Origin of the sequence: Desulfonatronovibrio magnus (assembly GCF_000934755.1) — a bacterium.
Taxonomy (GTDB): Bacteria; Desulfobacterota; Desulfovibrionia; order Desulfovibrionales; family Desulfonatronovibrionaceae; genus Desulfonatronovibrio; species Desulfonatronovibrio magnus.
Genome location: NZ_JYNP01000017.1, coordinates 57,672 through 111,299, shown reverse-complemented (window position 1 = coordinate 111,299; position 53,628 = coordinate 57,672). Strand labels below are relative to the sequence as shown.

The window sequence follows — 53,628 nt, the reverse complement described above, 5'->3', positions numbered from 1 at the left end:
AGCAACGAGATTGCAGAACTCTATTTCCTCTTTGAACATAAAAGTTATCTGGACAAGTATGCACTGCTTCAAGCTCTTCACTATTCGGTCCAGAAATGGATGAACCTGTATAGACGTAACAAGCTGTCAGGCTACTTGCCTATAGTCATTCCAGTGATTATCTATCACGGTGTAAGTAAGTGGACATTCAGCTGCGACTTTGAAGACTATTTTGAAATACCCCATGAATCATTCAGGGTTTTTATTCCTAAGTTCAGGCATTTACTGCATGACATAACCCATATGGCAGACGAGGCTTTCAAAACCTCTATCCTTATGGAAATTTTTCATCTGCTGTTTAAGTACATTCACTTCCCTGAACTGGACATAAAGCTGCAGGAAATATTTGACTTACTTGAGCAGCTGCCTGATGAGGATAAAAGGAAAGAATATCTGTTTAATATTTTGAAATACGTACTGGCATCGGGCTCCTTGAGTGAGGAGCGATTAACTGAACACACCAGACGATTTCCAGGAGGTAAGGTCATGGTAGGTGTAGCAATGCAAGAAATTGAAAAAAGGGTTGAGCAAACAAGGAGACCATACTGGGAGGGTGTTGGCGAACTTAAAAACGCCCAAGACACCTTGGTTGACCTTGCAACAGAACTATACGGTCCATTACCCTTAATGCTTTCAGTCAAAATTAGATCTATACAGTCCATCGATAACCTTCGGATTTTGGCTAGAAAGATTATCAGGACAGAGTCCTTAAACGAGTTTACAGAGCTGGTAGATAGGGCTGCTGAGAATTAATTTTTTGATTGTGGCGTAAAAAGCGTGGGGCTAAATGTATTCTTGATAATAACAGGCCAGCTATGTCTACTTTTTTAACCTCTAACCTGTTTCCGCATACCTGACATCAATAGACAAAGGGGACAAGCGTATACTTACTTTTCCTGGTGCTAAGGGGAGCATTATCCGTTTCTGAAAAGTCAATTGAGGATAGCCCCGAATCCAGGGACAGTCCCCGAACCAAGCTGTCATAATCGGGTTTTAACCCCAACACAGCTATCATTATCCATCATTTCTTTGTGTTTTTGATCTGAAATCTTATCCATTTGCGTCCCTGCCTATGAATCTAAGGGACATTATGTTGCCAGTTTAGTTATGTTGCCAGTATCCCGCTATACCAAGCTTTACCCCACCTGGACTTTTCCATTCATTTTTCTTCCCTTCAAAAATACAACTTGTCTGAGCAATAGCTCATGGAGGTTGTATGTCCAGGAAACGCTGCAAATTCTGTCGTTGTCTTTTCATCCTCAATGCTCGTAATCCCGATCAAAAGTACTGCTCCAAGCCTGATTGCCAGAAGGCGCGTAAACGCCGGTGGCAAAAAAAGAAGGTAAAGGATGATGAGGCTTATCGCTTAAACAAGCAAGATGCCCAAAAGCGGTGGTGTGAGAAGAATCCGGACTACTGGAAAAATTACAGGGAAAACAACCCCAACTATACCGGATGCAACAGGGAAAGTCAGCAACATAGAAACCGGTGCAGGCGGGCCTTTGGTTCCATTTCCAGAGCAAGTCGAATCCGGGGTCGGACCTGGTCAAGTCATTGAATAGTTAAAGAAAATATCCCAGAAAGGCCTTGTTTTTGGCTTTAGAGCAGTCATTCTGATATCAGAACGGCTATTTTAAGATGCCCTTCCCAAAAGAGCAGATTTTCTTATACCAATGGCTAAATTGAATAATAGAAAATCAAAAAGACAGGTTCATATTTACATTTCTATTGTTGTTAGTCGTTGATGACAAAATGCAATATATACAATGAGAGAGGATACTTCAATACTAAATGTTTATGTTTTTCAGATATTTAACTGTAGGCTATAATGTAACATGTACTCCGAAAGTTGAGTTAAATGATGGAACGAGCAGGTTGAAGCCTTGTCCGGTGCTTCCAGCTATGATCCCAGACAGGAAACAAAGCTCATTAATGATGTCACCCCTGGATCTAATTTCAGTCCGGGCATTCTGTTTGCCAAACCTACATTATGTTGAAATCCAATAGTATTATAAATAATATTTTGTAATTTTACAATGGTTTTTTGTTGTTAAGCTGTTTATTATTTGGTTGTCTTTTCTCAAAGTTTCAGGCATTCTTGATTGCAGGGGGGTCTGATAATGAGCATAAAGAGATTTGCTGAAGATTATCTTGTAGAATGGAAGGACCGGTCCAGCCGCAAGCCTTTAATCCTTCGGGGCGCGAGGCAGACCGGTAAGACCTATCTTGTTGAACAGTTTGCAAAGAATCATTTTAGAAATTTGCTGAAAATTGATTTTGAGTTTGACCAGGAGGTCAAATCAGTATTCCGGCAAAAAGACCCGCAGACAATCATCAGCGAACTGTCTTTGTTCTTTGACCTACCCGTGATCCCCGGAGAGACGCTTTTGTTCCTGGACGAAATACAGGCCTGTCCTGAGGCCATCCACAGCCTGCGATATTTTTATGAAAAACTATCCGGACTGCATGTTATCGCGGCTGGCTCTCTGCTTGATTTTGTCCTGCGGGATTTTGAATATTCCATGCCTGTGGGCAGGGTTGAATTCCTGCACCTTTATCCATTGTCTTTCAGCGAATTCCTGCTGGCCGTGAACGCCCGGCTTCATGAATTTATCACTAACTGGACCCCTCCTGACCAATTCAGCCCAGTCGTACACGGCAAGCTGACCGAGCTGATGAGGACTTTTATTTTCACAGGAGGGATGCCCGAAGCAGTGGCTTCATGGATCAAGCAGAGAGACTACGTGGAAGTCCAGCGCATCCAGAGTGCGATCCTGAGCACCATGCAGCATGATTTTGCAAAATACGGCTCGCGAATCCAGCAGGATCATCTGCAAAAGATCCTTCAATTCATACCCGGCAATATAGGCAACAAGGTAAAGTATGTGCATGTGGACAGGGATGTCCGTTCCACAGCTTTAAAGGATGCTTTTCATTTGCTGGCCATGGCCAGGGTTATCAGTCTGGTATTCAAGACAAATGCTAATGGTGTTCCCTTAGAGGCAGAGAAGGACAGGAATTTTTTCAAGGCCATTGCCCTGGATGTGGGGCTTGTAAACCGGATGTGCGGGCTGAAGCTGATCCGGCCAGAGGAGTTGATGACCGTTTACGAAGGCAGGCTGGCAGAACAGTTTGTCGGACAGGAACTGCTGGGCTCGAGGCCCTGTTTTGAAGAGCCGGCGCTTTACTACTGGGCCAGGGAAGCAAAAAACGCCAATGCCGAGGTAGATTATCTTTTCACGCACGGATCACAAGTTCTGCCAGTGGAAGTCAAGGCTGGAAAGACGGGTACACTTAGGTCCCTGCATGTGTTTCTGCATGAAAAAAAATCTGATTTCGGAGTCAGGCTTAATATGGACACCCCGTCTCTGGGCAGGTTTACAGCCCATGTTCGCCTGAAAAAATCCAGTACAGAACACGAGTACACCCTTCTGTCGTTACCTTTATACCTTGCCGGTCAGCTGGACAGGCTCCTGGAGCATGCTTTGGATCAGCCCCAGTAGGCCTGAACCTTAACATCAGTAATATGACAGTTCGGGAGCTGAAAGATGGTAGCTACACCTTACCTGTTACATACGAGTTGAAGATGAGAAAAACACCTGCCCGGCGCACAGGTATTTCAACAAGAAGTATGGCCGCAGGGGGTTCTTTTGGGGGGATAGATTCAAATCCATGATTGTTCAGGATGGGCTGAGCCTGGTTAACCTTCTGGCTTATGTGGACCTTAATCCTATTCGTGCTGGCATTGTGAAAAAGCCAGAGGACTACCGCTGGTGTTCCCTTGGCTACTTCACCCTGTTGACCTTAATCCAATTAGGGCCGTGATTGTGAAAAAGCCCGAGGATTACCGTTGGTGTTCCCTTGGCTACTTCACCCGGTTAAATGCTGCGTAGCAGCCCTCGCACAGATCAGCTCCCCTCCTGTACATCACATCACTACTTTTAAATTTCCCCAGATCGAAATTATGCACATTTTGTGTGCGAGGATTTAACTGGGCAAGCACCCAGACCGGAAATAAGGACGGTCTGCTGTCCATAGATTTTGGGATGAAGGAATGGAATGAGTTTGATCCCAAAGAGATTGTCCGCAAATACAGGCAGTTTGTTTATGAAACCGGAGCAGCTGAAAGCCAGGAGTCAGGAGTCAGGGGACAGGGGACAGTGAAGAGAGGAATTGATCCAAAGATCGTGGAAAAGGCCAGAAAGAAAGGCTATAAAGTCAGCCGGGCAGAACGGTTTCGCTACCGTTGCAGGTATTTTACTGATTCAGGCATTATCGGCGGGAAAGACTTTGTCCAGGAGGCCCCAGTAAAATGGAAAGACCCAGTTGAATGTGAAGAAATTCAACCGGGCAGGAATTTTACGGGGTAAATATTTGACCAGGTCAAGCACCTGCTTAAGTCAAAAGATTGACCCGGTTAAACAGACCGGAGGTCTACGGCTTGGCCGTGTTTATCAGGGTGAAGCGGAAATTTACTACGGTTAAAGGGGTAGATGGGGTTTATTCCATGAAGCAGCTTAGAGATTTGTAGCTGAAAGCTAATTTTTCACCATATCCGAAAAGCCGCTCCTGCAAAAGAATATCTGTCTTGTTGATACTTGCCAAGTGACCAGGGATGTTCTAAATGTTTATAACTAATGTAAAGAAATTTAAGTAAAGGTGGAAGACGTTAACAGGAGCGGTGTTATGCCTACTACAATTGAAATCCCTGATGAAATCATGGCCACGGTAAAGTTTCCTCCGGACAAGGCCAAAGGCGAGCTGGTCAAAGAGATGGCTTTCTCGTTATATCAATGCAAGGTACTTTCCATGGGGAATGCGAGAAAACTCTCCGGGCTCAACAAGTGGGCTTTTATTGATGGGCTGGCGGAAAGAAAGATAGAACGACACTATACCGAACAGGACCTTCTGGAAGACATCGAATATGGCAACGGTTAGTAATTCCTCTCCGATCATTCACCTGACCAAGATCGGCATGCTTGAGCTTTTGCATGAACTGTTCGGTCAAATCTTTATTCCGGAGATAGTGTACTCCGAATGTACGAGTTCCATCCATCACCAAGATGAAGTAGGCCTGATCAAAAAAGCGGACTGGATTAATGTCGTTTCTATAAGCAATCGCAAGCTTTTCAATATGCTGCACCAGGATGTTGATGCAGGATAAGGAGAAGCCCTTGTTCTTGTCATGGAAAGAAATGTGGACTTGATTTTGCTTGACGACCAGGAGGCACGGTCAAAGGCCAGGATACTGGATTTACATGTGACAGGAGCACTTGGAGTTTTACTGAAAGCCAAAAGTGCCGGGTTGATTGACTCCGGGACAGATTATATTCAATTACTGCAGGATACGGGCTTTTGGATTTCACCTGAGTTATTGACAAAGCTTTTAAAAACCTTTGACGATGAAGATTAGATATAAATCAAAGGGACATGAAGATATACGCCACATCGAGGAGGAGAATAAAATGCAATACGTGACAAGTATAGAAAGAATAGCCATGGAAAAAGGAATCAAGCAGGGAGTGCAACAGGGAGTGCAACAGGGCAGGCAGGAGGAGATATTAGAAGGCATTGAAGACCTTATGGAAGTTAAGTTTGGAGAAAGTGGCCTGCGTCTGATCCCTGAAATCAGCCGAATAAAAAGCCTTGAGAGGTTACGCGAAATCAAAAAGATTATCAAAGACAGCAAGGCCATTGATGAAGTGGAACAAAAGATTGTGCAGTAATAATCAGCAGTATACTCATTTATCCTTGTCATTCCCATAAAATCATCTTTACATTTCGCGTCAAACGCGAAGTGTAAAGATGATTGAATATAAACTGCCCTACACTCTGCACAACCCGAATGAGGGGCGAGGCTTTCATAACCTCTATCCTTATGAAAATATTTGACTTACTTGTAAGCTCCTCACCTGGGAGGCCTGGGACCGAATGTGTGAGTAACTGTCTTTAAAGTGGAGCCTGCATCCTGCAGGCTATTTAATTCCAGGCGGCTGGAAGCCGCCTCCACCTTGAAGAACAGTCCCATATTTGGAAATTGGGACAGTCCCCGCGAGGTACTATAAAAAAGATTGATGCTGCATTTGTTCCTGGAGGAAATTTGCTTTGATGAAAAAATCTACACAGCGAGGGACAGTCCCTGTGCCAGGCGCAAAGTTCCCATCTTTGACGGAATTTTTCAGGCAAATGTGCATCAATCAAAGTAAAAATCGTAAAAACATGATAATTGTAACTGTCTGATTTTATTAGCAAAACGATTCTAGTTACTTAGAAGCTCCTCCCCCGGGCTGATCGGGACCGGACTTGTGAGTAACCAAAAAATCAGCCTTAACACGAGATTGCTTCGCTTCGCTCGCAACAAGGATTGCCGCGCTCGCCCCAGTTGAATGGCTGCGCCTACACAGCGTGTATTCAACGAGGTAAAAAGACTCGCTCGCAATGACAACTGAGCTGTCAGGGATGTAGTTGCTGAAAACCTGTCACCCACGAGGAAGCCTAAGCGACCGAAGCAATCTGTAAGGTAAAACCATAATGCTCTGAATTTATTAATAATTTGGTTTTAGTTACTTAGAAGGAGGGTATAAGAGGCTTAAACGCTTGATATTAGGGGTAAGATGAACAATATGAGATTTTCTAATAATGTTCAGTGGTGGGCCAACCAGGATTTGAACCTGGGACCTTCCGGTTATGAGCCGGTGGCTCTGCCAACTGAGCTATTGGCCCCTTAAACGTGAAGAAAGTACATATAATGAGTAACAGAAATGCTGTCAATTGTTTTTTAGTAAGTCGCTCCAATCCTGTAGTAAGAAGCAAGATAATTATTAAAACTGACAAGACCAGTAAGGTCCAAAATCCGAATTCTTCAGCCTTTAGCCTTTAGCCTTCAGCCTGAATAAGCTGAAATGGGACAGGCACTCCTGTTATTTCCGTCAAAGAAAAAAGGCGCGGCAAATAAATCTGCCACGCCTTTCTTTATGGGGATTATTGTAGTAATTTACGCTGAGAAAGCCTTTTCAAAGTTAGGTACAACCTGTTTTTTGCGACTCATTACACCATCTAACCACACGGATTTGCCCTCAACTCCCTTTCCAAATGCTTTGTCAACAACAGAAGGGTCATCGGACAGAACAAGCATTTCAGAGCCTTCTTTCATAATGTCGGTAAGAAGCAAGAATACTGAATGCCTTCCACCTTCATCTTTAACTTTTTTCATTTCTTCATAAAGGTCATCCTTAACTGGTTCAAGGATAGAAAGATCAACAACTTCCAATTGTCCTATGCCGACCTTTTTGCCGCTCATGTTGAAATCTTTGTAATCTCTGAAGATCAGATCTCTTGGCGGTGTGCCGTCAACAGCAGACTTGACCTTGAACATTTCCATGCCAAGATCCATTGCATCGTCAACACCTGCAATCTTGGCCAGTTCTTCACATGCCTTTTTGTCTGCGTCTGTGCAGGTGGCGGATTTGAAGATAACTGTGTCGCTAAGGATTGCACAAAGCATGATTCCTGCGATATTTTTGGGGATTTCTACACCATAAAAATCATACATGGATTTGATTACTGTGCATGTGCATCCAACAGGCCATATCCAGCACTCCAGAGGATTGGGAGTTGTGACGTCACCAAGCTTGTGGTGGTCGACTATACCCAGTATTTCGGCCTTGGACAAATCGTCCAGACTTTGCGCCAGATCGGAATGGTCTACCAGGATAACTTGTTTGCCTTCGCCGGAAGTGATTACCTCAGGTGCGCTGAAGCCATACTTATCCAGAACAAACTTGCTTTCAGGGCTAAGGTCTCCCTGTGCGCCTGCTTTGGCTTCAATGCCTAATTTGCTTTTGAGATCAGCTACAGCAATGGCTGCACATACAGAATCGGTGTCAGGGTTTTTGTGACCAAATACAATTACGGACATAAGTAACCTCCTAATAAATGGTTTTTAGTGTCGGTATCTGTTTAGCGCTTTTTAGGAAAGCAGGGGACAGGCACTCCGGGACCCACTTGAGCATCAATTTGTGCTCAAAGTGACTCATTTTTGGGACAAGTGGGTCCCGGAAGAGCCAGTCCCCGTGCCACATCCAAAGCGCTAAACAGATACTAGTGTCGAGTTATCTCAAATTTTTCTGCGACCCTGCGCAGAAAAAGAGCCCCTGAAGGGGCAAAAAAGTCTGCCCGCTGGAACAATAGGGGCTTGCGCTGCTTGGCAACGCTGAAGCTTTGTGCCCTTTAGCACAAAGGTCATGCGCTGCCAAGCTAAAATTTGAGCTTGAGATTAAGCATTTTGAACATTCATATCACAAGCAGTATCTGGGGAGTCTCTTTAATATTTTGACTGTCCTGAAAGTTTCGGTTAGAGGCTCGCCTGGATCATGAACTGCTACCAATAATGATATAAAATTATTTTTTTGTCCAGCCCTGCAGGTAAAATGTCACATGAATGATAACACAGCTAATCTGAAAGCATATACAGCACTGATAGTGGCCATGTTTTTATGGGGCAGCTCTTTTATTGCCCTGAAGCTGGCATTTGTTTCTTTTGATCCCATGACTGCCATTTTTGGCCGCATGCTCTGTGCAGCTGTCATCATGTTCTTTATTTTTCCAAGGTTCAAAAGAGTGGTGCGCAAACCTGGTGATATCAAGATCTTGTTACTTATGGCTTTTTTTGAACCATGTTTATATTTCATCTTTGAGGGCTACGCACTAAAATTCACAAGCGCTTCCCAGGCAGGCATGGTCAGCGCCATCATGCCTCTTATGGTGGCAGTAAGTGCCCTTTTTTTATTAAAAGAAAGTGTTAACCTTAAGGCTATAATGGGCTTTACACTTGCAGTGGCTGGAGGGATATGGATCAGCATTTTCAGCGAATCAACTGAATCAGCTCCAAATCCGGTGCTGGGCAATTTTTTAGAGTTTATTGCCATTGCATGCGCTTCGGGATATACGATTTGTGCCCGCTATCTGAGCCTGAGGTATCATCCGCTATACCTTACTGCAGTCCAGTCTTTTCTGGGAGCAGTCTTTTTTTTCCCGTTGATGCTGATTTCTCCGGCAGGTGTTCCCACTGAATTTCCTCTTGTACCCACTATGTCAGTGGTTTATCTTGGAGTAATTGTTACTCTGGTAGCCTATACATGCTATAATTATGGAGTGAGCAAAATTCCTGCAGGAAGGGCATCGGCGTTCATTAACCTGGTTCCTGTTTTTACTGTTGTTCTTGGTTGGATAGTGCTGGGTGAAAGATTTACACTAATTCAGTTTGCCGGCGTAATCCTGATATTTGGCGGCATAATTTGGGCAAATACATCTAATGCCAGCTGCGCCCGCAACTCCAAAAAAAATATTTTCACCGCCCGTTCTAAGACTCACTAAAGACGCCCAGTTAAACCCTGTTGCGCAGGAATGCTTTCAGCGTTGTTTAACCCCAGTAAACTGGAAGAAAGTTTACGGGGCAGGCCGGGCAGGCAAAGGGCGTAAAGGAAGAAAGAAGTTTTTTCATTTGCCGAGGAACTGACTGGACTTATCTCACTGAAGGCTGAAGGTTTAAGACCGAAGGTGCAAAGCTTGAGGCTACAGGAGGGAGCATTACGCGTTTCTGACAACCTGATAGGGGACAGTCCCGAAGCCAGGGACAGTCCCCCTCCTGGCTGTAAGCCTCCGGGCAGGAAGCCGTGCCAAGCCATGATAAACCGCTTTTAACCCCAAAAAAGCCTGTGACAAACACATCAATTTTTTCAGTTGTCAGAAACGCGTAATGCTCCCCTACAGGACTGAAGCGGTAAATTGCCAGGAACCCCAAAGGAGGAGAGCTTGAATAAAAGGCAAGGTATTTTCAACTTGATCAAGAAGCTTTTTTTAGGACAAAAGGAACTGTGGAAAGCCTTCTGGGTAGGGGGTTTCGTAATTTTTCTACTTCAGATACCTGGAATTTATGCAGTCAAGCTGGAGCTTCCTTTAATCTGGTGGCTTGTTTATATTCCTTTAATAACTGCCGGACAAATCTGGTGGATAGTATCTGTCTGGGGTTGTTCAAATAATACTGACAGGCTTCTCTGGAAGTATCTGGCCAGATTGATTGTGGTTTATGTGGCAGTTAATCTGGTTGTTGGGTTTATAATGATGTTTTTTTAGTAACTTACCGTTTCAGTCTGTAGAAAAAAAGATTTTTTGTAATAGTTTAGCCCTTTTCTAAGGAAAGCAGGGAACAGGCACCCCAGCCCTTGTTTTTTGTTGATGTAAAACACAGACTTAATAAAACAAGGGCTGGGAGAGCCAGTCCCCCTCCGGGCTGTATGCCTCCGGGCAGGAAGCCGTGCCACATGCAAATGGCTAAACTGTTACGATTTTTTTAACCTTGAAAGAGCAATGATGCCCAAGATCCTTATTCTTCAGCCTTCAGTCTGAAAAGCAAGGTTATCGCCCAAACTTAACTATGAAAGTTTAGCATTGGCCACAAGGGCTGTCTTTCTTGCTGCCGAAGTTCTTAAGCTGCCTGATAGTATATACTTATTTATCCCGAACAGAAAGTGCAGGCTCATCCCCGCCAGATTTTTACTGCAAATGAAAAAATAATCTCCATAAGTATTTGTTTTTATTTGATTATGCTCCCTGACTTCTGCGACTGAAAAAAGTTATATGGCAGTCAATTCAGCAATGGTTTGCGGCCTTCTTTTTTTGGTTGTTTAAGTTGGGGTTTTCTTTTATGCTTCAACATTCCGGTTGAAGGATCAGGTAGCTATTCTACCTGATGAAAATGGAAGTTATGAGAGTTAATTGTTACCAAAAATTATAAAAGGATATTACTTTGGGTCTGGTTAATATTGATGATTTGCGTCCAGGCATGGTGCTCAGCCATGATCTTACAACTCCTGACGGGCGTTTTCTTATCCCCATGGGAACAGAATTGAACCAGGGGCATATTAAGACTTGTAAGGCCTGGGGAGTGACTCAGGCAGGGGTTCAGGGGCAGGATCAAAGCACTCTCAATGCAGCCAAGATGGCATCCATTGCTCCGGAAGTACTTAAACAGAGCAAAAAACTGATCAAGCCCTATGTTCGGCGGGAAGTTCTTGATAACAAGGTAATGGTTGAGATAGTCAGAATCGCTGTGGAGCAACTGGCCCTGAATATCCAGTCTGGCCAATATGAATCCAGCAATCAGGATACAGGGGTTTTTGTAGATTGCAATAATATTGCGCCAGGTACAAATCCAGTTGAACTTTCAGCCCTGAGGATGGTGCGGGAACAAACTGAACTTATTTCTTTGCCTGATATTTTCTATCGGATTTTAGAAGTGCTGGAATCACCTTTCAGCTCTGCCAAGCATGTAGCTGATGTTGTCAGTAAGGACAGCAGTCTTTCGGCCAAGCTATTGCGTCTGGTAAACAGCGCGTTTTATGGCTTTCCATCCAAGATTGATTCCATCAGCAGGGCAGTGGCAATTCTGGGCACAAAAGAGTTAACCTCGCTGGCCATGGGCATTGCTCTTATTAAGGTTTTTGAGGGTATACCCCAATCAGTAATTAATATGGAAAAATTCTGGAGACACAGCATAAGCTGTGGAGTGTATTCCAGCTTGATTTATACCCGGATGATGGGGCAATCTGAAGAAAGATTTTTTGTAGCAGGCTTGATTCATGATATCGGCCGACTTATTATGCTCAAATCTGAACCAGAGCTTTGCATGTCAGCAATTTGTCATGCTCGAAACAAAAAAATCCCTTTGCATAGAGCAGAGCAGGAAGTAATTGGGTTTGACCATGCGCTCATGGGGGGGACCCTCTGCCGAGAGTGGAAAATGCCTGTGGGGCTGGAAAAAATGGTTCGGTATCATCATGAACCGGTAAAAGCCAGAAATATTTCTGAGGCAAGTACAGTTTATCTCGCTAATATAATTAGCATGGTAATGAATCCGGGTATGGTTTATGAAGGTTTTTTTCCTGCTTTATGTGAGAAATCATGGGAAAGCTTGAGATTAGATCGAAGCGATTTGGGGCCCATTGTCAAACAGGCTGAAAAAAGTGTTTCTGAAATTGTAGAGATTTTTCTAGGGAGGCAGGTCAGGACATGATCCATAGAAATGTTGATATTGAAGCCCTTGAAGAAGAAAATAAATTTTTACGAGATGAAAGGCGTAAATCAGTTGAAGCTCTTGAAATGGCATCCAATCTCGGTCGTTTTGATGTGGGTTCTAATAGTAGCATCAATGTTGATTTTATCCTCAATGAAACATCCCAGAAGCTTAAAACCCTGATCCGCTTTAAATCAATCTGTTTTTATCTTGTTGATGAAAAGGATCATTCCTTTTATCCTGCCATGTGCGACAATATCCACTATAAAAGCTTTATAGAAGATGAGATCAGCCGTTTCATTGATGATCATACTTTCGCATGGGTCCTGAGAAGAGGCCGAGAAGTTGTTTTGAAAACAAGTGATAATTCTCAAATGCTGCTTTTACGTCCCATGACCACACCTTCCCGGGTCCGCGGTATGTTTGTCGGAGTGCTTGATCAGGATAAGGAAGAGATATCTGACACAGATTATGCCCTGATTTCCATAGTAATCATGTCAAGCGCTTCTGCACTTGAGAGTATAGAAACTTATGACTACATGCGCTGTCTAAACAAACAACTGGAAGAACAGGCCCAGGAAACCGAGCGTATGTACAGAGATATTTTTGAAAACGCACCCATTGCCATTTTTCGGACAACGCCTGAAGGAAAATTTCTCAAGGTTAATCCCAAATACGCTGAAATAATCGGCTTTGATTCAGCTGAACAGATGGTGGAAAAAGTGCGTGATATTGCTGATGAACTTTATCTCAATCCTGAGGATCGTGATAATTATAAAAGCATCCTCAACAGCAAGGGGAACGTATTAAATTATGAAGTGCAGTTAAAGACAAGGCAGGGAAAGCCTTTCTGGGCTTCCATGAGTTCTCGAGCGGTTAAGAATTCAGAAGGCAGGATCATTTACTATGACGGCTTTATGGTCAATATCACAGAGCGTAAAGAAGCTCAAATAGCTCTTTTCAAGGCCAAGGAGGAAGCTGAGGCAGCAAGCAAAATAAAAAGTGAGTTTCTGGCCAATATGAGTCATGAACTGCGGACCCCCTTAAATGGCATGCTGGGAATGCTGCAATTACTGGAACATAGCGGTCTTGACTCAGAGCAGCAGGAGTTTGTGGATCTGGCCATTAAGGCAGGTCAGAGACTGACTGATCTTTTGAGCAATATTCTTGACCTTTGCAAAATTGAGAAAGGTATGGTAGTGATTGATGAGAAGCCATTGATGATCAGTTCTGTTTTTGAACATATAGCAGATACTTTCAGTGTTGCCTGTCAGGAAAAAGGCATAGCCTGTAACATATACGTAGATGAAAATATTCCTGCTTCACTAACAGGTGACGTAGTCAGGCTTAAAGGCATTCTATTTAATTTAGCTGGTAACGCTGTCAAGTTTACTGAAGAAGGAGAGGTGCGCTTAGAAGCCCATCTCATCAGGCAGGAAACAAGTGGTACCGTTCATGTACTTTTTATTGTCAAAGATACAGGTGTTGGTATATCCGATGATGTACAGAGTCAAATATTCGAACCTTTTATTCAGGCTGAAGGGTCATACACCAGAAAGTTTCAAGGGGCCGGCCTGGGACTTTCAGTTGTCAGGAGAATGGTGCATCTTATGAATGGAAAACTAAGCGTTGAAAGTCAAGAAGGTGCAGGCTCATCATTTTATTTTTCCGTGCCTCTAAAGTCTGCTGACGCTTTAACGCAAGACAGTGATGAACAAAGTCAGTGTATTGTTAAAGATCAAAGAAAGGTTGCCAAACGCATACTGATTGTTGAGGATGAAAGTACCAATCAATTTTTTGCCCAGAAAATGCTTGAAAAGTTAGGGTATAAGACTGCCACAGCAGACGACGGTACTACCGCCCTGGAAATTCTTGAAAAAGAACACTTTGATTGTATCCTCATGGATATTCAGCTCAAGCAAATGGACGGGGTGGAGGCTACAAGAATTATCAGAAACCATGATGGATCAAAGTACAATCCGCAAATCCCCATCATTGCTGTTACTTCATACGCCATGAAAGGTGATAAGGAAAAATTCATTGCAGCCGGCATGAACGAGTATCTGCCCAAGCCGCTCAGAACCAATGATCTGAAAGAGTTGCTGAAAAAGGTTCTTGCTTAGCTACTTGTAAGCTTTTCACTCGGGGGGAGCGGGACCGAATTTGTGAGTAACTTTAAGAGTCTGTCACTTTTCTGGAAATTGGGACAGCCCCCGCGAGGTACTATAAAAAAGAAGGATACTCCATTGGTTCCTGGAAGAAATTTGCTTCAATGGAAAAATTTTCACAGCGAGGGACAGTCCCTGTGCCAGGTGCAAAGTTCCCATCTTTGACGGAACTTTTTTCTGGCAAATGTGCATCACATCATAAGCAAAAATCGTGAAAATGTGAAAAATATAAGCGTTTGATTTTATTAGCAAAACGATTCCAGTTACTTGTAAGCTTTTCACCCGGGCGGACCGGGACCGAACGTGTGAGTAACTAAAAATCAGCCTTAGCGCGAGATTGCTTCGCTTCGCTCGCAACAAGGATTGCCGCGCTCGAAGACTCGCTCGCAATGACACCTGAGCTGTCAGGGAAGTGGTTGCTGAAAATCTGTCACCCGCAAGTGAGCCTAAGCGACCGAAGCAATCTGTATGGTAAAACCGTAATACTCTGAATTTATTACATATACGATTGTAGCTACTTGTAAACACCTGTTTTCATAAAATTGGTAAAATGTTACAAATAATCCACAGAATTCACGTCATCCAACACAGCAGAACAAAATAAGGTCTTAAATGAATTCCTTAGATGACTTAGACGACATCCTCCCAGTTAAATCCCGGCCAGGTAAAATCCTTCTTGTAGATGATGACGAAGATTTTCTTGATATTCACGAAAAGATACTCAAAAGTGAAGGACATAAAGTTCTCAGAGCAACAAACGGTTTAGAGTGCTGGATGATGATTCGTGAACATCACCCTGACCTGATCATTCTTGATGTTGAGCTTAAGGATACTGACGGCTTGAGTGTCTGCAAGGCTATCAGACAGGATCCAGAAGTTGGATCTGTGCATGTTTTGTTCGTTTCAGGAATTAAGAAAACACCTGAAGAAAGAGCTCAAGGCCTCAGATGTGGAGCTGATGGTTACATGACCAAGCCGGTTCACCCTGAAGAGTTTCTGGCCAGAGTAAGCTCCATTTTAAGGGTAGTGGAAACTGAAAAAGAACTTATCAAGCAACAGACCTCTATTGCCCGCAGTGAAAAAAAATTCAGAATGCTTTTTGAAAGCAACAATGATCCCATACTATGGGCAGACAGGGATGGGTATATTGTACGCAGCAACAAGGCTGCAGAGTATCTTTTCGGATACAGTTCAGGGGAGATACTTGGCATGCATCAAAGCCAGCTGCACCCCAGGGATAAGGCTGAATTTTACAAACAGATGTTTGAAAGTAATATCAGCAACAGTAATTATCTGAATGTTGAGGTAGAGGTTGTTACCAGAACTGGAGAAATAAGACAGGTCAATCTTATGTCCACAATTATTAATATTGAGGGCAAAGAAATTAATCAGGGAATATTTGTTGATATAACCGAGGAAAAAGCTTCCAGAAAAAAAATCGATCGTTTCAGGGCTGCTCTGGACAGCAGTGCGGACAGTTTTTTTATTATTGACCGTGAATCCATGCAATTTGTAGATGTCAATCAAATTGCCTGCGAGACCCTGGGCTATTCCAGAGCACAATTGTTGAGCATGGGACCTGCTGATATTATTCCTCAGCTTAACCTGAACGAATTGTCTGACATTTGTGATTCAGTCATAGAAGACACTCAGCAGGCCGGCATTCTCAAGACCCTGCATAGAAACTCCCAGGGTAAAACATTTCCTGTAGAAGTGCGTCTCAGAGCTTTTAATCAGGATGAAAAAAATCTTATTATATCGGTAGCCCGAGACATCACCAGCTATAAAAAAGCTGATGATGCGCTTAAGTATCGCCTTTCCCTTCAGCGCCTGCTTATGGATGTGTCAATGGTCTTTTTAACCGCACCCATTGACTATCTTGACCACGCCATTGAAGAAGCTCTTCTTCAGGTTGGAAAATTTACCCTCAGCGACCGTGTTTTTATTTTTTCTTATGATTTTGATTCAGAAGTTATGATTGGAAATTATGAATGGTTTTCCCCAGGTATGAAAAAATGGACACAGAAACAGCGTGTAGTACCCATGAAAGTGATGCCTGACCAGGTAGAGAAGCACCAGATGGGTGAGCCTTACTTTGTTTCAGATATAGATGATCTGAGTCAGGAAGATCCAGCCAGATCACTTCTGGAAAAACAGCAGATTAAGTCTCTGATTTCATTACCCTTGAAGGACTTTCAGGGCTGTTACGGTTTTGTGGGCTTTGCCACAGTGAAACACCATAAGAACTGGCTGCAACCAGAAATTGATCTTTTTTCTCTGCTGGCTGATCTTCTGGTAAACGCACGGCACAGAAAACTTCGCGAAGAAGATTTGCATAAAGCCAGGCTTAAGGCAGAAGAAGCTGCCCTTGCCAAAAGCCATTTTCTGGCCAATATGAGCCATGAAATAAGGACTCCCATGAATGGAGTCATGGGTATGACCGGACTTCTTCTGGATACTGAGCTGACAAGAGAACAGAGAAAATATGCTTCTATCATCAGTCGCAGTGCTGAGAATCTTTTGGCCATCATCAATGATATTCTTGATTTTTCCAAAATTGAAGCAAAGAAACTGCAACTCGAAGAGTTGCCATTCAATCTTGAAGTTCTGGTTGGCGATGTGTTTGAGATGCTGGTTTTTAAGGCGCAGGAAAAAGAAATAAAATTCGAGTATAATATTCATTCGGATGCTCCTTGTCATCTAATGGGGGATCCGGCAAGGCTCAGACAGATACTTATTAACCTTGTGGGTAATGCCATTAAGTTTACTGATCAAGGATCTGTTACCCTGACGGTTTCTACTCAACATAAGGACGCTGACGGAACAATTCTTCATTTTGCAGTTGCTGACACAGGAACTGGAATTCCTGATGCATCCCTGAAGGCATTATTTTCACCATTTACTCAGGTGGACGCATCCACAAGCAGGAAGTTTGGAGGAACTGGTCTGGGACTGGCCATCTCCAAGGAACTGGCTGAGATGATGGGCGGCAGTGTCGGTGTTTCCAGCATAGAAGGAGAGGGCTCAACTTTCTGGTTTACCGCAGAATTTTTAATATGTACACAGGATCTGACTCAGTCCCACCAGGAGCAGAACAACAAGAGCTTCACGCATTCTGATCAGATTGACGCTGGATTGGAGAACTTGAGGATCTTACTTGTTGAGGATAATCCCACCAATCAGATTGTGGCACAGTCTATTCTAAATAAGCTTGGATTCAATAAGACATCACTGGCATCCAATGGACTGCAGGCATTAAAGATTTTGTCAGAAAAGTCTTTTGATCTTGTTTTAATGGACTGTCAGATGCCTGAGATGGACGGATTAGAAGCTACCCGGCAAATTCGTCAAGCACGCTATAATGTCCTGAATCCCGAGGTACCCATTATTGCTATGACTGCTCATGCAATGAAAGGAGACCGTGAGATGTGTCTAAATGCCGGTATGAATGATTATATCTCAAAACCAATCCGTCCCGATTCTCTTAACAGGGCAATCATGCAAATTCTTTTGAGCCATGGGAATTCTCAGTCATGTGACCATAATTCTGAAGTTAAGAAAGATGCCCCATTTGATGTGGATTCTGATTCCTGCTCAGAGGTCGTGTTTGACAAAAATGACTTTTTGGAAAGGGTTGTTCACGATCAGGATTTGATGAATGTTGTTCTAGATCAGTTTTTCATTGAAATACCAGCCAAAATAGCAAATTTAGAGAAATGTGTAAGCTCAGGACTTACCGACGATGCCTGTAAAATCGCTCATGCCATAAAAGGAGTAGCTGCTAACGTTTCTGCTCTTTTATTAAAAAAACAGGCAGCAAGAATGGAAATGGCTGCCAGGGCACAAAATATCGATATGATGGTAGAAGTTATGCAGGCCATGGAAGAGGAATACCAGAAGTTTTTAGATGAAGTCAGCAAGGTGAGGTGAACCTGCATCCAGGCCTGTGGTGTAATGGAGAACAGATGCAGGCTCATGAGGCACTTTGGCTTTTGAGCAGCATCAAAGTGAAGATTCAATTTCACAGACCCCTCTGGCGCAGGCCCGCATGGACCCAAAACAGGTTTCAACGTTATTGAAACCATGTCTTTTGAGCACCGAAGCAGCTATTATTGCCCGCATGCCGCTCCCGCAGAAGGTTGTGATGATTTGCTGCTTATCAAGTTCGTTGATCCTCTTTTCCAGATCCCCTATAAATATGTGCGTAGATCCAGGAAGGTGTTCTTTCTGGTACTCTTCTTCAGTTCGGATATCCAGAAGGGTGAAACTGAATCCACTGCTGATCCTGGTCTGAATATCTCCAGCATACACCGCCTTGATGCCCGCAAAATCCTTCCCGCTGATTGTCCATTCATGCATGCCTTCATAAAGATAGCCCTGAATATCATCAAAACCGATGCGTTTGAGGTAAGTAACAGCCAGCATTGCCTGCTCATAACTTTCAGCCACCAGCCCCAAAGGATAATCATATGAAATAAACCAGCCTGTGTATAAGGGAAGCATTGTCAAAGGCAGGGAAAAGCTCCCGGGAATAAAGGCTCCTGCAAATGCTTCAGGGCTTCTAATGTCCACAATTTGAAGTCCGGATTGTACAGCATGGCTTAGTTCGTCAGGTGTAAGCGGTAAAAGGGAAAAAGAAGAGCCGATAGCAGGTGGACCGCTTAGATTGTACTCTTCCATTTTCAAAAAATATGGAGGTTTGGAATGTTTTTCTTTCAGCTTGGCCTGAATAAAATTTTCACGTTGAGTAAGCTGGAGCATGGGATTGGTCAGACGTTCGTATCCAATGGTGGAAAATTCCCGGTCAGCCATTCCTGAGCCGCATACAGAACCTGCTCCGTGAGCAGGGTAGATAATTACGTGATCGCCCAAAGGCAGAATTTTATTGAACAGGCTGTCGTACAAAAGTCCGGCAGTTTCTTTTTCCTGGCCTGGAAAAAAATCAGTCCTGCCCACATCGCCGATAAAAAGGGCATCTCCTGTAAATACTGCAACTGGCTCCAAACCGAAATCTTTGTCATAAAGGACAATAGAAATGCTTTCAAAAGTGTGGCCGGGAGTTTTAAGAATCTTCAGGATTATACTGCCCAGTTCAAATGTTTGGCCTTCCCTGACCGGTTTACCGTAGGCAAAAGGTAGCTCCTCACCGTGAAATATTTGTGCGCCTGTGATGTCAGCCAGCTCAACCGATCCGATGACATAATCTTCATTACGGTGAGTTTCAAAAATGTGTGTTATCTTAGTGCCTTTTTCATGCGCTATATCGAGATAAATCTGAATATCCCTTCTGGGATCAATGACAGCTGCCATAGATTGATGACCAATTAGATAAGATAAATGGGACAGACCCTGGGATGTTATTTTTTCCAGAAACATAGTTTTGCTCTCTTTTGTTTATATAATACCTGTAAAGAAAAAAATATCGTGGAAAATCCTGAATTGATTGCACTTCCACAGACTGTAAATGTTCAGAGGTGCCTGCCACCTGACTGAGTGGTAAAAAAATTACTATCCACAGTAATTTTTTTATAAAAGTTCAGACCTGTCTAAGGAAAACAGGGCATGTATTATTTTTTCCTGGTTGTTTTTTCTTTTGCTTCTGTCTTGTCTGCTTTCTCTTCCTTTTCTGGCCTGGCTGGCTTGGATTGTTTGGTTGACTGGGCCGGTTTGGGAACCAGTTTGATCTGAGGAATAAGCACTTTGCTTACAAAAAGTACTTCTTCAACTTCCTTGAAGTCATCCCAGCCTGGATTTTGATGATCAAATGAATCAGGTGCTTCCTCAATGGTTCCGTCATTTTTCCTGAACAGGTACATCCTTTCTCTCCTTGTCTTAAACCCTGTAAAAATTTCAATAATCCAACCCTGACTGATATATTCCTGAAGCTGTTCTTCAGAAAAATATTCGCAAGGAAACTGTTTGCATGTCCGAGCACATCTTAAGGGGGTAGTGTAGTAACTGCCTGAAATGCTGTGCTGTCTGGTGCAGTAAATATTCTGGTACATTCAGACCTCAGTCACCCACCAGGACTTCTACTTCTCCTTGCTGAATGGTTTGTCCATTGTATCTGATCCAGGGACTTCTGATTTTGCTGATAATTTGTTCGCCTGGTAGCAGTTCGTGGGTCAGGGTAAATTCTGCGTTGATATCCATATCTTCGCTATAAGGTTTATCCATTAAATCTACAATTTCATATCCTTTCTGCTTGAAAGTGCTCCACATTCTTCTGAGGGACACCTTCAGTTTGTCAAAGGCCTCGGAGTCTTCAGCGTACATTTTTTTTCTCTTCATTATCTGAAATATTTCCTCTCCCATGACAATGGCCAGGGTATGGTCCTGCTCCTGATGGTGAACAGTTTCTGTGGAAGTGTTGTCTGTCTCTGTGCCTGGTAAAAGAGGAATCTGTTTTTCCAGAAGTTCAACCATTTTTGTGTCCAGTATCGCGCCCTGATCATCCATCTGCCTGCGTAATTTCTGCTGATCATCCATAATTTGGTGATGAACTCTGCTTAGTTTACGTCTCGAAGTTAATCCAAAAACAATACCAAATAACGCCAGAAAAAAAGCTGCCGACAAAGCACCGGCCACCTGAACTTCCCGTGTTCCAAGATACTTTTCGATCTCAAGAATTATGGCTTCTGTTCTTTGGACACTTTCCATAACTCCCTGATCAGTAAATATGATCTGATCTTCAAGCTCTTCAAGCTGAGCTTGAAGATTATTTTCTAAAGATCTGATTGTATTAATCTGTTCCTCAACTATCTGGTTGAGCATGGTGGAAAGCTGGCTTACTTTGGCATCAGTGTCCTCTATCTCTCTGGAAAAGCTTTGCAGCCTGCTCTCAAGATCGTCATGATTACTTAATTCATCCAGCTTAGACTGGTGCAGGTTCAGAGTTTCAATAATTGCAGGAAGCTGTTCTGAAACGGAGCCCAGTTCAGTCTCAAAAGTCTTGAAATCCTGGGAAAACATTTCATGCAAAGTGTTTCGAAGTTCCTGCTGCTGGTCCGTCAAAGAGGAAGACAGCCTTTCAAGAGTCTCTTCCAGCTCATTTAGACTTGACTGTATAGATGATATTTCCTGCCTGTGACCGGAAATGGAAGATTCCAATGATTCATTTTTTTGATTAATAATGTCAAGGTACTCTCTAAGAAGGGTCTGCTCTTGAGAAAGCACTCTTTCGACTTCTGCAAGCTCTCTTAATATCTGTTGCCTGACATTTTGAATTTCCTCTTCCATGTTCATTAATCTTGTGGCCTGCCTGTCAATGAGGCTGGTACTGGATCTGGAAATTTCCCGCATTTCTATCTCAATTTCAGCCATTTGTTCACGCAGCGCATCAATTTCAGTGGCATTTGCCAATGAAAAAGAGGTAATTAGTGACAGAGCTAATGATAAAATGAAGACTATTTTCATGATCTATTCTCAATAGGGTATTCTATGACAGTTAAAAGCACCTAAGCAGCTTCAAGCTAAAGGAGGCTTTCATCCTTCTATTCAAAATCAAGTTTCAAGGCAATAAAAAAGATTGCTATTGCCAGCACTGGAGAGTATAAATTTCAGCCTTCTTTATTACTGAAGTGGGGTTTATACAATCTTTACCCAGAAGCTCCTCACCCGGGCGGACCGGGACCGAACCTTTGAGTAACTTTACGAGTCTGTCACTTTTCTGGAAATTGGGACAGTCCCCGCGAGGTGCTATAAAAAAGATTGATGCTGCATTGGAGCCTGGGAACAAGAAAAACAGCCTTAGCGAGTTAGAGATTGCCGCGCTCGAAGACTCGCTCGCAATGACACCTGAACTGTCAGGGATGTAGTTGCTGCAAACCTGTCACCCACGAGGGAGCCTGAGCGACCGAAGCAATCTGTATGGTAAAACCATAATGACCTGATTTTATTGCCAATATGATTATAGTCACTCAGAAGGACAATCTCACCAAACAAATATTGTTGCAGAGTTAAAACACATAGCCTGCCACCCATAATAAACATTTTACCCATTGAGCTTGTAATGAAACACTTAAAAACAAACCAAAACATTAGAAACATCGCTATTATTGCCCACGTTGATCATGGCAAAACCACCCTTGTGGATGCCATGTTCAAACAAAGCGGGGTATTTCGCGAAGGCCTTGAAGTTGAGGAACGAGTTATGGACTCCATGGATCTTGAGCGCGAGCGCGGGATTACAATTGCAGCCAAAAATTGTGCTGTTATGTGGAAAGGCACCAAGATTAATATCATTGATACCCCTGGTCACGCTGATTTCGGCGGTGAGGTGGAAAGATCATTATCCATGGCTGACGGTGCTGTCCTGCTCGTGGATTCCTCTGAAGGTCCTTTGCCCCAGACCAGATTTGTCCTGAAGAAGACCATGGAAGCAGGCTTGAAGATAATAGTTGTTATCAACAAGATTGATCGCAAGGACGCACGTTCTGAACAGGTTCTGGACGAAGTCTATGACTTGTTTATTGATCTTGATGCCACCGATGAACAGTTGGACTTTCCAGTAATTTATGCTGTGGCAGTACAAGGCATAGCCAAAAAATCTCTTGAAGATGACAGTAACAGTCTGGATGTTTTATTTGATGCTATACTGGAAACTGTGCCGCCGCCATCTTATGACCCTGAAAAACCTTTTCAGATGCTGGTTTCTGACCTTGGATACTCAGACTACCTTGGACGTCTTGCCATTGGACGTATTTTTAATGGCAAGGCCAGACAGAGTGATCAACTGGTACGCTTAGGCCCGGATGATCAACAGGATCTGCTGCGGGTAACCAAACTGCAGACCTATGTAGGTCTTGAACTTAAAGAGATAAATGAACTTCTGGCCGGAGACATAGCAGTCATATCAGGAATTGAGGATGTTCATATTGGAGATACCATCTGCACAAGAGATAAGCCTGTTGCCTTAAAGCGAATTACAGTTGACGAACCTACCGTTGCCATGCGTTTTTCCATCAATACCTCCCCCATGGCCGGCAAAGAGGGTAAGCATGTCCAGTCCAGAAAAATATGGGAAAGGCTTTGTAAAGAGACTTTGAGCAATGTTGCTATTCAGGTTGAGGAGACTGTCGAAAAGGACAGTTTTCTTGTCAAGGGCAGGGGAGAGTTTCAAATGGCTATTCTCATAGAAACAATGCGCAGGGAGGGTTATGAACTGAGCGTTGGACGGCCGCAGGTTATTTTTAAAACTAAAAATGGCAGAAAACACGAACCTATTGAGCACCTGTTCATTGATTGTGATGAGGCCTTTATGGGCGTGGTCACTGAGAAACTTTCTCTGCGCAAGGGTAGAATGACCAACCTGGTCAACCATGATACCGGGCGCATCAGAATAGAGTTCACCATTCCAGCCAGAGGACTTATTGGATATAGAGACGAGTTTTTGACCGATACCAGAGGCACTGGCATCATGAATTCATATTTTATGGGCTATCAGGAATACAGGGGTGACTTTGCTTCGAGGTTTATGGGGTCACTTGTGGCTGACAGGCCCGGTCTTGCTGTGCCTTATGCCTTATCCAACCTTAAAGCCAGAGGAAATCTGTTTATCTCGCCGGGAGAGGCTGTTTACGAAGGCATGATAGTAGGGGAGCATAACAGAGAAAATGATCTTAATGTCAATGTCTGCAAGGAAAAAAAGTTGAGTAATGTCAGGGCAGCTGGCAAGGATGATGCTATTGTTTTACCGCCGATCCTGCCCATGACTCTTGAACGGGCTCTGCATTTTATCAGGGAAGACGAACTCGTGGAAGTTACTCCCAAGTCTATCAGACTCAGGAAAGCAGAACTGTCAGCCTCTGTCCGGCATAGTTCCAGGCCCAAGGACTAAAGCGGGCTTTTCCATAACTGGAGCATTACGCGTTTCTGAAAACTTTAAATTTGAGTTGTATGTCATAGCCATTTGGGGTTAAAAACTCGATTGTTACGGCTTGGCACGGCTTCCTGCCCGGAGGCTTACAGCCCGGAGGGGGACTGTCCCTGGCTTCGGGACTGTCCTCAATTGACTTTTCAGAAACGCGTAAAGCTCCCTTCATAACTCGGTAAGCCGGCTATCTGTCAATTGTTAACCCTGCAGCTACAATTACGCCAAAAACAGATAAATGATAACAGATGGTAGCCATTTACACCCTGAACATTTCTGATCTTAACTTAGATCAGAGCTTTTCAGCCATTATTCACCCCTCACGTCTTGAGACTGCATCAAGATTCAAATTTGCCGGTGACAAAGCAAGATGTATTGGAGCGGGGATTTTGTTGAGCATCGCTGTATATGAATCTGCCCTGAAAATTTCCTTGCCCCCTGAAGAGGGTCAGTTACCCCATGGAAAGCCTTATCTTCTTGAAGCACCAGGCTTTCATTATAACATTTCTCATTCCAGAGACTGGGTTGTGTGTGCTGTGAGTGATAAGCCTGTCGGAATTGACATTGAACATTCGGATAGAGACGCGGGGCTGGTGGCAGGCAGATATTTTTCACACGAGGAAAATGAGTATATTGCTTCCCTGCCTAGCTCAGAACATTACGGCGCAATAATGGAGTTATGGGTTCTAAGAGAGAGTTACCTCAAGGCAACAGGGCAGGGACTTGCTTTTTCTTTAAAGGATATTGCTGTTAGATTTGATCCTGGTCCATATATAGTCCAATGCGGAAAAAAAACAGATTACAGCATGGCACTGTGCCGGATGCCTGATGAACGCTACAAACTGGGGCTGGCGGTATGTAAGGGGCCTGAACCACTTACTTATGTGTTTAGACAGGTCTGTGGGCGTACATTAATGGTTTTGCGAGATTCGTAAGTGTCTCATCCCGGGTTTATACCTACATATCCCGCACCCAGAACTCCTCATTAACCAGCCATTGATAATTTGATGCTGTGGGATTCTTAGTAAAAAACAGTACTTTTGTGCCTTTATCTTCCAGAGTGTCAGATCTGTATTTCTGATGATAGACTGCCATAATCTGTTCTGGTTTATAGGGATGTATGAGAAATACGGGTTTGGCAACTTCCAGAGCAATAAAGTCGGTACGGCTGAACAGTTCCTGTTTTTGCAGATAGGCCTGGTGATGATCAAAAATAACCGGCTGACTGAGATGCATATAGTGCTGAATCACCTCATCAGCATAGATTTCAAAAAGATCATCTATCTCCATACTTTCCCAGGTATGAATAAACTGATAGAAACTGTGGTTCATTCTGTTTCTGACATCTCCATAATCAGGTTGGAACACTTGCGTGGCAGAGGTTGCAAGCACAGGTGCTGCATTTCTTACAATATATTCTTCCAGGTGACTGAAAAAAGCGGACAGAGTTATTGAAGGCTCATCCAGCAGGTGGGCCTGATGATCAAAAACATAGGGTCCTGTATCAGGATCATTGCCAGTCAGGAAAAGTCCTGGACCATAATGCCAGTCATAATCAACAGTATGAAACAGCAAAAGTCCCTGATCCGTCCCTTTCCATATTTGTGCCATGCCCTGGTCAATGAGAACCCGGATAAATTCAGCTCCCGAGGATACATGCAGTGCTTCAGGCGGAGGTTGGTCAATCTTGATTTGTCTGATTTTTATGTCTTCCTGGTCTGAAACCTTTTGAGCCGACACTTCATTGTCATGCCTCTGGTCATGTGTCTGGTCATGTGTCTGAGTCTGGCCAGGCATATCACCAGCATTTTGATTTCCTTGCTCAGTCAGATGCTGAGTGGGCAAAGCCGGTGTATTTCTGGTGAACAAATCCGGGTCAGGTCCTGGCCTGCTTTTCAGGAATATAAAGATGCCAGTGAACAAAATGATCAGAAAAACCGCAGCAGCCTTGATGTATACCCTGGTCAAACCGTTAAAACCCTGAGCATGTTTTTTTTTGCTTTGCCCTTCAATGGCCTGCTTGAAAATATCTAAATTGATTGTATGCGAATTATTGTCCAGGGCAGCAGCCATAGTTCGCCTGCATATGGCATTTATGGTCCCCGGAATACCCTGACTGATTTTATAAACAGCCAACAGAGCTTTTGGGGTAAACTTGACCTTTCTGTCTCTGGGATTGATGGAAGAAACCTTGACTCTATGGGCAATGTACTGGACCACTTCATTTCTACTCAAAGCATTGAGTCGGTAATCGCCTTTGATTCGATCAGTCAAAGATTTGAGTTCTGTTTTGCCGAGCAACCCTTGGCATTGCGGTCTGCCGGCAAGCACTATCTGCAATACTTTTTCATTATCTGCTTCAAGATCGGTAAAACTTTTCAGTTCTTTAAGCGTATCATCCGGCATGTCATGCAGATTATCGATAAAAATGATAACTCGTTCATTTCTAATGGCTCTATCCATCAAAAAAACATGAAGCTTGCGCAGCATGATACCCATAGGCACATTATCTTTAATGTCAGGATATACGCCAAAATGCTCGAGAAGTGTTTCCAGCAGATCTCGCGGGGTGAGTTGTGAATCAGAAATGAAACAGGTGTAATGATTAAGGCTGATTTTGTTTTGAATGGCCTTTAGAAGCAGAGTTTTGCCTGTGCCTTCCTGGCCCGTAAGCAAAACAAATCCGTTGGCGCTGCAAATGTTTTTCCAGATATTCTTCAAGGTTTGCTTGAAGTTTTCTCCAGGAAAAAGAATTTTGGGATCTGGGCTGCTCTCAAAAGGATGTTCTTTGAGATGAAAGAATTTCAGCAGTTGCATTTAGTAACTTACCGTTTCAATCCTGTAGAAAAAAACAAGAAATTTATTCAAACTTAAAAGAGCAATGATGCCCAAGATCATTATTCTTCAGCCTTCAGCCTTCAGCCTGAGAAGTAAGGTTATCGCCCAAACTTAACTATTCATTCTTGTTTAAATTGGGTTGCAGGCACAGCCCGCATTAGGTGAGGGTAATCTTGATCAGATTTAACCGTCCGCATTACAACTCAAAAGAAACTCTTTAACAATCCTTGCTGCTGTTTCAGCGTCATCCATGGTGATAGCTTCATCAGGATGATGACTGACTCCTTTTTTACATCTGACAAAAAGCATACCTACATCCGTCAGGTAGGACATGGCCAGTCCGTCATGGCCTGCACCGCTGAAAAGGTAACGCGGTGAGATTCCAAAAGATGAAAATGCCCGGGCCAGGCCTTTCTGAATTTTTGGAGAACATTCAACCCCGTCCTGAGCATAGGTCATCTGGTGTTCTAAGCCCAGGTTGAGTTCTTTGGCATGTTCCTGAATGGTGGCAAAAATTTGCTCCCTGCTCCTGGCTCGAAGCTTTGAATCAGGAGAGCGCAACTCTATGGTGAGATTGACCAGAGCAGGGACTACATTGACAGCATTGGGGCTGACACTCAAAGAGCCTACAACACCTACCAGTGAGTCAGTCATTTTACATGTCTGGTCAACAGTGGAGACGATTCTGGCTGCCCCAACCAGAGCATCCTTTCTCATATTCATGGGAATTGTTCCGGCATGTCCTGCTTCACCATGAACAATCACGCTATGCCTTTCAATGCCTGTAATGGCGGATACAATTCCAACAGGCAGATCTTCATTTTCCAGAACAGGTCCCTGTTCAATATGAACTTCCAGATACCCGGCCATGTCCTCAGGGTTGCGGGCCAGAGCAGGAATCTGTTCAGGATTTCCGCCTATGTCAAGCAAAGCCTGCTCTAAAGTTACGCCGTCCTTGTCCTTAAGCTGCAAGTTGCGCATGTCAAATTTACCAGCAAGAGGTGAACTGCCTGTCAGGGTGCTGGGAAAGCGGACACCTTCTTCATCACTAAAGGCAATCAGCTCAACATTGCAGGGCAGGACAGCTTTTTGGGCATTTAGTTCCGCAAGTGCTACGAGAGGAACAACTATGCCCAGCATTCCGTCGTATTTGCCTCCCTGTACAACAGTATCCTGATGTGAACCAAGAATCAGTGTCTTTTTGCTAAGACCTTCTATGGGATAACGGCCAATTAAATTTCCTGCAGCGTCAAGCCTGGTTTCAAGCCCTGCCTGCTGCATCCATTGTTTTAGTTTGGGAAGCAGTGCTTTATGTTGGGGTGAACCAAGCACCCTTGTCACTCCCGGACCAGGCAGGGAGAAGGTTGCTGCTTCTTCAAGAATATCAAATATTTGTTGTCCACTAATTTTCATATGTTTTCCTTATCATTTGCAATTATATCCGGGGCAACCAGCGTAGCTGCCAAAGGCATGGCCGGTTCAAGCATAACCTTCTTCTTGTCGGGTTCAGCAATAGTGGGGACCCAGGCAATAAATTCCTGAAATGATGTACACTGAGTCTTTTCATATATGCTTAGAAGCTGTTGACAGCAGTTATAATCCGCCCAGTCTACCCGTAAATCAAAGGGAGGGCGATCAAAATATGATACTTTTACTGCACAACTATGAGTTCCTCTATAGTCTCCACCAGCTTTTTCTCCAGCCATGAGAGAATTGATAAGCCTTAAATGCAGCTCCTGGCTCTCATCACCGAGAAAAGCTGCCTCCATGGCCTCAATAATGTCTTTACCTGCGAGCATATTACCGGCAATGGCATAGTCCTGCCGGCAAACATGAATTTTAAAATCTTTATTGGCATGACCGGTATGTCCGGCAGTATTGCCCAGTGTATCACAGACAATAAATTGTCTCTGGGAACTTCCATTATCCTCATTAACCAGTATTTCCATGACCTTGTTGGCATCATGACCCTGCATAAGCAGGGCAAGACCTTTTTCCCCAGATATCCAGTTGGTAAACAGACCCTGGGTAGCTATAGCACCGGCACCAAATCTGGTATGAGTCACAAAGCCGCCCACTGCAGCCAGGCCTGTGGCTGTAGCTGCACCCATGGCCCCTGAAACAGGATCTGTAGCAACTATGGAATATGTCATCAGAGAAAATTATCCGGAACAAAGCTTTATGTCAAACATGATGGAAAACTTGATAGCATATAATCCTGAGTCACCAGGTCTAAATTACCTGCTTGAGAATGCCGGAACTGGTTGTTACTTTTGTTCGTAAAACAAAAGACACATTCCGGCCCCCACTTGATCATTATTCTATTACCCTTTTTTATGCAAAGTGCTCAAAAGACTTAAATTGTCTTCAGTGCACAGATTCGTTAATTAATTATCTTAATTGACGAAATGATGATAAAAATGTAATGAAACTTTTAAACTTTTATGAGTGCTTTTTTCTTAGAACCTATAGCTGAAAAAAGGGGAAATTATGAAAAAATCCTGGTATTTTTTGTTGGTTTTTTTTGTTCTGCTGAGTTTCATTTCATTTAAAACCGCCTGGTCAGCCACGCCACCCAATGTTCTGGTGGTGGGGCAGATTGCTGAACCACAATCTCTGGACCCGCACGGGGTTACCGCTGTTAATGATTTTCGGATACTTATGAATATCTATGACGGTCTGGTTCGCTATGAAGACGGCTCTCTTGAAGTGGAACCCGCTCTTGCCGAATCCTGGACCATCAGCGATGACGGACTTGAGTATGTTTTTCAGCTGAGGCAGGGAATAAGCTTTCACGATGGTTCGGCTTTTAACGCTGAAGCTGTGGTTTTCAATTTTCAGAGAATGCTTGACGAAGACCATCCATATCACCATACAGGCCCTTTTCCACTGTCATTTTACTTCAGCCAGGTAGATTCTGTAGAGGCTCTGGATGATTATTCAGTAAAGTTCACCTTGTCCGAGCCTTTTGCTCCTCTACTTTCCAATCTTGCCTATCCCACAGGCCTCATTGTTTCTCCAGCTGCAGTTAAAGAGCACCAGGAGGATTTCGGTCGTCATCCATCAGGGACAGGGCCTTTCAGATTTGAAGAATGGCGTGCCAATACCAGAGTTGTGCTGGTTAGAAACAGCGATTACTGGGATGGAGTACCCTCATTGGAAGCGGTTGTTTTCAGGCCCATAACAGATGCCAATACCCGAGTGGCAGAGATGCTTTCCGGTGGTATTGACCTTATGGTAGAAGTTCCACCTGACAATGTCGGTCATTTCAAGGCTGATGCCAATTATCAGGTATTTGAGCAGGCCGGTCCTCATCTCTGGTTTCTTATTTTGAATATGAAAGAAGGTCCATTCAAGGATCAGCGTGTTCGTCAGGCTGTGAATTATGCCATAGACAAGGAGTCACTGGTGAGAGACGTACTTCAGGGCACTGCTGCTGTAGCTGCCGGACCAACTCCTCCCGCATTTGCGTGGGCTTATAATGATGCGCTGGAACCTTATCCTTACGATCCTGACAAGGCCAGAGCTTTACTGGCTGAAGCAGGTGCCGAGGGTGCTCAGCTTACATTCTATGTTACAGAAGGCGGGTCAGGCATGCTTGATCCATTGTCCATGGGAGCTGCCATTCAGGCTGATCTGGCTGAAGTTGGCCTCAGGGTCAGCATTGAGACCTACGAGTGGAACACTTTTCTGGGCAGGGTCAATCCCGGTCTTGAAGGCAAGGCAGACATGGCTCAAATGGCCTGGATGACCAATGATCCGGACACTCTTCCTTACCTTGCCCTGCGCACAGAAGCATGGCCTGAGCATGGGGGGTTTAATTCAGGATACTACAGCAATCCTGAGGTGGATGAACTTCTGGCCAGGGCCAGACAGAGCACTGATCAGGATGAAAGGGCTGAGCTGTATCGCAGGATGCAGGAAATAGTGTATGAAGATGCGCCCTGGGCTTTTGTAGCCAATTGGAAACAGAACGCTGTAGCATCCAGCAGGGTTGAAGGTTTTCGTCTGCAGCCATCCTTTTTCCTGCTTCTGCACGATGTAAGCAAAATGTAGACAGGGTGGGGTCTGCTTCCAGCATGCCAGTTTAAGCATAGCCGGCAAGATGCAGGATCCACAAACTCTGATCGCAACAACTAGTTTGTTGATTAAAAAATATGTACCATGTGCTAGATTGGTAATTGTTTAGACCTTTGGATCTTATGTGGGGACTGGCTCTTCCTGGACTTAATTTTCTCTGAAATGGGAAGCTTAAAACATGGGTTATTGCTCAAGTGGGTCCCGGAGTGCCTGTCCCCTGCTTTCCTTAAAAGCTCCTCACCCGGGCGGACCGGGACCGAACCTGTGAGTAACTGTCTTTAAAGTGGAGCCTGCATCCTGCAGGCTATTTAATTCCAGGCGGCTGGAAGCCGCCTCCACCTTGAAGAACAGTCCCATATTTGGAAATTGGGACAGTCCCCGCGAGGTACTTTAAAAAAGATTGATGCTACATTGGTTCCTGGAAGAGATTTTCTTTGATGACAAAATTTACACAGCGAGGGACAGTCCCTGTGCCTGGCGTAAAGCTCTCATCTTTGACGGAATTTTTCAGGCAATTGAGAATCAATCATATGTAAAAATCTTAAAATTGTAACAGTCTGATTTTATTAGTAAAATGTTTGTAGTTACTTGTAAGGGACGGCAATACCGCTGTCCCTGATGGACAACCAATCCTTTGGCAATACAAAATTTCAAGAAAAGCTCATGTCCACAAAAATCTGGCTCTATATCGGCAAAAGACTTCTGGCCACCATCCCGGTCATTTTAGGGCTGACAATTATTGTCTTTTTCATCATGGCCCTGATTCCAGGCGATCCAGCTACAGCAATTCTCGGGGCTTATGCCACACCGGAAAATGTAGCTCAGCTCAACCGGCAGCTCGGTCTGGATCAATCCCTTCCCAGGCAGTACATGACCTGGCTGACCAATATTTTTCAGGGAGACTTCGGTCGTTCCTACGCCCAGAACAGGCCTGTACTGGATATTGTTACTGAAAGGTTCAGCGCCACCTTGATCCTTGCGGGTACAGCGCTGATCATCTGTTCCATTATGGGGCTCCTGGCCGGCATTATTTCCGCCAGCCGCCAGTATGGTCTGGCTGACAAACTGATCACCGTCATAGTGCTCATTGGTATTTCCACTCCGGCGTTCTGGCTGGGACTGCTTTTGATTATTGTTTTTGCAGTGAATCTAAGCTGGCTTCCTGCAAGCGGCATGTATTCCATTTACGGAGGAGGGGATTTGCCGGATCTGCTTCGCCACCTGATTCTGCCGGCAGGAACTCTGGCCTTTATTGCCACCGGAGTTATTGCCAGGCTGACCAGATCCAGCATGCTTGAAGTGTTGCGTCAGGACTACATCCGCACTGCCAGGGCCAAAGGGCTTCGTGAAAGGCGGGTCATATACAGACACGCATTCAAGGCTGCATTGGTGAGCATTGTTCCGGTAATCGGTATCCAGGCCGGTTTTGTTCTCGGTGGAGCTGTTTATGTGGAAACAGTCTTTCAATGGCCGGGCATAGGCAGCATGCTGGTTAATGCCATATCTACCCGTGATCTGCTGCTGGTCCAGGGCGGGGTGCTTATTGTTGCGGTGGCTTATGTCTTTTTCAACCTCATTGCTGATGTTGTTCAATTTTTGCTGGATCCAAGGGTGACAGCATGAGTAGCCCTGTAACAGCATCACCTTCCAGAATTGCCTCCATTGTCATCATGTTCAGGATGCTTTTCCGCAACCGCCTGGCAGCCTTTGGTTTCATAGTGCTGACCATAGTTGTGGGTCTGGCTCTGATTACACCCCTGCTGCCTCTGGCAGATCCCAACAAGACTGCTCTGGCCAATCGTCTTCTGCCAATTTTTTCTCCTGGTCATTTACTTGGAACAGACCAGCTTGGAAGGGACATACTCTCAAGGATACTCTGGGGTACAAGGGTATCTCTTGCTGTGGGCATATCCGCAACTCTGGTGGCAGCTACCATTGGCACCCTGATAGGCATTATAGCCGGATATTTTGCCCATCGTATCGATACCTTTCTCATGCGCGGCATTGATATGCTCATGGCCTTTCCCTATATCCTGCTGGCCCTGGCCATTGTGGCAGTGCTGGGACCGGGACTTATGAATGCTCTCTACGCCATAGCCATAGTAAATATTCCCTTTTTTGCCAGAAACGTGCGCGGGGTTACAATCACCCTGCGCAACCGTGAGTTTGTAGATGCGGCCAGACTTTCAGGCAAAGGTGATGTAAGAATTATTGTTACTGAAATATTTCCCAATGTATTGCCGGTAATAGTTATTACCATGTCCACCACTGTGGGCTGGATGATCTTAGAAACAGCAGGCCTTTCCTTTCTCGGACTTGGCGCCCAGCCACCCCAGGCAGATCTTGGGTCCATGCTGGGAGAAGGGCGGCGCTTAATCATCACTGCTCCGCATGTGGCCACAATTCCCGGCTTAGTCATTTTTATCCTGGTTATGAGCATTAATCTGCTGGGAGATGGCATAAGAGACATGCTTGACCCCAGGCTCAAATCAGGAGCACTGCAAAAACCTGCCTTCAGAACCAGGGTTGCTCCAGAGGCAAAGACTGCATTTGCCGGTGAGCAGCAGGGACTTATTGATGTCCAGAAACTGCGAACTGAGTTTCACATTGGGCAGGAGCTGCATAAGGCGGTCAATGCTCCGAGTTTTCATATCAAACCAGGGGAGTGCCTTGGTATTATTGGTGAATCAGGTTCTGGAAAATCAGTTACTGCCATGTCTATTCTTGGTCTTGTGGCCTCGCCTCCTGGAATTATCACTTCTGGCCAGGTTAATTTTGAAGGTGACAATATTCTGGCAGTGCCGGATCATAAGCTCAGAAATCTAAGGGGTAACAGGATATCCTATATCTTCCAGGATCCATTATCCACCCTGCATCCCCAGTTTAAGGTGGGGGATCAGCTTGTTGAAGCCATGCGGGTACATCAGCCTCTTTCATATAACCAGGCCTGGAAAAAGGCGGTTTCCCTGCTTGAGCAGGTCAGGATTCCCAATGCCTCCCAAAGGGTCAATGTTTATCCTCATCAGCTTTCAGGGGGAATGCGCCAGCGAATCAGCATTGCCATGGCTCTGGCCAATGAACCTGATCTGATCGTTGCTGACGAGCCCACCACTGCTCTGGATGTTACTGTCCAGGCCCAGATACTCAAACTGCTTGACAGGCTGCGCAAGGAAAAAAATGCCAGCCTCATGTTCATTACTCACGATTTTGGGGTTGTGGCTCATATCTGCGACCGGGTTGCGGTCATGTATGCTGGAGAAATTGTGGAATCAGGTCCTGTGGATGAAATTCTGAATAATCCAGCCCATCCATACACCCAGCGCCTTATTGAGTGTGTTCCGGACGTAAGCCGCAAACAGGATAAGCTGACTGAAATCCCAGGCCTTCCTCCTCGAGTAAATGCTCTGCCCCCAGGGTGCAAGTTTGCCAAACGCTGCCACAAAGCTGATGATTCATGTCTAAGATCAGAAATTGAACTTAAAACCCTTTCTTCTGTTCACGAGGTAAAATGTCTGTATCCGGGGAGGGCGTCTTGAATAAACTGACAGTAAAATCTCTAATCAAGCAGTATGGTGGCGGAAGGACCCTGCTGGGCCGCAAACTTTCAGCTGTTCACGCTGTCAGGGGTATTGACTTTAAAGTGGACAAGGGAGAAATCCTGGGCATTGTAGGTGAGTCAGGGTGCGGAAAATCAACCCTGGCCAAAATGCTGGTAGGCTTAGAAGCGCCCACAAAAGGCAGCATTGAACTGGATGGAAAAGTTTTTGCCAGAACCGGTACAGTTCCAGACCGCAAAGCTCTGGCGAGAAGGATTCAGTATATTTTTCAGGATCCGCTAAGTTCTCTTAATCCTCGCAAAACCGTGGAACAGATTCTGGAAGCACCTCTTAAGTATCTGCTGGGAATGAATTCAGATCAGAGAAAAAAGCGCATGGAAGAACTTATGCGCAGTGTTAATCTGCGTCCTGAATTTTTGACTCGGTACCCCCATGAGTTTTCCGGAGGTCAGGCCCAGAGGATAGGAATAGCAAGAGCTCTGGCTCCAAATCCTGAACTGCTGATCCTGGATGAGCCGGTTTCAGCTCTGGATGTTTCTGTTCAGGCTCAAGTTTTGAATCTGCTCAAGGATTTGCGTGCTGAGTTCAACCTGACATATTTGTTTATCAGCCATGATCTGGGAGTGGTGCGCAATCTGTGCGACAGAGTGGCTGTAATGTATTTTGGCAAGTTTGTGGAGTATGGACCTACAGATGAAATTTTTGAAAAATGCCGTCATCCATATACCAGACTGCTTCTCGGCAGTGTGCCGGGCATTGGAACAGATTCTCTCAAGGGAGAGGAAGAAACTGCTGAACTTCCTGATCCTTACCATCCACCCAAAGGGTGTTCCTTTGCTCCAAGATGTTCCAGGGCAGATGATCAATGCCAAAAAGTTGATCCTTTACTTGAAGAAATTAGCAGCGAGCATCTTGCAGCCTGTTTTTTTCCCTATGAGTAACTACCGGTAAAAGCTTAATTAATCAGGAATTCTCATCCCTAAGAGGCAGGCCTGTCCAGAACCAGCTGCAGGTCTCTGATATGTCTGGTCCTGAATCCAGCCTGACAAATGCTCAAATAATACTGCCATGTTCTAAAAAAGGTTTCATCAAAGCCATGCTTTTCTATTTCCGGCCAGTTTTCCTGAAAGCGCTTTTGCCAGGCAGCCAGGGTAGGGGCATAATGCAGGCCAATGTCGCGAACACTTTTTACTGAGAGGGTTGTTTTGGCAGTTAACACTGAAGTGATCCTGTGCAGGGAAGGTAAAAGCCCCCCAGGAAAAATATATGTGCTGATCCAGTCCCTGGTCCTGCGATACTCCTGATATCTTTGATCAACTATGGTAATTGTCTGAATAAAAGCCTTGCCATCAGACCTCAAAAGCCTGTCAATGGTCTTGAAATAGTCCTTGTGATGCTTATGGCCTATTGCCTCCAGCATTTCAATAGAGACAATCTTGTCGAATTCTCCCTGCAGCTTTCGATAATCTTTTAGAATGACAGAGACCTTATTGCCCAGTCCCAGTTCCTTAATTTTATTTTCAAGAAATTTGTACTGGTTGTCAGAAATGGTTACTGCGCTAACCCGGCAACCGTATTTCTGTGCCGCAAACAGAGAAAAGCCCCCCCAACCGCAGCCCAGGTCAAGAACATGATCCTGAGGATGAAGGTTTAAATCCTCTGCAGCCATTTCCAGTTTTCTAATCTGAGCAGACTCTAAAGATTCATGTTTACAATCACGCAGATCTTTAAAAACTCCGCACGAATAATTCATGCCCTGATCAAGAAATCCTGAAAAAAGCTCATCAGATAAATCATAGTGGGCTCTGATATTTTTCCTGCTGCCTGAAACATTGTTGTCAGGGATTATTCTGCGGGTCATAAGAATGCTCCTGCGCAGAATACGCCCCAAAAAACCCCAGTTTTCCATATATGACATGTAATTCATGTTCAGGGCCAGTACTTCCAGAGTATCAGTCAGGTCTGGCGAACTCCATAATCCTGAGGTATAGGATTCGCCAAGTCCTACATCCTCTGATCTGGCTAATCTGGTAAAAAAGTCCCAGTCGTGGACATTGATGACTGCCTCAGGCCCTGGATGCACCCCACCGAACTTTAATACGCTCCTGTCAGGCAGAAGCAGGGATAAGGTCCCCTTTTTCATCTTTTTGAGATTGCGCAGAACCATGTTCATGGCTACCCGGTTTTTAAAGGAAGGTATATCATGCATGGTTCTGATGGTATGATTGCTGTGGGGTTCTGGTCTGGTATAAATTTGGAGTTTATGGACAAAATAAAGCTTCATGGCCTGACGCAGAATTCTTGGCCAGGTAAGGCGGGGCGAAAGGGGGCGACTCAGGCACGCAAGCATGATCCCGGCATCTGTCAAAGGCTTTGCTGGATAGCTTTGCGCCAGTCTTGCCCGTAGGGCAGGGCGATTATTCTTCATCAAAGTAACTGACAAGTCCAATCTTTCCCGGATATCTTCAAAGTTGAACAGGTACTCCCCTTTTAGGTCAAAAAAGGGAGAAACATGAAAATTTTTGTCAGTTTTAAACTTTGCTGGAAAATGACCTGGATTGATCTGCTGGTCCAGAATGTAGGTATGCTTGTCCCCAAAAGTATTGTTCACCTCAGCCATAGCAAGATCGAGCTTATCCTGCTTATTGAAAACAAAATAGAATGAAACCGGATTAAAGACTCTGCCAAGCAGTCTGGGGGCAGTGACAAGATAAACTCTGCTGCCTGGATCGCATTGTTTTCCTGTACTTGTTTTGATGTGCTGAAAAAGTTTGGACTTTATGTTTTCAGGGGTTGCGCTGAGATAATCAATTTCAGACAGGGACAAAAGACTATTGCGGTTGACAGCAAAAAGAGCCAGGGACTGATCCAGGCGGCTTATTTCGTCCAGGTCCAGGATCAGACAGATAAAAGGGTATTCAAAGCTGTTTTCAACAGAAAAAGATCTATGGTGCGATACGCTGGCCAGGGCTATCCTTGAATTCAAATCCGCACCCCCAGCATTTGTGCTGCTTTTACCCCTGAAGCAATGGCATCCTCGTGAAATCCGTTGCCATGGTAGCTGCCGCAAAAATAAATGCCGCCCCGTCCCTGAAGTTGAGCCAGATCAGACTGAGAATTGACTGCCTGAGTAGTAAAGCAGGGATGAGTCATGTTCTGGTGATGGTTGATTCTGTCTCTTTTAACAGGGGTGCGTGGGTTTAGTGAAACCACATGGTTAAGAGATGCCTTAAAGTTCTGAAGCATATTCATCCAGTAATGCACATTGACCTTTTTGTGTTCCTTTTCAGGTTCTGCTATATAGTTCCAACAGGCCCAGGCCCTCTTGTTTGGGGGCAGAAAAGTTTCATCCGTGTGCAGAATGACCTCATTGGTTGTGTATTGCCAGAGAGAAAGAAGAGCTCTTTCCACATGGTCGGGCTGGTGTAAAAGGTTGAGAGCATCATCAGCGTGACAGGCAATTACTGCGGCCTTGTATTGAAATTTGCCTGAATCCAGATGCACTTCCGGACCGGAAGAGGTTCGGGTAATTGCTCGTACCGGTGTTGAAGTCAGCACCCGGCCGGAAAATTTCTTTTTGAAAGCTTTAACATAGGTATGACTGCCACCCTTGATATATTGCCACCTTGGTCTGTCACGTATTCCCAGAAGGCCATGATTGGCAAAAAAATCAGCAAAACGCTTCAGAGGAAACTTTTCCGCTCCTTCTTCCTCTGCAGACCAGATGGCTTTGATCATGGGCTCCAGATAACGTTCAAAAAGGACAGGATGGTAACCATGCATGGATACATATTTCCCAAGAGTTGTGTCCTGGATACTGCCTGCTTTCAGATCTTTTAGGATTGAGTGGTTGAACCTGGCAATGGACACCAGCATCTTCCAGAACCTGGGATTGATGATATTGGTGCGGCTGGCGAAAAGGGCGGACAGACTGTGACCCGAATAGGCAAAACCAGACCCTGGTTCACTATAGGAAAAGGACATGTCAGTGGATGCAGACTCAACATTTAATTCCTGAATCAGCCTGCAAAAGCAGGGGTAGTTGCGTTTGTTAAAGACAATAAAGCCCATATCCACAGGTATGGTGGAGCCGTTATCATCTGCCATCACAGTGACAACATGCCCTCCAATATCTGGCCCAGACTCATAAAGATCTACACTGTACTTTCTGGAAAGGTAGTGCGCAGCACTTATTCCAGCAGCGCCAGCGCCAATAACAGCAATGGAATTTTGTGTATGGGAATTTGTCATAACCTGCTCTTTTGTGTTTATTTACAAGGCCTTCCGGCCAGACATGAAGGCTATTCAAATGCTATGCATTTTTGTAACTGTTCAGCATAATTTATTCACAGGATTAAGCCTCTGTCCTGTTTGAGTTTTCGCATTGTTGCTTGTTTGACCGGCCTTGAGCCCGTTAGCCGGAATCATGGCTGAAACACCGTCTCCCGGCTACTGGAAAACATAATGATTATGGCTTACGGGCTCAAGCCGGGAGTTTGCAACAAAAGAAAATCAAATTGGGCAGAGGCTGCCAAGATAGTGAACAGTTACCATTATTTTTATCTTTTTTTGGGAAACCAGGGTATAAATGCACTCACCCGTTGTTGATAATCATTGTACTCAGGACGCCTTTGGCTGATATTTTGTTCAGTCATGGCTACTCCAGATACCTTTAGCAGCAAAAAGGTAATAATTAAAGGACTGATTATCGCCCACAAAGCATAAGGAGTTTGAAGGACCAGGAGATATAAACCCCACCACATCAGGCTTTCTCCAAAATAATTGGGATGACGCGAATATCCCCATAGCCCCTGATCCATAACCCTGCCTTTATTATCAGGGTTATTTTTGAACATCTGCAGCTGGGTATCTCCAACAACCTGGATAATAAAGCCTGTCATCCATATCAGTGCCCCCATTATATCAAAAATTGTGAGTTTATCCGGCACTGGGCTCAACTGAGCCAGCTGGACTCCAAGGGACACCAGCCATAGTAATACAGCCTGAAGCAAAAATACCGTAAACAGGCTGACCCACCAGAAATTTTTGCCCCGGTAATCTCGCAGGGCCTGGTACCGTCTGTCTTCCGGCTGTCCCCAGTTGCGCGCGCTAACATGGATGCAGAGTCTTATGCCCCAGATACTTATCAGACATGCTGCCAAAAGGCTTCGCGCCTCATATCCATGGCCCGCACAATAAACAATCCAGGCCACAATTAAAAAACCAGCACCCCAGAAGCTGTCTGCTACGCAAGCTTTTCCCCGCAGCAAAGAAAGGACCCATGCACAAATCATAAGCAGAATGGATGCGCCCAGGGTCAAAAAAAGTGGGTTATAGATGGACATGGCTTATCAGTTTCCTCTAACAAGGATAAATCCGTCCGGTACATGTCGGCAATAAAAACGTATACTCTTGTGATGAATGCAAATGTTTACCCGGCCAGCCGGGCTGCAATTAAAAATGCACTGCCTGCCACAAGAAGGCAGAGAACTGTACCCCAGATTATATCAACAACAGCAACAAGAACAGGCCAGTTTTTCAGGGTGGCCAGGTTGGTCAGGTCATATGTTGCGTAGGTGAAAAAACCGAAAAGTGCTCCCAGCAGGCACGCTTTGGCAAGGGAGCCTGAGTCGAGGGCTGGTCTTACAGCAAAGAAAATGATTCCAGATATGTAGATCAGATAAAAAATAATTGCTGCTGTCCAGTTGACCTCAGGGCTTAACAGGTGATGCAGTTGAGTCTTGTAAAAATTTCTGGCCACAAACCCAAGCCAGATTATATCAATAATAAAAAATACTGGAACAGTGAGAAGGTATACCTTGAGCCAGAACATAATGGACATAATATAATTCTCCGTATGATGTTACTTTAAAGCTCTTCACCCGGAGGGACCGGGACCGAACGTGTGAGTAACTAAAAAATCAGCCTAAGTCTTACTCTTGCGGCTCCAGCCGCTTCTTTGAAATGTGGCTTAAGCCACAAAAAAAGAGGTAATAGCCTCAATACGTTAGAGATTGCCGCGCTCGAAGACTCGCTCGCAATGACACCTGAGCTGTCAGGGATGTAGTTGCTGAAAACTTGTCACCCAAGAGGGAGCCTAAGCGACCGAAGCAATCTGTATGGTAAAACCATAATACTTTGAATTTATTACTAATTTGGCTTTAGTTACTTAGAAGCCAACTTCTTCCAGGAACCAATGCAGCATCAATGATTTTGCCCGTTGTTTATGCTTGCATGTCCTTTTATCTGGTATGACTGCTTCTTGAGAAAAGCCAGTTACCAACATGCCATGAGCCTTTGTCTCTTATGTCTATCCAGTTCAGTCTGCCCCCGGTGCCAGGGTGTGCCTCCTGGATAAACTGAAAACCTACATGAACAGGATCCTGCTCTTTACCAGAGTCAGCGACATTTTTCATCAAGCTGGCATATACTTCATTATTAACTGGTTTTTCTTCATTACGCCGTAACTCTCTGGCTACTTCAGTGAGCTGATCTTCCTGGTGAAGAAGCAGCTTGATAACATAGTATTCATTAAGAACAAATGACTTTTGAAGGCTGTTGAGCAGATCTCTGGCAAATGATATCCTTATCCCACCCGAAGATATATTCATAATATTGAACAAGCCATAATGCTCTAAGTAGTGAATAAATGGCTTTGCCCTGGAAATATCTGGAGTTTCACTATAAGTGCTGAAATACCACAATGCCACATCCTTAACATCGTCAGAACTCATTTCATAGCGGGGAGCCTGTCTTTCGCTGACTGAGTAATCTACTGGCAAAATGACTTCAAGCCCGGTGATATTCCGGCCGAGCTCCTGAGTACAGATCATGCGGGTATCAAAACAGTAGTAACGAAGTTTTTCTTTTCCCCCTGCAAATGAGAAGCGACATTTAAGACTGTAATGTTTTTGTGTCTGGGGAAGGTTATCTTCATATTTGGAGTTCATGGCCAGGACAAGCCGGTCATGCCTGACCCTGGCAGGAATGCAGGTGATGGAGAAAAAATCATCAGCTCCTTCACCTGGCTGAATAATAACTTTGAATTTTTTTTTAACAAGCTCTCTGAGCATGTTGACCATTCTACTGCTTTTGATTTCATCAAGACAGACAAAGTTCAGCATTTTTACTTCATTGTCTGTTTTCAGATCATCTGAAGGAGATTTTTCCCGTCTTATGGCTTCAGCTCTTATTTTTTTCAGCCATAGCATGATGGCTATTTTTTTTGAGACAGCATCAAGGCCAAGTTTACGGAATCTAAAATGAGAACAGGGATATCGAAAATTGATTCCTTCCTGAAAAGAATTAACAAGATATCCAAAGAAATCCTTAGTTCCCCACTTACTGGTATTGGCAGGTCCTTTACCAGGAGTCATATTGTTTTTAAGATAGTCAACAAACTCATCAAAAGTAAAGAAAATAACATAAAAACCAAAGATAATCACAGTTTTACCAAAGTATTTCTCAGATGATCTATTCCTGGAAAACAAGTCAAGAAACATATTGGGCATTTTGTCTGTCTTGTATTTTTTTTTCAGGTAAGTATGAATCAGATTACGAACCTTGGGTGTAGAAAAATCACAAAAACAAACTGTACCAAGCAACTTCTGGTCCAGCACAAAATTACGCATAAGTTCTGCTGATCCCAGGCCAAGATTTCCATAATCCGTTTTGGTGATGAAATCCTGTCTGATTAGCCAGGAAAAAAAGTATTTTCGCGCAGATCAATTTTTTTTGTGCCAAGATAGGCAGTGAATTTTTTGCACCTCAAGTCATACTCTTCAATCCATAACACTATATGATCCAGCAGGGAACTGAAGTTGGAAGACTGGTACATCAGGCTGCGCAATTCTTTCCTGAGGTGTTCGCTGTCAGGCTCATTGTCACAGCTTTTTAATATCTCCGCACCTTCATGATGTAAAAAGTCTGGCAAAAATGATTTTGAAAGTCTGGAAGAGTTTGAATCAAAAGCCGAAGGGTCGGAACTTTCATTCGGATTAAATACTGATTTAAAAAAATTGATGATTTTGGGACGATCGCCCTGTTTTACAGTTACTTCATTTGAGGGCTCATTTTTTTTAGCTGATTCATCGTAATTACTGGAAACAAGTAACTCATCACTAATCACCTTGATGGGATCAATATTAACCTTGGCACCCTTATTACTCTGACACCTTTTAATCACTTCTGTTAAAAACGATTTAAGAATTTTTTCTTTGTGTTGTGAATTCATTAGGAAGAGCTCCACTCAGGCGGAACAAGACAGTACCTGATAGTAATGGCCTTGATATGTGGAGCCTGCATGCTGCAGGCTATTAAAGACCAGGCGGTTAGAAGCCGCCTCCACATTTAAGAACAGTCCCATTTTTTTAAAGTTAATCAAAAAAAAGTTTGATCTAAATCATTTAAATAGATACTGATAAAGAATAAAAAATTAATACCAATATTTCTTGAATAAAGTCAAGCATATTGTAGCAGTTTAACTCCCTGTATGTTACACACAGGACAAACTGCCGCTCAAGATATCAGAAGCTTAATAGCCTCAATTCCATAAAAGGCCACAATAGTTGTGCCCACGGTCCAGGCTGCCAGACTCATGTTCATCCACCAGAGCAGGGCTTTCCTGGAAGGTTTAAAGGTGAGCGCAATAATGGTTGCCAGATGAATGCCTGTCAGCAAAGGACCCAAAAGGGCAAGACCTGGCAGGCCGTATTTATTCCATATGGCAACAGCTCTTTGCCTTCGCTTAGTAGGGGCAGGCGCAATTTTTGTTGAATTCGATCTTCTAACAGCACGGTAGTTAAGCCAGAGATTGTATCCATAAACTATGAAAAATACAGGAATAGCATTTCCTGCAAAGGCCAGCAAAGCCACAGGAAAAGGGTTTAGCCCCATTCCAAGGCCCGCTGGAATGACAATAAGCAGTTCTATCCAGGGCACAGCCGCCAGTACAAAGATCAAGAGATATTGAGATATTATATCCATATTATGAAAAACGTAATATTTTAGCCCATTAGTAACTTACTGCCTCGATCCTGTAGAAAAAAACAAGAAACTTTGAACCGCAAACGCGCCCCGGTTGAATAGGCCTTCGGTCTACGGCAAAGCCGTATTCAACTGGGTAAATCTTTGAACGGGCGGTTAAAATATCTTTTTGGGTTAGACTGTTACTGAAAAAAATGCTCTTAATCATGCTTTAAATCAACCCGGTTGATGTAGCTTAGTACATTTTGCTGTTTAACATCAGCGCGTATAAAAATCTCCTTAGAGCCGGCAATATCTTCACTATCCAGCACATAGACGGCATCGGCCCATTGCTCTTCTTCAGGAAAGATTTCCGTCAGTCTGTTTCCTGAGTTTTCCAGCAAAGACTCATTAAGGATATTGCCTTCACGATCGGGATACAAAGCCAGGTACAGAATATCATATTCAATGAGATCACTGAAAAAATGCGTTCCCAGGGATACATCAGGTACAAAGTCATCACGCATGGCTACAATTTCACAAAGCACGGAAATTGAACTGATCTCTGTAAAGTTAACAGGTACACCAAGAGCAGCAATGCTGGTTCCCCATCTTCCTGGCCCCATAAGCATAATATTGAAACAGGAGCCGCATGATGGCTCTAAAGCTATTCTGCCTACAAGCCTGGCTATATGATAGCGCTGGCTCTCAGACATATATCCGTACTTTTTGGGACTGACATATATTATGCGATCAATCTTGTCGCTGCGGCTCTGGCCTATGACCGGGCCTGAACTTTGAATGATGATTTCGTTTTTATCAAAGTCATCAACAATCTGGTCTTTAAGACTTGCTGCCTTTATTTCCAATGGTCTGCACTGCACAAGATTTATGGTATATTGCTGGCTGTCATCGTTATCCTGTTCGAAATAGTTTAGAGTAAACTCAATATCGACTGTAGATCCGTAGGCCTTTTCCAAAGTCTTGAGCATGGCTGACATATCCTGAGGAAAATTGCTATGGGACAGCAGGTTAGTGAAATTTAAAACCCACGGGAAAAAGTTTTTAATATTCAGTTTCTTTGCTTTGGCCTTAAGCTCATGATCAATGCCGGCAAAAGGAGACAAAGGGATGTCAGGGCATTGCTCACTGAGTTTTTTAAATGGTATTGATACAACAGAGTTGGATTCCATTTTCAGAACGTCTACTTTTTGCTGAGTGTACCGGTGTCCGTTGAGACTGACCAATGGTTGCATGGATGGTTCATTCAGGGCAATGACCCGTGTATAGTCATCATCCGACCTGTCAACTGCCCGTGTGCCAAGACCAAAAACCAGTCTGAGCATACCAGCATCAGGATCTACCTTTTCATTCCAGGCATAGGGGTTGTATGAAAAGCCCACCCCTGCAGCCTGGGGAAAAAAGTATTTTTTGTAATTGATGCCGCTGACTCGCTGTACCAGCAGGGCCATCTGCTCATCCCTGTCCAGAAGGCCTCTTTGCTTTCTGTAAATTAGAGCCTTCTCACTGATGGAAGAAGCATAAATATGCCTGACAGCCTCGATAAAACCTGCCAGTCGCTGTCCACGATTTCCCTGGTTAACGCAGAAAACACTTTCATACTTGCCCGCAAAAACATTTCCAAAGTTATCTTCCATCAAAGAACTGGAGCGGACTATAAAAGGCCATTGTCCAAAATAGTCCAGAAGATCAACAAACTGTTTGATAATATAATGAGGAAAAGATCCATTAAGAATTTGTGATCGGGCTCGATCAAGGTCTTTAAGAAAAAGTTCCGGATCTCTTTGCTGCTGCCTGATCCACCATACTCCATTTTGTACAAGAAAAGTATAGTAAACGTCAGATCCAATATAAAAAGAGTCATGAGGTTCAAGTTTTTCCTTCCATCTTTCAGGGTCGTCTTTTTTCAGGATGGCCCTGGCCAGTAAAAAACCGCTGCTCTTACCCCCCATTAGTCCGGTACCGATCATTCTGCGCTTGAAAAACAAGAGATCTTCAAGGGAAATATATTTCCTGGCCATTTCAATAATCTGAGGATCTCTGGAAAATATCATTTTCAAGAGCTTGATTAGCCATTTATCCAATCTTTTTTTGGAACATAAACCCTGTAAATAATCCTTTTGCAGCTGTTCAGCTTCTGAAAAGGTTTTACTCCAGAAGCCCAGGGACTGGGTTGCTGAATCTAAGCGTGACCATGTCTTCTGACAGAGCACCTCGCTAATTTTATCGCTGTTTCTGACAGGAGCAAAACTATTTCCCTTGAGCTGGTGCAGGGTGTTCATGGTAGCGGAATATCTGTTATCAACTTTAAGTGGATGCACGTATATTTCGTGCTCATGCTGATAAACATCAAGAAAAAGTTGAGTCACATTAAGTATGGGGCTTGTGGCGTGAAAAGAATGTCTGTTTCTTTGCAAGGCAAAATAGGCAATGGTGTCCATGCTGCCAAGATATGGGCAGGTCAGCATAAAAAAATTTCCCAGCATGCGGTCAGAATGCCAGTCAGAAGAAAGGTTGCTTAAACAGTCAAACACATAGCAGCATCCCTTGCCATGTTCCCGAATAAGCGAGTGAATGGTAAAGATAAACTTTTCAAAGCCCTGCTGGGGGTTCAGTCGATAAACAGCAGTTACTTTGTCATCGCGCAATAGAGGTTTATGCCTGGCAAACCGTATATAAATCAAGGGAATCTTATTGAATTGACAGTAATCGCTATAAGGAAGGACAAACATGATATAGTCTTCAATGGAATCTATCTGCCAGACAACATTATCGCCGGTCCTCAAACCATTAAGAGACTTATCCAGCCCGGAAATACCAGTGCTGAAGTCATAATTTTTCATAGATACCTGATCTCAAGTTGATTGTTAGTGATTTTTTATATAAATAATTCTTCTCTTGACGCTCGCAGTTTCCGTACCAGCGACTTGGAGAAGGAGGCATTAAGATAAAAGTGTTTTGGCTTCCTGCCATGTCCAATTGTCCACACAAAATGATTTTTAAGCACATATATCTTAGTAGTGATTAAAAAAACAGTGGGCAGTCACTCCCGAAATTATTTTTATTGTAACAATCTGTGAGGGAGCAACTAATATATACATACAAACACAAAATCATGTCTAAAACAATTAGAGAGGAAAGTTAATGACTGCAAAAGAGCACATTCAAAATGTATTTGAACAGGTAGTAAAACGCAATCCAGGAGAACTTGAATTTCACCAGGCTGTCAAGGAAGTTTTGGAATCTCTGGAACCAGTAATATCCGGCAGACCCGAATATGTTCAGGCTAATATTCTTGGTAGAGTTGTAGAGCCGGAAAGGGTAATCACCTTCAGAGTGCCCTGGCAGGATGACAGGGGTAATGTCCATGTCAACAGAGGGTTCAGGGTTCAGTACAACAGTGCACTTGGACCCTATAAAGGCGGGATAAGGTTTCATCCCAGCGTTAATCAGGGTATAATCAAATTTCTGGGTTTTGAACAGATATTTAAAAATTCTCTTACAACTTTACCTCTTGGTGGTGGTAAGGGGGGCTCTGACTTTGATCCAAAATTTAAATCAGATGCCGAGATTATGCGTTTTTGCCAGTCATTTATGACAGAGCTGCGAAGATATATTGGAGCTGATACGGATGTGCCGGCAGGAGATATTGGGGTAGGGGCCAGGGAAGTCGGCTTTATGTTTGGCCAATATAAGAGGTTGCGCAATGAATTTACCGGGGTTCTGACTGGCAAAGGGCTCAACTGGGGCGGATCATTAATCCGGCCTGAAGCCACAGGCTACGGATCAGTATACTTTGCTCAGGAAATGCTGGCCAGCAAGGGACAGACCATTGAAGGCAAGATATGTACTGTCAGTGGATCCGGCAATGTGGCTCAATATACCACAGAAAAAATCATTGAACTGGGCGGCAAAGTGGTCTCTCTTTCTGATTCAGGAGGATCGATTTATGATCCCGACGGCATTAATGAAGAAAAATTGCACTATGTGATGGAACTTAAGAGAATAAGGTACGGACGTATCAAAGAGTACGCGGATGAATTTAAAAATGTTGAGTACTTTCCAGGGGCACGCCCCTGGCATATTAAATGTGACTGTGCCTTTCCTTCAGCAACACAAAATGAAATCAGCCTGGCTGATGCCAAAAGTCTCTTTGAAAATGGATGCAGACTCATAAGCGAAGGAGCGAACATGCCTACAGAACCAGGAGCGGTTCAGCTGGCATTGTCTTCAGGGTGCCTTTTTGGACCGGGCAAGGCTGCCAATGCTGGAGGTGTGGCGGTTTCAGGCCTGGAAATGTCTCAGAACTCCATGCGTCTCAGATGGAGCAGGGAGGAGGTAGACGAAAAGTTGCAGCAGATTATGAAGGCCATTCACAAACAATGCATTGAGGCGGCTGAAGAATATGGCATGCAGGATAATTTGGTGGCCGGAGCCAATATGGCCGGATTTGTGAGAGTTGCTAATACCATGCTGGATCATGGAGTAGTTTAATTATCTTGAAGCTTTAACTTGTGACAGAATGCTGTATCAATCTTTTTTTGTGCCTTCTCCCGGGGTGTTTTCCTTTTTCCAGAAAAGGGACACACCCCTTATATTCACTTGCAGGTTTGGTCCGTGTCCGCCCGGATGGAGCGCCTGTTAGATTCAGACGTTTCTATGTTAAATTATATTCTCAGGCAAAGGTATCGGAACAGGAGGTAATGAGATGTTTAAAAAATACCCCAGTATGGACAACACCTATCAAATTAAGAGCATTGAACGCTGGAAGGAGTTTCATCCAAACCTTGAGGAGGAAGAATATATTGTTCTGGAGAAAATTCACGGAACAAACTTCAGTATTATTTTCGATCCTGGGAGTACTCCGTATTTTGCTTCGAGAAACAGAGTGCTCGAACCGGAAGAAGATTTTTTCGGCCTGCGCGAAGTAGTCCTTGCAGATGATCATAATTTTCTAATGGATCATTTCATTAGAAAAGCCAATGATGAAAATATGTCCTGGCAGGTTTACGGCGAATTGTTCGGACCCGGAGTCAACAAGGGTGTCTTTTACGGAAAAAAACGTGATTTTCGACTCTTTGATCTGCGCAGGGATGGTTTTTTGTTGCCTCACCGAGAGTTTGAAGCAATAATGCATTCCTTAAACCTTGAACACTATATAGCACCCAGCCTGGGCACTTTTCATGGTCTGAAAGCCGCCCTTGATGTTCCGGTTGAAGGCGTCAGTTCATTGTTAACTCCAGAAGGTTATAATGAGGAAAACGTTCTTGAAGGAATAGTTATCAAACCATACAGGCAGATACTTCTCTCGCCGGTTGGTTACACCTTTATGTTAAAAAAGAAGACCGAAAAATTTCAAGAGGTGACCAAAAAAGCTAAAACTCCAAAACCCAGTGACGAACACCCGATTGTTTCTGCACTCAACCAGCGTTTCTCTCGCTATATCACTGACCAGAGGCTGCAAAACGTCTTCAGTAAGGAAGGAGTCATCTCTCACAAGAAAGAAGTTTCCAAATATATTCAACTTCTCTTGGAAGACGCCAAGGAGGATTTTTTAAAAGATGAAGAAAGTTTGGAAATGCTCCAGAAATTGGAAGGTGATCCTGATTTTCCAAAAAATGAACTCAGAAAGATATATAATGTAGGCTCGGAGCCGTTCAAGCTTTTGCAGCCGTATTTATAGTCTTATGCGGGCTATGCCGGCAACTCAAAAAAAAGAGATTCTAACCGCCCGTTCGAAGATTTACCCAGTTGAATACGGCTTTGCCGTAGACCGAAGGCCTATTCAACCGGGCGAGCTCAAGACGCAAAGGGCGCAAAGGAAGAAAGAGGAGGCGTATCTCAATATGTTGACAAATAATTGTGCAGATTGACATCGCCAAAAGGATAAAGAACCGTTTCAGTTTGAAAACCACTTAAAATGGGGAGATAATGGCATGGAAATTAAACGATTTGCTGACTTATTTTTAAAAGAAAGCCAATCTCTCCATGATCAAGCTTCGACCTTCAACAAGGCTGCACGAAACCTTGCTAATCTTGGCACGGCTTTGTTAGCAATTCTTTTATGCATGTTTGTGGTAGTTGGAGTGCTGCTTGTTCGTTTTGAATCTGAAAGGTTAAAACAGCAGGAAATGGCAACAGTTCAACAGGAACTTGAGGTCATGACAGCATCTCTTAAGTCGAGGCTGTACGCAAATATTCATAAAGTATCTGCTGTTAGGGCCCTGGTGGCCATGAATCCAGACCTGACTCAGGATGATTTTGCCCGGGCCATGGAGGTGCAGTTCAGAGGTGAGGATGACTTAAGAAACATCGGTCTTGCGAGAGACATGGTCATTCAGTTTATGTATCCCATTGAAGGTAATGAAGCTGCCATCGGGTTAGATTACAGAACTGTTCCCGAGCAGTTGAAAGCAGTTGAACGGGCCCTAAAGATCAATGAAATTGTACTGGCAGGTCCTCTTGCACTTGTCCAGGGAGGAGAGGGAATTATTGCCCGAATCCCCATCTACAGCAAAGAAAAAGCCCCTTCTCAGGACAAATTCTGGGGTTTTGCCTCTGTGGTTATGAATAGTGATGCGATTATCTCGGGGGCAGGGATTACAGAAGACCATGAAGCTTTGCGCATGGCCATCAGAGGGAGAAACGCCCTCGGGCCTGAGGGAGATATTTTTTGGGGAGATTCTCTGGTTTTTGAAAGTGATCCTCTAACCCAGTTGATAGAACTTCCCTACGGAAGCTGGCAGGTTGCCGGGATACCCTCTGCAGGCTGGAGTACTTACCCGTTTCTCTTGACCCCTCTGGTCTGGACCTACCTGCTTGTTGCCCTGACTATCCTTGCCTTTACTGCACTCATAGTTTTTATGCTCTACAGAATGGACAAAGCCAGGACAGAACGTCACCTCCTGAGTCACGGACTTGAAATTATTCTCAAACAAACAAGTGATTTTATTTATTACAAAGACATCAACAGTCGATTCCTCTTTTGCAGTCAAACCCTTGCCGATATTACCAGCCATAATCACTGGAAAGAAATGATAGGCAAGCACGATTTTGAAGTATTTCCACATGAAACTGCTAAAGTATACAATGAGGAAGAAAAGCCTGTCTTCAAAGAAGGAATCCCCATTCTGAACAAAGTTAACCCGTATTATACTGCAGATGGTGAAAAGGGTTATGTCCAGACCAATAAATGGCCAATTTTTGACGATAAAAAAGATGTATGCGGCATCTTCGGTATCAGCAGAGATATTACTGAACAAAAGAAAGCTGTGGATGAACTGGAAAAGGAACGTAACCTTTTTGCCGAAGGACCGGTATTCACCATGGAGTGGGGTTCTGAACCTTACGATAACCTGCCTTTAACAAGAGTCTCGTCCAATGTTGAATATATTCTTGGATACAGCCCGGAAGAGCTGCTTAATTCAGATTTTTCATTTATAAAGATTGTCCATCCTGATGATCGGGAAGAGCTCATTAAAAAAATCCAGATGGAGGTTGAAAATAATAGTGACTCATTTGAACAGTCTTACAGGGTAAAGACTAAAGATGGGCGCTACATCTGGGTTTATGACTTCAATATGTTGATTCGCAATGAAAATGGTATCCTGACTGCTATTCGCAGCTACATGTACGACCAAAGCGCCCGGAAACAGGCCGAAGAGGCGTTGCGCATCGCGGAGAAAAGACTGGAGAAGACAGCCTATGATCTGACCGAAAACATTCCCGTGGGCACCTATACCATGGTGCAGCCTCCCCATGGGGGTATGGCCAGCTTTGCATTCATGAGCAGCCGTTTTCTTGAACTGACAGGACTGACCCGCCAGGAGGCTGTCTCTGATCCGCTGAAGGCGTTTGCATGTGTTCACCCTGATGATTTTGATGACTGGATTGCCCTTAATGCAAGAACCTTTGAGGAAAAGAAACCATTTTTCGGTGAAACAAGGGTTGTGGTCAATGGTGAAGTCAAATGGATAACCGCTGAATCCAAACCACGCACACTTTCCGATGGATCAACTGTCTGGGAGGGTGTACTGGCCGATATTACCGACCGCAAGCGTGCTGAAGAGGCATTGAGTGAGAGCTTAAAACGCTTTAACGATCTGGTAGAACATGTATCGGTGGGTGTATATGTAGTTTGGATAAGGCCGGATGGAAGTCAGAAATTTGAGTATGTCAGCGACGGGTGGTGTGCCATGAATAAAATTCGCCGTGAAGATGTGCTGGCTGATGCCCAAGTTGCTTTTCAGGCAATACATCCCCAGGATCTGGAGAACTTTTTTTTGCATAACCAAGAGGCTTACCAGGAACAAAAACGTTTTTCCTGGGAAGGCCGGATCATCGTTGAAGGTGAGGAAAGCTTTGCCCTTATTGAATCGACTCCTGTTTTTTTTGATAATGGTGACAGTCGATGGTTTGGCATACAGCAGGACATCACTGAGAGAAAAAGAGATCAGGAGAAGCTGATAATAGCGAGAAATCAGGCAGATATAGCCAATAAGGCAAAAAGTGATTTTCTGGCTAATATGAGCCATGAAATTAGAACTCCCATGAACGGGGTCATTGGAATGACCGGCCTGCTTCTTAACACAGAGCTCGATGAAACTCAGCGACGTTATGCAGAAACAGCCCGTTCCAGTGGCCGGGCCCTGCTGTCTCTGATCAATGATATCCTGGACTTTTCTAAAATTGAGTCAGGCAAGCTGGATTTGGAAGATCTGAATTTCAGCCTGAGGGACATGCTGGATAATTTTGCGTCCATGATGGCCTTTAAAGCCGAGGAAAAGGACCTGGAGTTTATATGCACTGCAGATCCAGACGTTCCGGACCTTCTGTTGGGGGATTCCGGCCGACTCAGGCAGATCCTGACCAATCTGGTCGGCAATGCCATAAAGTTTACAGAGCAGGGGGAGGTGGTGCTTCGAGTGAGCATGGCTGAAAAAATACCTGAGATTTTGACTTCATCCAATGCTGCAGATCATAAACATAGCTCTGCAGACAGTGTTTCAGATGTTTTTGAACTGCCTGAATCCAAAGACTTTCTCAATTCAAAAGGGCACCAGCCTAAAGAAGATCCACATGCCGGTATTTCAGTCATAACCCTTCTTTTCACTGTCCAGGATACCGGCATAGGAATTCCTGCAGACAAGGTGGACAATCTGTTTCAAAGCTTTTCTCAGGTGGATGCTTCCATAACTCGAAGATTTGGCGGTACTGGATTGGGCCTGGCTATTTCAAGACAGCTGGCAGAAATGATGGGCGGTCAGATAGGTGTAAAAAGTATCGAGGGGCAAGGAGCTACATTCTGGTTTACTGTTCAGCTGCAATATGACCAGGATGCTCAGGAATCTGCACTGCCTGCCATGGAGGAATTAAAAGGGGGACATGCTCTAAGGATGGTCAGGGAAAATACTGAGGACCAGAAAGATTTTTCCCGTTTAAATGTCCGCGTTCTCCTGGCAGAAGATAATCATATCAACCAGCAGGTGGCACTGGCCATGCTGAACAACCTGGGTCTATCCGCTGATGCTGTGACTAATGGCTCCGAAGCAGTCCAGGCCATACAGACCATTCCCTATGATTTGGTCCTCATGGACATGCAGATGCCGGTGATGGACGGTTTGACAGCAACACAAGAGATTCGCAAACTGGAATTAAATGCAGAAACTGAAGATATTGATAATACTGCCGGCAAATCAGAACCTCGTCAGTCAAGAATTCCCATCATCGCTCTTACTGCCCATGCAGTGCAGGGTTACCGTGAAAAGTGCATGGAAGCAGGAATGGATGACTATATGACCAAGCCGCTGGAGCCAGATGTACTGGCTGAAATTCTGGAAAAATGGTTGCCGGCTCAGGACGGTAACCAGAGTGCTAAGACTCAAAAAACAGTGTTGAAAGAGAAAGTTAACGGCAGGGCAATCAGCTCTCAGGCTGTAGAAAAAATCAGTATAGATCCAGATGATGCTACAAAAACTGACTCTGATCTCTATGTTTTTAACATGTCCATGTATATGA

The 53,628-nt window shown here is 44.2% G+C and carries 34 protein-coding genes, 1 tRNA gene and 3 pseudogenes (1 of these 38 cut by a window edge); 22 read left to right on the top strand and 16 right to left on the bottom strand.

Features of this window, described 5'->3' with window-relative positions; all coding sequences use genetic code 11:
- The 8 genes and pseudogenes from LZ23_RS02760 to LZ23_RS02730 form a co-directional block, all read left to right on the top strand.
- Window positions 1–792, top strand: a 792-nt coding sequence (locus tag LZ23_RS02760) for an Rpn family recombination-promoting nuclease/putative transposase (protein WP_045211372.1), incomplete at its 5' end; no start/stop codon positions are given.
- 463 nt (window positions 793–1,255) lie between these two features.
- Window positions 1,256–1,597: a hypothetical protein gene (locus tag LZ23_RS02755; protein ID WP_052507058.1), complete on the top strand. Its 342-nt coding sequence runs from the start codon at window positions 1,256–1,258 to the stop codon at window positions 1,595–1,597.
- Between the two features lie 562 nt (window positions 1,598–2,159).
- Entirely contained in the window at window positions 2,160–3,542 is a 1,383-nt protein-coding gene (locus LZ23_RS02750) for an ATP-binding protein (RefSeq protein WP_052507057.1), read from the top strand.
- 109 nt (window positions 3,543–3,651) lie between these two features.
- Window positions 3,652–3,833, top strand: a pseudogene (locus LZ23_RS25645) (transposase); the annotation flags it as partial.
- Between the two features lie 192 nt (window positions 3,834–4,025).
- Window positions 4,026–4,570 (top strand): annotated as a pseudogene (locus LZ23_RS02745) (hypothetical protein); the annotation flags it as partial.
- 155 nt (window positions 4,571–4,725) lie between these two features.
- Window positions 4,726–4,977: a UPF0175 family protein gene (locus LZ23_RS02740; protein ID WP_045211370.1), complete on the top strand. Its 252-nt coding sequence runs from the start codon at window positions 4,726–4,728 to the stop codon at window positions 4,975–4,977.
- A pseudogene (locus tag LZ23_RS25700) lies at window positions 4,964–5,452 on the top strand (PIN domain-containing protein). The gene LZ23_RS02740 and the pseudogene LZ23_RS25700 overlap by 14 nt, the downstream one beginning before the upstream one ends.
- Before the next feature lie 52 nt (window positions 5,453–5,504).
- Window positions 5,505–5,765: a hypothetical protein gene (locus LZ23_RS02730; RefSeq protein ID WP_045211369.1), complete on the top strand. Its 261-nt coding sequence runs from the start codon at window positions 5,505–5,507 to the stop codon at window positions 5,763–5,765.
- A 921-nt stretch (window positions 5,766–6,686) separates the two neighbouring features.
- Here LZ23_RS02730 and LZ23_RS02725 read toward each other — a convergent pair.
- Together LZ23_RS02725 and LZ23_RS02720 are read right to left on the bottom strand one after the other, a co-directional pair.
- A tRNA-Ile gene (locus LZ23_RS02725) sits at window positions 6,687–6,762 on the bottom strand.
- 271 nt (window positions 6,763–7,033) lie between these two features.
- A complete protein-coding gene (locus LZ23_RS02720; RefSeq protein ID WP_045211368.1) occupies window positions 7,034–7,957 on the bottom strand; it encodes a manganese-dependent inorganic pyrophosphatase in 924 nt (307 codons plus the stop codon).
- A 518-nt stretch (window positions 7,958–8,475) separates the two neighbouring features.
- Here LZ23_RS02720 and LZ23_RS02715 point away from each other — a divergent pair.
- The 5 genes from LZ23_RS02715 to LZ23_RS22170 all read left to right on the top strand — a co-directional run bounded on the left by LZ23_RS02715 (window position 8,476) and on the right by LZ23_RS22170 (window position 18,210).
- Window positions 8,476–9,414 carry a DMT family transporter gene (locus tag LZ23_RS02715; RefSeq protein WP_045211367.1) on the top strand — a complete coding sequence of 313 codons (939 nt, stop codon included), beginning with the start codon at window positions 8,476–8,478 and terminating at the stop codon, window positions 9,412–9,414.
- A gap of 438 nt (window positions 9,415–9,852) precedes the next feature.
- The gene (locus tag LZ23_RS02705) at window positions 9,853–10,173 is read left to right on the top strand and encodes a hypothetical protein (protein ID WP_045211365.1); all 321 of its coding nucleotides are present in this window, start codon (window positions 9,853–9,855) and stop codon (window positions 10,171–10,173) included.
- 673 nt (window positions 10,174–10,846) lie between these two features.
- A complete protein-coding gene (locus tag LZ23_RS02700) occupies window positions 10,847–12,112 on the top strand; it encodes an HDOD domain-containing protein (RefSeq protein ID WP_045211364.1) in 1,266 nt (421 codons plus the stop codon).
- A complete protein-coding gene (locus LZ23_RS22175; RefSeq protein WP_052507054.1) occupies window positions 12,109–14,235 on the top strand; it encodes a PAS domain-containing hybrid sensor histidine kinase/response regulator in 2,127 nt (708 codons plus the stop codon). Before LZ23_RS02700 ends, LZ23_RS22175 begins: the two co-directional genes overlap by 4 nt.
- A 657-nt stretch (window positions 14,236–14,892) precedes the next feature.
- Window positions 14,893–18,210 carry a response regulator gene (locus tag LZ23_RS22170; protein WP_052507053.1) on the top strand — a complete coding sequence of 1,106 codons (3,318 nt, stop codon included), beginning with the start codon at window positions 14,893–14,895 and terminating at the stop codon, window positions 18,208–18,210.
- Between the two features lie 72 nt (window positions 18,211–18,282).
- Here the strand turns inward: LZ23_RS22170 and LZ23_RS02680 are convergent, their stop codons facing one another.
- The 3 genes from LZ23_RS02680 to LZ23_RS02670 form a co-directional block, all read right to left on the bottom strand.
- A complete protein-coding gene (locus LZ23_RS02680) occupies window positions 18,283–19,656 on the bottom strand; it encodes an MBL fold metallo-hydrolase (protein ID WP_045211362.1) in 1,374 nt (457 codons plus the stop codon).
- Window positions 19,657–19,847: 191 nt separating this feature from the next.
- Complete coding sequence (locus LZ23_RS02675; protein ID WP_045211361.1) at window positions 19,848–20,285, bottom strand: hypothetical protein; 438 nt, start codon at window positions 20,283–20,285, stop codon at window positions 19,848–19,850.
- A 7-nt stretch (window positions 20,286–20,292) separates the two neighbouring features.
- The gene (locus LZ23_RS02670) at window positions 20,293–21,696 is read right to left on the bottom strand and encodes a coiled-coil domain-containing protein (protein ID WP_045211360.1); all 1,404 of its coding nucleotides are present in this window, start codon (window positions 21,694–21,696) and stop codon (window positions 20,293–20,295) included.
- Window positions 21,697–22,291: 595 nt separating this feature from the next.
- Between LZ23_RS02670 and typA the strand changes: the two genes are divergently transcribed.
- Together typA and LZ23_RS22165 are read left to right on the top strand one after the other, a co-directional pair.
- Window positions 22,292–24,118, top strand: a complete 1,827-nt coding sequence (typA, locus tag LZ23_RS02660) for a translational GTPase TypA (RefSeq protein WP_045211358.1) — start codon at window positions 22,292–22,294, stop codon at window positions 24,116–24,118.
- 281 nt (window positions 24,119–24,399) lie between these two features.
- Complete coding sequence (locus LZ23_RS22165; protein WP_052507052.1) at window positions 24,400–25,086, top strand: 4'-phosphopantetheinyl transferase family protein; 687 nt, start codon at window positions 24,400–24,402, stop codon at window positions 25,084–25,086.
- Window positions 25,087–25,108: 22 nt separating this feature from the next.
- On the opposite strand, the gene LZ23_RS02650 is transcribed toward LZ23_RS22165, so the two are convergent.
- The 3 genes from LZ23_RS02650 to LZ23_RS02640 all read right to left on the bottom strand — a co-directional run bounded on the left by LZ23_RS02650 (window position 25,109) and on the right by LZ23_RS02640 (window position 29,142).
- Window positions 25,109–26,968, bottom strand: a complete 1,860-nt coding sequence (locus LZ23_RS02650; protein WP_045211356.1) for an ExeA family protein — start codon at window positions 26,966–26,968, stop codon at window positions 25,109–25,111.
- A gap of 204 nt (window positions 26,969–27,172) precedes the next feature.
- Window positions 27,173–28,402, bottom strand: a complete 1,230-nt coding sequence (locus LZ23_RS02645; protein ID WP_045211354.1) for a M20 family metallo-hydrolase — start codon at window positions 28,400–28,402, stop codon at window positions 27,173–27,175.
- Window positions 28,399–29,142: a DUF1028 domain-containing protein gene (locus LZ23_RS02640; protein ID WP_084590867.1), complete on the bottom strand. Its 744-nt coding sequence runs from the start codon at window positions 29,140–29,142 to the stop codon at window positions 28,399–28,401. The genes LZ23_RS02645 and LZ23_RS02640 overlap by 4 nt, the downstream gene beginning before the upstream one ends.
- A 337-nt stretch (window positions 29,143–29,479) precedes the next feature.
- On the opposite strand from LZ23_RS02640, the gene LZ23_RS02635 reads away from it, so the two are divergent.
- The 4 genes from LZ23_RS02635 (at window position 29,480) to LZ23_RS02620 (ending at window position 35,567) form a co-directional block, all read left to right on the top strand.
- A complete protein-coding gene (locus tag LZ23_RS02635) occupies window positions 29,480–31,045 on the top strand; it encodes an ABC transporter substrate-binding protein (protein WP_045211353.1) in 1,566 nt (521 codons plus the stop codon).
- A 687-nt stretch (window positions 31,046–31,732) separates the two neighbouring features.
- Entirely contained in the window at window positions 31,733–32,692 is a 960-nt protein-coding gene (locus tag LZ23_RS02630) for an ABC transporter permease (RefSeq protein WP_045211390.1), read from the top strand.
- Entirely contained in the window at window positions 32,689–34,605 is a 1,917-nt protein-coding gene (locus LZ23_RS02625; protein ID WP_045211351.1) for a dipeptide/oligopeptide/nickel ABC transporter permease/ATP-binding protein, read from the top strand. Before LZ23_RS02630 ends, LZ23_RS02625 begins: the two co-directional genes overlap by 4 nt.
- Window positions 34,602–35,567, top strand: coding sequence for an ABC transporter ATP-binding protein (locus LZ23_RS02620; RefSeq protein ID WP_232300379.1), 966 nt, complete (start codon window positions 34,602–34,604; stop codon window positions 35,565–35,567). The genes LZ23_RS02625 and LZ23_RS02620 overlap by 4 nt, the downstream gene beginning before the upstream one ends.
- 38 nt (window positions 35,568–35,605) lie before the next feature.
- On the opposite strand, the gene LZ23_RS02615 is transcribed toward LZ23_RS02620, so the two are convergent.
- From LZ23_RS02615 to LZ23_RS02580, 8 genes are all read right to left on the bottom strand, one after another.
- Entirely contained in the window at window positions 35,606–37,612 is a 2,007-nt protein-coding gene (locus LZ23_RS02615) for a DUF1365 family protein (RefSeq protein ID WP_045211348.1), read from the bottom strand.
- Window positions 37,609–38,877, bottom strand: a complete 1,269-nt coding sequence (locus LZ23_RS02610) for an NAD(P)/FAD-dependent oxidoreductase (RefSeq protein WP_045211346.1) — start codon at window positions 38,875–38,877, stop codon at window positions 37,609–37,611. Before LZ23_RS02610 ends, LZ23_RS02615 begins: the two co-directional genes overlap by 4 nt.
- Before the next feature lie 308 nt (window positions 38,878–39,185).
- Window positions 39,186–39,971, bottom strand: a complete 786-nt coding sequence (locus tag LZ23_RS02605; protein ID WP_045211344.1) for a DUF1295 domain-containing protein — start codon at window positions 39,969–39,971, stop codon at window positions 39,186–39,188.
- A gap of 86 nt (window positions 39,972–40,057) precedes the next feature.
- Complete coding sequence (locus LZ23_RS02600; RefSeq protein WP_045211342.1) at window positions 40,058–40,468, bottom strand: DUF2177 family protein; 411 nt, start codon at window positions 40,466–40,468, stop codon at window positions 40,058–40,060.
- 400 nt (window positions 40,469–40,868) lie between these two features.
- Window positions 40,869–42,257 (bottom strand): hypothetical protein, encoded by a 1,389-nt coding sequence (locus LZ23_RS02595; RefSeq protein WP_045211340.1) that lies wholly within the window; start codon window positions 42,255–42,257, stop codon window positions 40,869–40,871.
- Between the two features lie 62 nt (window positions 42,258–42,319).
- Window positions 42,320–42,859, bottom strand: coding sequence for a hypothetical protein (locus LZ23_RS02590; protein WP_045211339.1), 540 nt, complete (start codon window positions 42,857–42,859; stop codon window positions 42,320–42,322).
- Between the two features lie 284 nt (window positions 42,860–43,143).
- On the bottom strand, window positions 43,144–43,611 hold the full coding sequence (locus tag LZ23_RS02585) for a small multi-drug export protein (RefSeq protein ID WP_045211337.1): 468 nt from the start codon (window positions 43,609–43,611) through the stop codon (window positions 43,144–43,146).
- A 200-nt stretch (window positions 43,612–43,811) separates the two neighbouring features.
- Window positions 43,812–46,454 carry a PEP/pyruvate-binding domain-containing protein gene (locus tag LZ23_RS02580; protein ID WP_045211335.1) on the bottom strand — a complete coding sequence of 881 codons (2,643 nt, stop codon included), beginning with the start codon at window positions 46,452–46,454 and terminating at the stop codon, window positions 43,812–43,814.
- A gap of 301 nt (window positions 46,455–46,755) precedes the next feature.
- Between LZ23_RS02580 and gdhA the strand changes: the two genes are divergently transcribed.
- The 3 genes from gdhA to LZ23_RS22155 form a co-directional block, all read left to right on the top strand.
- Window positions 46,756–48,105 carry an NADP-specific glutamate dehydrogenase gene (gene gdhA, locus LZ23_RS02575; RefSeq protein ID WP_045211333.1) on the top strand — a complete coding sequence of 450 codons (1,350 nt, stop codon included), beginning with the start codon at window positions 46,756–46,758 and terminating at the stop codon, window positions 48,103–48,105.
- Between the two features lie 214 nt (window positions 48,106–48,319).
- Window positions 48,320–49,294 carry an RNA ligase family protein gene (locus LZ23_RS22160; RefSeq protein WP_052507050.1) on the top strand — a complete coding sequence of 325 codons (975 nt, stop codon included), beginning with the start codon at window positions 48,320–48,322 and terminating at the stop codon, window positions 49,292–49,294.
- A 253-nt stretch (window positions 49,295–49,547) separates the two neighbouring features.
- Window positions 49,548–53,628: the 5' portion of a PAS domain S-box protein gene (locus LZ23_RS22155; protein ID WP_052507049.1), read on the top strand. The gene runs 311 nt beyond the window's last position; the window shows 4,081 of its 4,392 coding nt (coding positions 1–4,081); its start codon is at window positions 49,548–49,550; its stop codon lies beyond the right edge, outside the window.

Coding starts and splice junctions, on each gene's coding strand:
- LZ23_RS02585 (WP_045211337.1), bottom strand. CDS start 43,611: ATGGATATAATATCTCAATATCTCTTGATCTTTGTACTGGCGGCTGTG.
- LZ23_RS02640 (WP_084590867.1), bottom strand. CDS start 29,142: ATGACATATTCCATAGTTGCTACAGATCCTGTTTCAGGGGCCATGGGT.
- LZ23_RS22160 (WP_052507050.1), top strand. CDS start 48,320: ATGTTTAAAAAATACCCCAGTATGGACAACACCTATCAAATTAAGAGC.
- LZ23_RS02635 (WP_045211353.1), top strand. CDS start 29,480: ATGAAAAAATCCTGGTATTTTTTGTTGGTTTTTTTTGTTCTGCTGAGT.
- LZ23_RS02680 (WP_045211362.1), bottom strand. CDS start 19,656: ATGTTTCTGGAAAAAATAACATCCCAGGGTCTGTCCCATTTATCTTAT.
- LZ23_RS02625 (WP_045211351.1), top strand. CDS start 32,689: ATGAGTAGCCCTGTAACAGCATCACCTTCCAGAATTGCCTCCATTGTC.
- LZ23_RS02670 (WP_045211360.1), bottom strand. CDS start 21,696: ATGAAAATAGTCTTCATTTTATCATTAGCTCTGTCACTAATTACCTCT.
- LZ23_RS22165 (WP_052507052.1), top strand. CDS start 24,400: ATGGTAGCCATTTACACCCTGAACATTTCTGATCTTAACTTAGATCAG.
- LZ23_RS22175 (WP_052507054.1), top strand. CDS start 12,109: ATGATCCATAGAAATGTTGATATTGAAGCCCTTGAAGAAGAAAATAAA.
- LZ23_RS02595 (WP_045211340.1), bottom strand. CDS start 42,257: ATGCGTAATTTTGTGCTGGACCAGAAGTTGCTTGGTACAGTTTGTTTT.
- LZ23_RS02605 (WP_045211344.1), bottom strand. CDS start 39,971: ATGTCCATCTATAACCCACTTTTTTTGACCCTGGGCGCATCCATTCTG.
- LZ23_RS02740 (WP_045211370.1), top strand. CDS start 4,726: ATGCCTACTACAATTGAAATCCCTGATGAAATCATGGCCACGGTAAAG.
- gdhA (WP_045211333.1), top strand. CDS start 46,756: ATGACTGCAAAAGAGCACATTCAAAATGTATTTGAACAGGTAGTAAAA.
- LZ23_RS02645 (WP_045211354.1), bottom strand. CDS start 28,402: ATGAAAATTAGTGGACAACAAATATTTGATATTCTTGAAGAAGCAGCA.
- LZ23_RS02755 (WP_052507058.1), top strand. CDS start 1,256: ATGTCCAGGAAACGCTGCAAATTCTGTCGTTGTCTTTTCATCCTCAAT.
- LZ23_RS02600 (WP_045211342.1), bottom strand. CDS start 40,468: ATGTCCATTATGTTCTGGCTCAAGGTATACCTTCTCACTGTTCCAGTA.
- LZ23_RS02720 (WP_045211368.1), bottom strand. CDS start 7,957: ATGTCCGTAATTGTATTTGGTCACAAAAACCCTGACACCGATTCTGTA.
- LZ23_RS02750 (WP_052507057.1), top strand. CDS start 2,160: ATGAGCATAAAGAGATTTGCTGAAGATTATCTTGTAGAATGGAAGGAC.
- LZ23_RS02580 (WP_045211335.1), bottom strand. CDS start 46,454: ATGAAAAATTATGACTTCAGCACTGGTATTTCCGGGCTGGATAAGTCT.
- LZ23_RS02730 (WP_045211369.1), top strand. CDS start 5,505: ATGCAATACGTGACAAGTATAGAAAGAATAGCCATGGAAAAAGGAATC.
- LZ23_RS22170 (WP_052507053.1), top strand. CDS start 14,893: ATGAATTCCTTAGATGACTTAGACGACATCCTCCCAGTTAAATCCCGG.
- LZ23_RS02715 (WP_045211367.1), top strand. CDS start 8,476: ATGAATGATAACACAGCTAATCTGAAAGCATATACAGCACTGATAGTG.
- LZ23_RS02675 (WP_045211361.1), bottom strand. CDS start 20,285: ATGTACCAGAATATTTACTGCACCAGACAGCACAGCATTTCAGGCAGT.
- LZ23_RS02590 (WP_045211339.1), bottom strand. CDS start 42,859: ATGAATTCACAACACAAAGAAAAAATTCTTAAATCGTTTTTAACAGAA.
- LZ23_RS02610 (WP_045211346.1), bottom strand. CDS start 38,877: ATGACAAATTCCCATACACAAAATTCCATTGCTGTTATTGGCGCTGGC.
- LZ23_RS02650 (WP_045211356.1), bottom strand. CDS start 26,968: ATGCAACTGCTGAAATTCTTTCATCTCAAAGAACATCCTTTTGAGAGC.
- LZ23_RS02630 (WP_045211390.1), top strand. CDS start 31,733: ATGTCCACAAAAATCTGGCTCTATATCGGCAAAAGACTTCTGGCCACC.
- typA (WP_045211358.1), top strand. CDS start 22,292: ATGAAACACTTAAAAACAAACCAAAACATTAGAAACATCGCTATTATT.